The 55,103-nt window shown below is 71.2% G+C and carries 55 protein-coding genes (1 of these 55 running past the window's edge); 26 read left to right on the plus strand and 29 right to left on the minus strand.

Annotation, left to right across the window (positions count from 1 at the left end; all coding sequences use genetic code 11):
• From Q0863_RS16470 to Q0863_RS16480, 3 genes are all read left to right on the plus strand, one after another.
• On the plus strand, window positions 1-2,811 hold a 2,811-nt coding region (locus Q0863_RS16470), incomplete at its 5' end, for a response regulator (protein WP_298581016.1).
• On the plus strand, window positions 2,798-4,513 hold the full coding sequence (locus Q0863_RS16475; protein WP_298581019.1) for a chemotaxis protein CheB: 1,716 nt from the start codon (window positions 2,798-2,800) through the stop codon (window positions 4,511-4,513). The genes Q0863_RS16470 and Q0863_RS16475, both read left to right, overlap by 14 nt.
• Window positions 4,513-4,983: a chemotaxis protein CheW gene (locus Q0863_RS16480; RefSeq protein ID WP_298581022.1), complete on the plus strand. Its 471-nt coding sequence runs from the start codon at window positions 4,513-4,515 to the stop codon at window positions 4,981-4,983. Before Q0863_RS16475 ends, Q0863_RS16480 begins: the two co-directional genes overlap by 1 nt.
• A 2-nt stretch (window positions 4,984-4,985) precedes the next feature.
• Here Q0863_RS16480 and Q0863_RS16485 read toward each other — a convergent pair whose 3' ends face one another.
• Both Q0863_RS16485 and bioA read right to left on the minus strand, forming a co-directional pair.
• Window positions 4,986-5,738, minus strand: coding sequence for a 16S rRNA (uracil(1498)-N(3))-methyltransferase (locus Q0863_RS16485; protein ID WP_298581025.1), 753 nt, complete (start codon window positions 5,736-5,738; stop codon window positions 4,986-4,988).
• A gap of 88 nt (window positions 5,739-5,826) precedes the next feature.
• Window positions 5,827-7,218, minus strand: coding sequence for an adenosylmethionine--8-amino-7-oxononanoate transaminase (bioA, locus tag Q0863_RS16490; RefSeq protein WP_298581028.1), 1,392 nt, complete (start codon window positions 7,216-7,218; stop codon window positions 5,827-5,829).
• 38 nt (window positions 7,219-7,256) lie between these two features.
• Here bioA and nudE point away from each other — a divergent pair, with 38 nt between their 5' ends.
• The 5 genes from nudE (at window position 7,257) to Q0863_RS16515 (ending at window position 10,318) form a co-directional block, all read left to right on the plus strand.
• Window positions 7,257-7,811 (plus strand): ADP compounds hydrolase NudE, encoded by a 555-nt coding sequence (gene nudE / locus Q0863_RS16495; RefSeq protein WP_298581031.1) that lies wholly within the window; start codon window positions 7,257-7,259, stop codon window positions 7,809-7,811.
• 25 nt (window positions 7,812-7,836) lie between these two features.
• The gene (cysQ, locus tag Q0863_RS16500; protein WP_298581201.1) at window positions 7,837-8,619 is read left to right on the plus strand and encodes a 3'(2'),5'-bisphosphate nucleotidase CysQ; all 783 of its coding nucleotides are present in this window, start codon (window positions 7,837-7,839) and stop codon (window positions 8,617-8,619) included.
• A gap of 216 nt (window positions 8,620-8,835) precedes the next feature.
• Window positions 8,836-9,615 (plus strand): nucleoside triphosphate pyrophosphohydrolase, encoded by a 780-nt coding sequence (gene mazG / locus Q0863_RS16505; protein ID WP_298581203.1) that lies wholly within the window; start codon window positions 8,836-8,838, stop codon window positions 9,613-9,615.
• A gap of 63 nt (window positions 9,616-9,678) precedes the next feature.
• Complete coding sequence (locus Q0863_RS16510) at window positions 9,679-10,002, plus strand: YnfA family protein (protein ID WP_298581033.1); 324 nt, start codon at window positions 9,679-9,681, stop codon at window positions 10,000-10,002.
• A gap of 13 nt (window positions 10,003-10,015) precedes the next feature.
• On the plus strand, window positions 10,016-10,318 hold the full coding sequence (locus Q0863_RS16515) for a DUF962 domain-containing protein (RefSeq protein WP_298581036.1): 303 nt from the start codon (window positions 10,016-10,018) through the stop codon (window positions 10,316-10,318).
• 106 nt (window positions 10,319-10,424) lie between these two features.
• Here the strand turns inward: Q0863_RS16515 and Q0863_RS16520 are convergent, their stop codons facing one another.
• Entirely contained in the window at window positions 10,425-10,769 is a 345-nt protein-coding gene (locus Q0863_RS16520; protein WP_298581039.1) for a DMT family protein, read from the minus strand.
• Window positions 10,770-10,877: 108 nt separating this feature from the next.
• On the opposite strand from Q0863_RS16520, the gene Q0863_RS16525 reads away from it, so the two are divergent.
• From Q0863_RS16525 to Q0863_RS16570, 10 genes are all read left to right on the plus strand, one after another.
• Window positions 10,878-11,591, plus strand: coding sequence for a response regulator transcription factor (locus Q0863_RS16525; RefSeq protein ID WP_298581041.1), 714 nt, complete (start codon window positions 10,878-10,880; stop codon window positions 11,589-11,591).
• Window positions 11,592-11,609: 18 nt separating this feature from the next.
• Entirely contained in the window at window positions 11,610-12,905 is a 1,296-nt protein-coding gene (locus Q0863_RS16530; protein WP_298581043.1) for a HAMP domain-containing sensor histidine kinase, read from the plus strand.
• Between the two features lie 77 nt (window positions 12,906-12,982).
• The gene (locus Q0863_RS16535) at window positions 12,983-14,482 is read left to right on the plus strand and encodes an efflux RND transporter periplasmic adaptor subunit (protein ID WP_298581046.1); all 1,500 of its coding nucleotides are present in this window, start codon (window positions 12,983-12,985) and stop codon (window positions 14,480-14,482) included.
• Entirely contained in the window at window positions 14,479-15,228 is a 750-nt protein-coding gene (locus Q0863_RS16540; RefSeq protein ID WP_298581049.1) for an ABC transporter ATP-binding protein, read from the plus strand. The genes Q0863_RS16535 and Q0863_RS16540 overlap by 4 nt, the downstream gene beginning before the upstream one ends.
• Entirely contained in the window at window positions 15,225-16,454 is a 1,230-nt protein-coding gene (locus Q0863_RS16545; protein ID WP_298581052.1) for an ABC transporter permease, read from the plus strand. The genes Q0863_RS16540 and Q0863_RS16545 overlap by 4 nt, the downstream gene beginning before the upstream one ends.
• Before the next feature lie 414 nt (window positions 16,455-16,868).
• Window positions 16,869-17,249: a diacylglycerol kinase gene (locus tag Q0863_RS16550; protein WP_298581054.1), complete on the plus strand. Its 381-nt coding sequence runs from the start codon at window positions 16,869-16,871 to the stop codon at window positions 17,247-17,249.
• Between the two features lie 25 nt (window positions 17,250-17,274).
• Window positions 17,275-18,036 carry a TerC family protein gene (locus Q0863_RS16555; RefSeq protein ID WP_298581056.1) on the plus strand — a complete coding sequence of 254 codons (762 nt, stop codon included), beginning with the start codon at window positions 17,275-17,277 and terminating at the stop codon, window positions 18,034-18,036.
• A gap of 82 nt (window positions 18,037-18,118) precedes the next feature.
• On the plus strand, window positions 18,119-18,991 hold the full coding sequence (gene lgt / locus Q0863_RS16560) for a prolipoprotein diacylglyceryl transferase (protein WP_298581058.1): 873 nt from the start codon (window positions 18,119-18,121) through the stop codon (window positions 18,989-18,991).
• Window positions 18,988-19,782, plus strand: coding sequence for a thymidylate synthase (locus tag Q0863_RS16565; protein ID WP_298581059.1), 795 nt, complete (start codon window positions 18,988-18,990; stop codon window positions 19,780-19,782). The genes lgt and Q0863_RS16565 overlap by 4 nt, the downstream gene beginning before the upstream one ends.
• A 71-nt stretch (window positions 19,783-19,853) precedes the next feature.
• Window positions 19,854-20,366, plus strand: a complete 513-nt coding sequence (locus Q0863_RS16570) for a dihydrofolate reductase (protein WP_298581206.1) — start codon at window positions 19,854-19,856, stop codon at window positions 20,364-20,366.
• Window positions 20,367-20,421: 55 nt separating this feature from the next.
• Here Q0863_RS16570 and Q0863_RS16575 read toward each other — a convergent pair whose 3' ends face one another.
• The 10 genes from Q0863_RS16575 to Q0863_RS16620 all read right to left on the minus strand — a co-directional run bounded on the left by Q0863_RS16575 (window position 20,422) and on the right by Q0863_RS16620 (window position 29,868).
• Window positions 20,422-21,252: a symmetrical bis(5'-nucleosyl)-tetraphosphatase gene (locus Q0863_RS16575; protein WP_298581061.1), complete on the minus strand. Its 831-nt coding sequence runs from the start codon at window positions 21,250-21,252 to the stop codon at window positions 20,422-20,424.
• A gap of 9 nt (window positions 21,253-21,261) precedes the next feature.
• The gene (apaG, locus tag Q0863_RS16580) at window positions 21,262-21,645 is read right to left on the minus strand and encodes a Co2+/Mg2+ efflux protein ApaG (protein WP_298581064.1); all 384 of its coding nucleotides are present in this window, start codon (window positions 21,643-21,645) and stop codon (window positions 21,262-21,264) included.
• A gap of 99 nt (window positions 21,646-21,744) precedes the next feature.
• On the minus strand, window positions 21,745-22,530 hold the full coding sequence (gene rsmA / locus Q0863_RS16585; RefSeq protein ID WP_298581065.1) for a 16S rRNA (adenine(1518)-N(6)/adenine(1519)-N(6))-dimethyltransferase RsmA: 786 nt from the start codon (window positions 22,528-22,530) through the stop codon (window positions 21,745-21,747).
• Window positions 22,527-22,910: a tRNA-binding protein gene (locus tag Q0863_RS16590; protein ID WP_345780531.1), complete on the minus strand. Its 384-nt coding sequence runs from the start codon at window positions 22,908-22,910 to the stop codon at window positions 22,527-22,529. The genes rsmA and Q0863_RS16590 overlap by 4 nt, the downstream gene beginning before the upstream one ends.
• A gap of 112 nt (window positions 22,911-23,022) precedes the next feature.
• A complete protein-coding gene (gene pdxA, locus Q0863_RS16595) occupies window positions 23,023-23,997 on the minus strand; it encodes a 4-hydroxythreonine-4-phosphate dehydrogenase PdxA (RefSeq protein WP_298581067.1) in 975 nt (324 codons plus the stop codon).
• A 1-nt stretch (window position 23,998) separates the two neighbouring features.
• Window positions 23,999-25,315 (minus strand): peptidylprolyl isomerase, encoded by a 1,317-nt coding sequence (locus Q0863_RS16600; protein WP_298581069.1) that lies wholly within the window; start codon window positions 25,313-25,315, stop codon window positions 23,999-24,001.
• On the minus strand, window positions 25,312-27,681 hold the full coding sequence (gene lptD, locus Q0863_RS16605) for an LPS assembly protein LptD (RefSeq protein WP_298581070.1): 2,370 nt from the start codon (window positions 27,679-27,681) through the stop codon (window positions 25,312-25,314). Before lptD ends, Q0863_RS16600 begins: the two co-directional genes overlap by 4 nt.
• An 80-nt stretch (window positions 27,682-27,761) precedes the next feature.
• Window positions 27,762-28,691: a histone deacetylase family protein gene (locus Q0863_RS16610; protein WP_298581211.1), complete on the minus strand. Its 930-nt coding sequence runs from the start codon at window positions 28,689-28,691 to the stop codon at window positions 27,762-27,764.
• Between the two features lie 18 nt (window positions 28,692-28,709).
• Entirely contained in the window at window positions 28,710-29,258 is a 549-nt protein-coding gene (locus Q0863_RS16615; protein ID WP_298581072.1) for a cob(I)yrinic acid a,c-diamide adenosyltransferase, read from the minus strand.
• A gap of 13 nt (window positions 29,259-29,271) precedes the next feature.
• On the minus strand, window positions 29,272-29,868 hold the full coding sequence (locus Q0863_RS16620; protein ID WP_298581073.1) for a DUF6580 family putative transport protein: 597 nt from the start codon (window positions 29,866-29,868) through the stop codon (window positions 29,272-29,274).
• A gap of 111 nt (window positions 29,869-29,979) precedes the next feature.
• Here Q0863_RS16620 and ubiH point away from each other — a divergent pair, with 111 nt between their 5' ends.
• Entirely contained in the window at window positions 29,980-31,197 is a 1,218-nt protein-coding gene (gene ubiH, locus Q0863_RS16625; protein ID WP_298581074.1) for a 2-octaprenyl-6-methoxyphenyl hydroxylase, read from the plus strand.
• A complete protein-coding gene (locus tag Q0863_RS16630; protein WP_298581076.1) occupies window positions 31,194-32,372 on the plus strand; it encodes an FAD-dependent oxidoreductase in 1,179 nt (392 codons plus the stop codon). The genes ubiH and Q0863_RS16630 overlap by 4 nt, the downstream gene beginning before the upstream one ends.
• Window positions 32,373-32,390: 18 nt before the next feature.
• Here the strand turns inward: Q0863_RS16630 and Q0863_RS16635 are convergent, their stop codons facing one another.
• From Q0863_RS16635 to Q0863_RS16660, 6 genes are all read right to left on the minus strand, one after another.
• Window positions 32,391-33,332: a DUF808 domain-containing protein gene (locus Q0863_RS16635; protein WP_298581079.1), complete on the minus strand. Its 942-nt coding sequence runs from the start codon at window positions 33,330-33,332 to the stop codon at window positions 32,391-32,393.
• Between the two features lie 150 nt (window positions 33,333-33,482).
• Window positions 33,483-34,232 (minus strand): hypothetical protein, encoded by a 750-nt coding sequence (locus Q0863_RS16640; RefSeq protein WP_298581081.1) that lies wholly within the window; start codon window positions 34,230-34,232, stop codon window positions 33,483-33,485.
• Between the two features lie 94 nt (window positions 34,233-34,326).
• The gene (gene rlmM, locus Q0863_RS16645) at window positions 34,327-35,400 is read right to left on the minus strand and encodes a 23S rRNA (cytidine(2498)-2'-O)-methyltransferase RlmM (RefSeq protein ID WP_298581083.1); all 1,074 of its coding nucleotides are present in this window, start codon (window positions 35,398-35,400) and stop codon (window positions 34,327-34,329) included.
• Between the two features lie 24 nt (window positions 35,401-35,424).
• Complete coding sequence (locus tag Q0863_RS16650; protein ID WP_298581085.1) at window positions 35,425-36,003, minus strand: nucleoside deaminase; 579 nt, start codon at window positions 36,001-36,003, stop codon at window positions 35,425-35,427.
• On the minus strand, window positions 36,003-36,371 hold the full coding sequence (locus Q0863_RS16655; protein ID WP_298581087.1) for a hypothetical protein: 369 nt from the start codon (window positions 36,369-36,371) through the stop codon (window positions 36,003-36,005). Before Q0863_RS16655 ends, Q0863_RS16650 begins: the two co-directional genes overlap by 1 nt.
• 2 nt (window positions 36,372-36,373) lie before the next feature.
• The gene (locus Q0863_RS16660; RefSeq protein WP_298581088.1) at window positions 36,374-38,137 is read right to left on the minus strand and encodes a glutamine--tRNA ligase/YqeY domain fusion protein; all 1,764 of its coding nucleotides are present in this window, start codon (window positions 38,135-38,137) and stop codon (window positions 36,374-36,376) included.
• 306 nt (window positions 38,138-38,443) lie between these two features.
• On the opposite strand from Q0863_RS16660, the gene Q0863_RS16665 reads away from it, so the two are divergent.
• Complete coding sequence (locus Q0863_RS16665) at window positions 38,444-40,552, plus strand: GGDEF domain-containing protein (RefSeq protein WP_298581091.1); 2,109 nt, start codon at window positions 38,444-38,446, stop codon at window positions 40,550-40,552.
• 68 nt (window positions 40,553-40,620) lie between these two features.
• Entirely contained in the window at window positions 40,621-41,274 is a 654-nt protein-coding gene (gene msrA, locus Q0863_RS16670; protein WP_298581094.1) for a peptide-methionine (S)-S-oxide reductase MsrA, read from the plus strand.
• A gap of 320 nt (window positions 41,275-41,594) precedes the next feature.
• Here the strand turns inward: msrA and rnk are convergent, their stop codons facing one another.
• The 4 genes from rnk to ahpC form a co-directional block, all read right to left on the minus strand.
• Window positions 41,595-42,005 (minus strand): nucleoside diphosphate kinase regulator, encoded by a 411-nt coding sequence (gene rnk, locus Q0863_RS16675; protein ID WP_298581098.1) that lies wholly within the window; start codon window positions 42,003-42,005, stop codon window positions 41,595-41,597.
• Between the two features lie 148 nt (window positions 42,006-42,153).
• Window positions 42,154-43,107 carry a LysR substrate-binding domain-containing protein gene (locus Q0863_RS16680; RefSeq protein ID WP_298581101.1) on the minus strand — a complete coding sequence of 318 codons (954 nt, stop codon included), beginning with the start codon at window positions 43,105-43,107 and terminating at the stop codon, window positions 42,154-42,156.
• Between the two features lie 19 nt (window positions 43,108-43,126).
• A complete protein-coding gene (gene ahpF, locus Q0863_RS16685) occupies window positions 43,127-44,719 on the minus strand; it encodes an alkyl hydroperoxide reductase subunit F (RefSeq protein ID WP_298581104.1) in 1,593 nt (530 codons plus the stop codon).
• A 183-nt stretch (window positions 44,720-44,902) separates the two neighbouring features.
• Window positions 44,903-45,466 carry an alkyl hydroperoxide reductase subunit C gene (gene ahpC, locus Q0863_RS16690; RefSeq protein ID WP_298581106.1) on the minus strand — a complete coding sequence of 188 codons (564 nt, stop codon included), beginning with the start codon at window positions 45,464-45,466 and terminating at the stop codon, window positions 44,903-44,905.
• Between the two features lie 415 nt (window positions 45,467-45,881).
• On the opposite strand from ahpC, the gene prmC reads away from it, so the two are divergent.
• Together prmC and pip are read left to right on the plus strand one after the other, a co-directional pair.
• A complete protein-coding gene (prmC, locus tag Q0863_RS16695) occupies window positions 45,882-46,727 on the plus strand; it encodes a peptide chain release factor N(5)-glutamine methyltransferase (protein ID WP_298581109.1) in 846 nt (281 codons plus the stop codon).
• A gap of 109 nt (window positions 46,728-46,836) precedes the next feature.
• Window positions 46,837-47,778 (plus strand): prolyl aminopeptidase, encoded by a 942-nt coding sequence (gene pip, locus Q0863_RS16700; RefSeq protein ID WP_298581112.1) that lies wholly within the window; start codon window positions 46,837-46,839, stop codon window positions 47,776-47,778.
• Window positions 47,779-47,795: 17 nt separating this feature from the next.
• Here pip and Q0863_RS16705 read toward each other — a convergent pair whose 3' ends face one another.
• Genes Q0863_RS16705 through Q0863_RS16720 form a run of 4 tightly spaced genes read right to left on the minus strand, consistent with a single transcriptional unit; the run spans window position 47,796 to window position 50,716 of the window.
• Window positions 47,796-48,605, minus strand: coding sequence for an N-formylglutamate amidohydrolase (locus Q0863_RS16705; protein WP_298581114.1), 810 nt, complete (start codon window positions 48,603-48,605; stop codon window positions 47,796-47,798).
• Window positions 48,577-49,131, minus strand: coding sequence for an NUDIX hydrolase (locus tag Q0863_RS16710; protein ID WP_298581117.1), 555 nt, complete (start codon window positions 49,129-49,131; stop codon window positions 48,577-48,579). Before Q0863_RS16710 ends, Q0863_RS16705 begins: the two co-directional genes overlap by 29 nt.
• The gene (locus Q0863_RS16715; protein WP_298581120.1) at window positions 49,128-50,081 is read right to left on the minus strand and encodes a 5'-3' exonuclease H3TH domain-containing protein; all 954 of its coding nucleotides are present in this window, start codon (window positions 50,079-50,081) and stop codon (window positions 49,128-49,130) included. The genes Q0863_RS16710 and Q0863_RS16715 overlap by 4 nt, the downstream gene beginning before the upstream one ends.
• A gap of 41 nt (window positions 50,082-50,122) precedes the next feature.
• On the minus strand, window positions 50,123-50,716 hold the full coding sequence (locus Q0863_RS16720; RefSeq protein ID WP_298581122.1) for a nitroreductase: 594 nt from the start codon (window positions 50,714-50,716) through the stop codon (window positions 50,123-50,125).
• Window positions 50,717-50,783: 67 nt separating this feature from the next.
• Here Q0863_RS16720 and Q0863_RS16725 point away from each other — a divergent pair, with 67 nt between their 5' ends.
• Together Q0863_RS16725 and Q0863_RS16730 are read left to right on the plus strand one after the other, a co-directional pair.
• Window positions 50,784-53,240: a DUF1631 family protein gene (locus Q0863_RS16725; RefSeq protein ID WP_298581214.1), complete on the plus strand. Its 2,457-nt coding sequence runs from the start codon at window positions 50,784-50,786 to the stop codon at window positions 53,238-53,240.
• Between the two features lie 127 nt (window positions 53,241-53,367).
• The gene (locus tag Q0863_RS16730; RefSeq protein ID WP_298581124.1) at window positions 53,368-54,459 is read left to right on the plus strand and encodes an NAD(P) transhydrogenase subunit alpha; all 1,092 of its coding nucleotides are present in this window, start codon (window positions 53,368-53,370) and stop codon (window positions 54,457-54,459) included.
• Window positions 54,460-54,484: 25 nt separating this feature from the next.
• Here the strand turns inward: Q0863_RS16730 and Q0863_RS16735 are convergent, their stop codons facing one another.
• Together Q0863_RS16735 and Q0863_RS16740 are read right to left on the minus strand one after the other, a co-directional pair.
• Window positions 54,485-54,919, minus strand: a complete 435-nt coding sequence (locus Q0863_RS16735; protein WP_298581126.1) for a DUF3106 domain-containing protein — start codon at window positions 54,917-54,919, stop codon at window positions 54,485-54,487.
• Window positions 54,920-54,922: 3 nt separating this feature from the next.
• Window positions 54,923-55,103, minus strand: the end of a protein-coding gene (locus Q0863_RS16740; protein WP_298581129.1) for a hypothetical protein. Its footprint extends 194 nt past the window's final position; 181 of the gene's 375 nt are visible here — the last part of the coding sequence; its start codon lies off the right edge, out of view — the gene reads right to left on this strand; it ends in the stop codon at window positions 54,923-54,925.

Here is a 55,103-nt window from a genome sequence, read left to right on the forward strand (position 1 = left end):
GCAGAGCGCCTCGAAGCAGAGCGCCTCGAAGCAGAGCGCCTCGAAGCAGAGCGCCTCGAAGCAGAGCGCCTCGAAGCAGAGCGCCTCGAAGCCGACCGCCTCGAAGCCGAACGCCTCGAAGCCGAACGCCTCGAAGCCGAACGCCTCGAAGCCGACCGCCTCGAAGCCGACCGCCTCGAAGCCGAACGTCTCGAAGCCGAACGTCTCGAAGCGGAGCGTGTCGAAGCAGAGCGCCTCGAAGACGAACGTCTCGAAGCGGAGCGTGTCGAAGCAGAGAGACTCGAAGCAGAGCGCCTTCAGCCGCAGTGGTCCGGATCCGACACCGAAGAGAGCGTCGCCGGTTCCGTCGCGCAGCAGGCAATGCCCACCGCCGACGAGCCCGCGGAAGCGGAAGCGTCCGCACATCCGGCCGTGCCGGCCGGCGTCGACGCGGCCGTGGCCGCGCTGCTGGCGCGCGTCCTGGCCAGCGAGGATCCGGACGAACCGTTCGACACCTCCAGGCTGGATATCGAGTTGCTCGACATCTTCCTCGAGGAAAGCGGCGACCTGCTCGACCATTCCGACACCGCGCTCACCCAGCTGCGCGAATCGCCGGATGCGCGCGAACCGCTGATCGCCCTGCAGCGCGACCTGCATACGCTCAAGGGCGGCGCGCGCATGGCGGGCGTGTTCACCATCGGCGAGCTCGGCCACGCCATGGAGTCGCTGCTCGAGGCGGTGGTCGAACAGCGCTGCGAGCTCGACCGCACCGGCATCGGCCTTCTGGAAGGCGGCTTCGATCGCCTGCATGCGATGGTCACGCGGGTCGGGGAGCGGCGCGCGATCGCGATGCCGCAGGCGCTGATCGACGCCTTCAACGCGCTGGCCCGCGGCCGCACGCTGCTGGCCGCGGAAGACGCGACCTCCGTTGCGGCACCGGCCGCGCCGAAGCCGGAGCTGGCGCCGCTGTCGACGCCGCTTCCGGAGATCGGTGCCGACGAGGACACCGCGATCCGCGCGCCCCAGGAGCAGGTGCGCATCCGCGCCGACCTGCTCGACCGCCTGGTCACCTACGCGGGCGAAGTCGCGATCTACCGCGCCCGTCTCGAGCAGCAGCTGGGTGCGTTCCGCTCGGCGATGAACGAGATGGAGCAGACCAACACGCGCCTGCGCGACCAGCTGCGCCGCCTGGACATCGAGACCGAAGCGCAGATCATCGCCCGCTACCAGCGCGAAAGCGACGCACGCGACCTGACCTTCGACCCGCTGGAACTCGACCGCTTCTCCAACCTGCAGCAGCTTTCGCGCGCGTTGGGCGAATCCGCGGCCGACATGACCAGCCTGCAGCAGACGCTCGACGACCTGACCCGGCAGTACGAGACCCTGCTGCTGCAGCAGTCGCGGGTCAGCTCGGACCTGCAGGAAGGCCTCATGCGCACGCGCATGGTGCCGTTCGACGCACTGGTCCCGCGCCTGCGCCGGGTGCTGCGCCAGGCCGCGTCGGAAACGGGCAAGCAGGTGCAGCTCAAGCTGGACGGTTCGCAGGGCGAGCTGGACCGCAACGTGCTCGAGCGCATGACCGCGCCGCTGGAACACATGCTGCGCAACGCGGTGGCGCACGGCATCGAGTCGCCCGAGCGGCGCCGCGGCGCCGGCAAGTCCGAGGAAGGCACGGTGCGCATCGCGGTCCGCCGCGAAGGTTCCGAAGTGGTGCTGGAGATCGGCGACGACGGTTCGGGTCTGGATCGTGACGCGATCCGCCGCCGCGGCGAGGACCGCGGGCTGGTACGCGCGGGCGCCGTGCTCAGCGATGGCGACCTGGACATGCTGATCTTCGAGCCGGGCTTCTCCACGGCCGACGAGGTCAGCCGACTGGCGGGTCGCGGCGTCGGCATGGACGTGGTCGCCAGCGAGGTCCGCCAGCTCGGCGGTTCGCTCGACATCGCCACCCGCCGCGGCGAGGGCACCAGCTTCACCCTGCGCCTGCCGCAGACGCTTGCGGTCACCCAGGCGGTGTTCGTGCGCATCGGCGAAACCCAGTTCGCGGTGCCGATCGCCTCGGTACGCGGCGTGGGCCGCATCGAGCGCGGGCTGCTGGCCTCGGGCGACGCCGCCTATCCCTACGGCGGAGAAGAGTACGCGCTGCACGACCTCGGCCAGCTCGTGGGCCACGCCCCGGCGCGCGCCGAGGGCCACCTGCAGATGCCGCTGCTGCTGGTCCGCTCGGGCGAACTGCGCGCCGCGGTGGCGGTCGACGAGATCATCGGCAGCCGCGAGATCGTGGTGAAGCCGGTCGGTCCGCAGGTCGCCTCGATCCCCGGCATCTTCGGCGCCACGATCATGGGCGACGGCAGCGTCGTCGTGATCCTGGACGTCGCGCCGCTGGCCCGTCGCCACGCGGTGCTGCCGCGCGAAGCGGCGCCGGAGCCGCAGCAGGTCGAGCGCCGCCGCGTTCCGCTGGTGATGGTGGTCGACGACTCCGTGACGATGCGCAAGGTCACCGGCCGCGTGCTCGAGCGCCACAATTTCGAGGTCCTGACCGCGAAGGACGGCCTCGATGCGCTGGAGCGGATGGACGAGCGCGTACCCGACCTGATGCTGCTCGACATCGAGATGCCGCGGATGGACGGCTACGAGCTGGCCAAGCACATGAAGGCCGATCCGCGCCTGCGCGACGTGCTGATCATGATGATCACCTCGCGTACCGGCGAGAAGCACCGCCAGCGCGCGTTCGACCTGGGCGTGGACCGCTACCTCGGCAAGCCGTACCAGGAGCCCGAGCTGATGCGCAACGTGCATGAACTGCTGAAGGTCTCGCATGGCCGCGAGTGAGGTCGCGCCCCGCGTCGCCCTGCTGGCCCGGGCCGGCGATGCCTGCGAGCGCATCGCCGGTGCGTTGCGCGAGGCGGGCGCCGAGGTGGTGCTGGTGGCCGACCCGATGCAGGCCGATCCCGCGCAGGTCCGCCAGGCGCAGCCGCAGGCGGTGCTGGTGGCGCTGGAGCCGGCGATCGAGGACGCGATCGAGCGCTTCGAGGACGTACTGGCCGACCCCGGCTACATGGTCATCTTCGAAGAGGCCGAGCAGGCCGCGCAGCGCAGCGGCTGGGATGCGGCGCGCTGGCTGCGCCACCTGTCGGCCAAGCTGCATCGCCACAACGATGTGCTGCCGGCCGGCGCGGAAGTGGTCGACGACCTGCAGCTCACCGCGGAACCGATGCCGGCGCAGCCGGTCCGCGTCGATTTCGACGATGCCATCGTCGCGCTTACGGACGAGGCGCAGGATCACGCCGGCGACGTGCCCCAGGACGGGCTGGAAGGCCTGGCGGCTGCGGACGCGACGCCGGAGTGGACGCTGGACACCGTCGCCGATCCAGATGCCGGCGCGGCAACCGGATCGGCCGGTTCCGGAGAGGGCGACGCCGGTTTCGCGCATGCGGCTGCATCCGTCGGCGACGACGCGGGCCTCGAACCCGACGCGCCGCTGGAGTGGACGCCAGTCGGCGAGGTACAGGCCGACGACGTCGCCACACAGACGTCGGACGCCCTCGACGTCCTGGATTTCGAATCCCTGACCCTGTCGATCGACGAAGGCGACGCCACCGATCCCGATGGCCTCTCCTTCGACCCGGAGCGCTTCAGCCGCGCCGGACAGGCGGAGGACGCGCCGGGCGGAATCGAGGAATTCCTCGCCGCGCAGGCAGCCGGCGCACGGATTCCCGCAGAAGGCGTGGAGGACTCGACCGACAACGCGGTCGACGCGGAGGTGGCCGAGGCCGATGCCGATGCCGGTCCGGCCGCCCCGCAGGACTCCGCGCCTGCGCCGGACCGGTTCGATTTCTCCAGCCTCAGCCTGGTCGAGGACGACCACGTGCCGGTCGCGCCCGTGGCGGCGGACAAGCCCGCGCGCACGTTCGACCTGGAGACGCTGGGTGCGGGCCTGTCGCTGCTCGATGCCGACAGCTACGGCAACGGCAAGCCGCCCGGCCTGGTGCTGATCGAGGCCGGACTGGGCGGGCCGGACGCGGTGCGCCAGCTGCTGGCCGCGCTGCCGGCCGGCTTCCCCAAGGCGATCCTGATCCGGCTGCCGCTGGAAGGCGGCCGCTACGACCGGCTGGTCAAGCAGATGACGCGCGCGACCTCTGCACCGGTGGGCGTGGCCGATGCCGGCGAGCGGGCCACGGAGGGCAGCATCCATTTCGTGCCGCCGGGACTGGGCATCCGCCAAGCGGGACCGGGCTGGGCCTTCGAAGCCGGCCAACCGCTGGAGCCTGCGCTGCTGCCGGCCGACGACAGCGCGGTCGTGTTCCTGTCCGGTGCTGATGCCGCGCTGGTGCCGGCGGTGACGGGTGGTGCCTGGGCCGGCCTGGTGCTGGGCCAGACGCCGGACGAGGGTTGCTACGATCCGGCCGCCGCGCGAGCGGCGATCGAGGCCGGCGCCGCGCACGGCAGCCCGGCCGAACTGGCCGCCAGGCTGCTGGCCTGCTGGCCCGCGTCGGGCGAGCGCCCCTCCACCGATCCGAACGGGATGCCGTGATGAACATCGCCCCTGCCGACATCCGCGCCGTGCTGATCCAGACCGAAGCCGCGCGCCTGCTGTTGCCGAACGCCACCATTTCCGAAGTGCTGTCCTACGCCGAACCCGACCCGGTCGACGATGCGCCCGACTGGCTGCTGGGCACGATCCGCTGGCGCGGCTGGCGGCTGCCGCTGGTGGCCTTCGCGCCGTTCAGCGGCCACGGCCGCGAAGAGGGCGGACTCGGCCACAAGGTGGTGGTGCTCAAGACCCTCGGCGGGCAGGCGACCATGCCGTACTTCGCGCTGCTGACGCGGGGCTTCCCGCGCCTGGTGACGGTGTCGCGCGATCGCCTGTCGGCCGACGCGGACGCGGACGGCACGTCGCTCGAGCCGGGCGTGCTCGCGCATGTGCGCTTCAATGACGAAGCCGCGCTGGTGCCCGACATCGACGGCATCGAACTGGCCCTGCGCGGCGCGCTGGCCGCCTGAGGTCAGCCGCGCAGGTCGCCGTACAGCGACTGCAGGGCGGCGATCGCCGCCAGTCCGGCGGTCTCGGTCCGCAGGATCCGCGGACCCAGCCGCAAGCCTTCGAAACCGGCCGCGCGCAGATGCTCGCGGTCGCGGGGCGCCCATCCGCCTTCCGGGCCGATGGCGAATGCGATGCCGCCGGGTCCGCCGCCCGGCACCAGGCCCGCGAGGGTCGACAGCGCATGGGTTCCTGCCGGATCCAGGGTCAGCTTCAGCGCCGCATCCGCGGCCGCGTCGCCAATGCCGCCGATGTCGACCGGATCGGCCACGTCCGGCAGACGCGCCCGCCCGCACTGCGCGCAGGCCGCCGACACCACCCCGCGCCAGTGCGCGAGACGCTTGGCCAGGCGTGGGCCTTCCAGCCGCACCTCGGTGCGCTCGGCGTCCACCGGCACGATCCGGCTCACGCCCAGCTCGGTGGCCTTTTGCAGGATCAGGTCCATCTTCTCGCCGCGGGCGATGCCCTGCAGCAGGGTGATGCGCAGCGGGGATTCGTTGTCCACCGCGCGCCGCTCGAGTACCTCCACCTCGCCGCCGCGCCTGTCCGCGCTGGCGATGCGCGCGTCGTAGTCGTGCCCGTCGCCGTTGAACAGCACGCAGGCATCGCCGTCGCGCAGGCGCAGCACGCGCAGCAGGTGGGCAGCCGCCTCCTCGGGCAGGCGCAGCCGCGCGCCGGGAACGAGAGGCAGGTCGACGTGGGTCCGGGTCAGTCGCATGGGCGCGGCCCCGGAAGGTGCGGACCGGTGCGCGCCGGGTCGTTCGCCGCGGCGCGGGCCGGTCGCGGACGTGGCGCCGTCGACGGCCTCATGCGGTCGCCGCCTCGATCGCGGACCGGGTGACGTCGGCCAGCAGGTCCAGCTGCGCATCGTCGATGCAGTAGGGCGGCATCCAGTACAGCACGTCGCCGAGGGGACGCAGCAGGACGCCGCGTTCGAGCGCATGCCTGTAGGCATGCAGGCCGACGCGGCGCGTGGGGTCGAAGGGCCGGTCCCTGCGCCCGCCCTCGCACAGTTCGAAGGCGAGGATCATCCCGGTCTGGCGCACGTCGGCCACATGCGGATGCGCCGCCAGCGGCGAGGCCAGTTCGGCCATGCGCGCCGCCGTCCGGCGATTGCGGTCGAGCACGCCATCGGCGTCGAAGATGTCCAGCGAGGCCAGCGCCGCGGCGCAGGCCAGCGGATTGCCCGTGTAGCTGTGCGAATGCAGGAAGGCGCGCTCGCGCGAATCGTCGAGGAAGCCCTCGTAGATCGCCTGCGTGCACAGCACCGCCGCCAGCGGCAGGAAGCCGCCCGTCAGGCCCTTGGACAGGCACAGCAGGTCAGGCATGACGCCGGCCTGCTCGCAGGCGAACATCGTGCCGGTGCGCCCGAATCCCACCGCGATCTCGTCGGCGATCATGAAGATGCCGTGCACGTCGCACAGTTCGCGCGCCCGCCGCAGGTAGGCGGGGTGGTGCATGCGCATGCCGCCGGCGCACTGCACCAGCGGTTCGAGCACCAGCGCGCAGATCTCGCCGGCGTGTTCGTCGAGCAGGTGTGCCAGGGCGTCGGCGGCGTCTTCGGCGCAGGCCTGCGCGCCCTGGCCTTCGCGCGCGAACCAGGCGTCGGGCGAGGGCGCGAATACCGACTCCAGCAGTAGCGGCGCGTAGATGCGCCGGTACAGCGGGATGTCGCCCACAGACAGCGCGCCGATGGTCTCGCCGTGGTAGCCGTTCTGGAGCGCCACGAACTTCGTGCGGCGCGGTTCGTCGCCACGGTTGCGGAACCAGTGGAACGCCATCTTCAGCGCGACCTCGATCCCGGCCGAGCCGTTGTCTGCATAGAACACCCTGGCCAGCGGCTCGCGTCCGGCCTGGCGCGGGGCGAGCGCCAGCAGCCGCTCGGCAAGCTCCACCGCGGGCGGATGCGAACAGCCGGCCAGGATCACCTGTTCCAGCGTCCCCGCCTGGCGGGCGATGGCCGCGGCGATCCGCGGCTCGGCGTGGCCGTGCAGGTTGACCCACCAGCTGCTCACCGCATCGAGCGTGCGGCTGCCGTCGTGGCCTACCAGCCAGGCGCCGTCGCCGCGCGCGACCGGCAGCAGCGGCAGCACGTCGGGGTGCTCGCGCATCTGCGTGCAGGGATGCCAGAGCACGGCCAGGTCGCGCGAACGCCAGTGGTCGGCCTCGTCTAGAATGGGACCATCGTGATTGGACATGCCTCCATTATCGCCCCTGAGCCCTCCGGAGCGGCGTCATGAGCCGCCGCCTGCCGACGATCCACGGCATCACCGAGCATGACGCCGGTCCTTACCGCATGGAGCGGATGGACCTGGAATTCAGCAACGGCGAGCGCCGCCAGTTCGAACGCCTGCGCGGCCGCGGCCACGGCGCCGTCGCGGTGGTGCCGCTGCTCGACGACGACACCGTGCTGCTGGTGCGCGAATACGCCGCCGGCCTGCATCGCTACGAGCTGGGCCTGGTCAAGGGTCGCGTCGATGCGGGCGAGACGCCGCTGCAGGCGGCCGACCGCGAGCTGAAGGAGGAGGCCGGCTACGGCGCGCGCCGCCTCGACGTGGTGCGCACCCTGACCCTGGCCCCGGTCTACATGAGCCACGAAACCACGGTGGTGCTGGCGCGCGACCTGTATCCCGAACGCCTGCCCGGCGACGAACCCGAGGAACTCGAAGTGGTCCCGTGGCGCTTCGATGCGCTGGGCGAACTCGCCCTGCGCGAGGATTTTTCCGAGGGCCGTTCCATCGCCGCGCTGTTCGCGGCCTACCACTACATCAAGCAGGAAGCCCGTGCCTGACACCGGAAGCCCCGTGCCCGAGGCGATGCGCCAGGCCGTAATCGCGATCGCGCGCGACGCAGCGGCCGCGATCATCGACATCTACGAGAGCGGCTTCGACGTCACCCACAAGGCCGATGCGAGCCCGCTCACCCAGGCCGACCTGGCCGCGCACCACTGCATCGTCGCCGGGCTGCAGCGGCTGACGCCCGACATCCCGGTGCTGTCGGAGGAATCCGCCCACCTGGTCGATGCCGCCACCCGCCGGAGTTGGGGCCGACTGTGGCTGGTCGACCCGCTCGACGGCACGCGCGAATTCGTCAAGCGCAACGGCGAGTTCACCGTGAACATCGCCCTGATCGACGAGGGCGTTGCCGTGTTCGGCGTGATCCAGGCGCCCGTCACCGGCGTGCTGTGGCACGGCACGCCCGGGCACGGCGCGTTCCGCTGCGATGGCGATGGCGAACGCCGGATCCGCGCGCGTGCGCCGGCGAGCGCGCCGCTGAAGGTGGCGGCGAGCCGCTCGCACCGCGACGCGCGGACCGAGGCGCTGATGGCGCGGATGGGCGAGGTCGAACCGGTCGGCCTGGGATCCTCGCTCAAGTTCTGCCGGCTGGCCGAGGGCGCCATGGACGTCTATCCGCGCTTCGGACCCACCAGCGAGTGGGATACCGGCGCCGGCCAGGCCATCCTGGAAGCCGCCGGCGGCGCAGTGCTCGATCCGCAGGGCCGGCCGTTCCGCTACAACCAGCGCGCGACCGTGCTCAACGGCGATTTCATCGCGCTGGGCGACCGCTCGTTGCCGTGGCGGTCCTGGCTGGAGGCGTAGGCGCATGCCGCGGACGGGCGCTGCCTTCCCGGGACGCGTGACCCGCGCCGGATCTTCCGCGCCGCGCCGCAGTCGGCGCGCGGCATGCCACCGCCCGGAGGCGCTGCGCGTCGTCCGGGGCGATCGACGCACCCGACGGCCAGTCCCGGCCCGAACCACCATGCAAGGACATCGGCCGTGAACCAGCAGCGCGCGGTCGCCGACCTCCTCGACATCATGGCCCGCCTGCGCGATCCGGACGGCGGCTGCCCCTGGGACCTGGAGCAGGATTTCGCGAGCATCGCGCCATACACCATCGAGGAGGCCTACGAGGTCGCCGATGCGATCGATCGCGGCGACCTGCCCGCGTTGAAGGATGAGCTGGGCGACCTGCTGCTGCAGGTGGTGTTCCATGCGCGCATGGCCGAGGAGCAGGGCGCGTTCGCGTTCGGCGAAGTGGTCGCGGCGATCTGCGACAAGATGGTGCGCCGCCATCCGCACGTGTTCGGCGGCGCGCGCATCGACGACGCGCAGGCGCAGACGGCGAACTGGGAACAGATCAAGCGCGCCGAGCGCGCCGCCGCCGGCGATGCCGACAGCTCGGCGCTGGCGGGGATTTCGCGCGGCCTGCCCGAATGGCAGCGCGCGGTGAAACTGCAGGACCGCGCCGCGCGCACGGGGTTCGACTGGCCTGGCCCCGCGCCGGTGATCGACAAGCTGCACGAGGAAATCGACGAGGTCCGCGCCGAGTTCGCCGGGGTGGCCGCAGCGCCGGACGATGCCGCCGCGCAGGCGCGGCTGCAGGACGAGATCGGCGACCTGCTGTTCGTCGCGGCCAACCTCGCGCGCCACGCGCGGGTCGACGTCGGAGCGGCGCTGCGTGGCGCCAACCTCAAGTTCGAACGCCGCTTCCGGCGCATGGAATCGCTGGCGCAGGCCGATGGCCGGCGCCTGGAGGACCTGCCGCTGGACGCGCAGGAAGCGTACTGGGCGCGGGTCAAGCGCGAGGGCGGTTGAGTTCGCCTGCCGGCCCGCTCCACCCTTTCCGCACACTTGGCGCCCGCGACCGGTTTCCCCGCGATGAAGACCCTGCTGCTGTTCGCCGTGACCGCCATCGCCGAGATCCTCGGCTGCTACCTGCCGTGGCTGTGGTTGCGCAAGGGCGGCAGCGTCTGGCTGCTGCTGCCCGCGGCGCTGTGCCTGATGCTGTTCGTGTGGCTGCTCAGCCTGCACCCCACCGCGACGGGCCGGGTCTACGCGGCCTATGGCGGGGTGTACGTCAGCGTGGCGCTGGCCTGGCTGTGGTGGGTGGACGCGGTCCGGCCGACGCGCTGGGACCTGCTGGGCGCGGCGTTGTGCCTGCTAGGGATGGCCGTCATCATGTTCTCGCCCAGGCCCGCGTGACCGGAGGACGGAAATGCGCCGCTTCGCCAGCTTCCGCGAGTTCTACCCGTTCTATCTCGACGAACACGCCAACCGCACCTCGCGGCGCCTGCACTTCATCGGCAGCTGCGGCGCGATCGTACTGGTCGCGCTGGCCCTGGCCACGCGCAGTCCGTGGTGGCTGCTGGCCGCGCTGCTGTGCGGCTACGCCTTCGCCTGGGTGGGGCACTTCTTCTTCGAGAAGAACCGGCCGGCGACCTTCCGCCACCCGTTCTACTCGTTCGCCGGCGACTGGGTGATGTTCAAGGACATCCTCACCGGCAGGATCCGCTTCTAGACACGCACGCGGCGGCATGCCGGCTGCGAGCCGGACGCAGTGTCGCCCCGGCGGCGCCTTGGCGGCAGGGCGCAATGACCGCCCGAAGCGGCGACAGGCGCGAACCTCAGTCCATGAAGATCAGCCACGCAGCGACCACGATCAGGCCGAAGCCGGCCCAGTGGTTCCATCTCAGCGGTTGCTCCAGGTACCAGGCCGAGAAGCCGGCGAAGACCAGCAGGGTGATGACCTCCTGCATGCCTTTGAGCTGCGGCGCCGAATAGAACGCCGAGCCGAGCCGGTTGGCCGGCACCATCAGGCAGTATTCGAAGAAGGCGATGCCCCAGCTGACCAGGATCACCGGCAGCAGGGCCGAGGACTTGTACTTCAGGTGCCCGTACCAGGCGAAGGTCATGAACACGTTGGACCCGAGCAGCAGCAGGATCGGGACGAGGCGGTCGAAGGGCGGCATGGGAGATCCAGGCGATGGCGGGCGCGCGAAGATTCTCCGTCTTCACGGCGCTTGTACAGCCCGGCTGGCACCTTTCACAAAGCTGAAGACCACTTCGAGGAAGCAAACATGCGTGCAGGGCAGGAAACCGGCGGGCTGGTCCTGATCGTCGAGGACAACCGCAATATTTCGGAAATGGTGGGCGAATATCTGGAAGGTCGCGGCTTCGAGGTCGACTATGCCTCCGACGGCCTGGACGGCTACCGGCTGGCGGTGGAGAACAGCTACGACGTGATCGTGCTGGACCTGATGCTGCCGCGCCTGGACGGCGTGGAGGTCTGCAAGCGGCTGCGCGCCGAGGCGCGCAAGTCCACGCCCGTGCTGATGCTGACCGCGCGCGATACGCTCGACGAGAAGCTCAGCGGCCTGTCGTCCGGGGCCGACGACTACCTCACCAAGCCCTTCGCCATCCAGGAACTCGAAGCCAGGCTGCGGGCGCTGATCCGGCGCGAGCGACGGCAGGTGGGTTCGGAAGTGCTCAAGGTCGCCGACCTGGTGCTCGACCCGGCCAGCATGCGCGCCACCCGCGGCGGCACCGAGCTGCAGCTTTCGCCGATCGGCATGAAGCTGCTGACCATCCTGATGCGGGAGTCGCCGCGCGTGGTGAACCGCCAGGAGATCGAACGCGAGATCTGGGGCAACGGGCTGCCGGATTCGGATACCCTGCGCAGCCATCTCTACAACCTGCGCAAGATCATCGACAAGCCGTTCGACAAGCCGCTGCTGCATACGGTGCAGAGCGCGGGCTACCGCATCGCCGACATCGACCAGTCGCCCGCCTGACCCCTGCGGAAACACGCAATGCCGCAGGGGTTGCCCCGCAAGATCCGCTACGCGTTCGTCACCCAGGGGCTGCTGCTGGTCCTTGCGGTGGTGTTTGGCGTGAGCCTGCTCACCCTGATCACGCGCGACGCGCTGGTCCGGCAGCGCCTGACGGTGGAGGCGGACGCCTTCTGGGCCAGGCAGGGGCAGTCCGGGTCGCAACTGGGCACGCACCTGCCGTCGACCGGGACACTGGAGGGCTACTTCCGTTCCGCGCGGGAAGTGCGGACGTTGCCGCCCTACGTCGAATCGCTGCCGGAGGGCGTGAACTTCGTGTACCGCTCGCACAAGGCGGTGCTGGTGCAGCGGCGGCCCGAGGGCGTCCTCTACCTGGTGTTGCGCACCAGGTCGGTGGACAGGCTGATGGGAACTTCAGCCGCGATCATGATCCTGCTGGGCCTGCTCACCGCGCTGGTGATCACCACGCTCACGTATCGCAAGTCGCGCCGCATGGTCCTGCCGGTGAACCGGCTGGCCGAGGAGGTGGCGCGCTGGGATCCGAACCAGGGCGACCTGACATCGCCGCTGGCGGTGTCGGGCTTCGCCGAGGAACCCAGCCGCGAGGTCCAGGCCCTCGCCCACGCCCTGCATGGGCTGTCCGCGCGCGTTGCCGAGTTCGTGCAGCGCGAGCGCGACTTCACCCGCGATGCCAGCCACGAGCTGCGCACCCCGCTGACCGTGATCCGGGTGGCCAGCGACATGATGCTGTCCGATCCGTCGCTGCCGCCGCACGGCCGCCGTCCGCTGGAGCGCATCCAGCGCGCGGCGCGCGACATGGAGGCGGTGATCGACGCCTTCCTGGTGCTGGCCCGAGAAAGCGGCGTCGCGCCGGTCAGCGAGGAGCTGGACGTGTGCGAGGTGGTGCTGGACGAAGTGGAGAAGGCGCGGCCGTTGCTGTTCGGCAAGCCGGTCGACCTGCGCCTCGCGGCCGACGCGGCGCCCAAGCTGTTCGCGCCGCCGAGCGTGCTGGCCATGATCGTGCGCAACCTGATCCAGAACGCCTGCAATTTCACCGAACAGGGCAGTATCGAGGTGCGCGTGGAGGCTGACGCGGTGGTGGTGCGCGACAGCGGGATCGGCATGTCGGCCGAGACGCTGCAGCATGTCTACGATCCGTTCTTCCGCGCCGACGCCTTCAGTCCGCTGGGCAAGGGCTTCGGCCTGACCATCGCCAACCGGCTGGTCCGCCGCTTCGGCTGGCAGCTGCGGCTCGACAGCGTGGAGCACCAGGGCACGACAGCCACCCTGCGCTTTTCCCCGATCGCTCCCTCCTGAGCCGCGGCCGCATGTCAACCGGCGCCGGACCGGTGCGTTAGCCAGCTTCGACGCCAGACTGTTCCCGGACCTTTCGCATGAGCAAACCCGCGACCCGCCGTCGGCGGCCGTTTCCCCGTCTCCTCGTGGCCGCGGTGGTGGCCGCCGCGCTCGCCGCCATCGCCTGGTTCTGGTGGTCGGGCACGCGCGAGGCCGGCGACGAGTCGCCGTGGCGCACGGTGCAGGTCGAGCGCGGCGACATCCGGGTGGCGATCTCGGCCACCGGCACCCTCAGCGCGATCTCGACGGTGACCGTGGGCAGCCAGATTTCCGGCCAGGTCACCGACGTGCTGGTCGATTTCAACAGCCAGGTGCGTCAGGGCGACGTGCTGGCGCGCATCGACCCGCGCACCTACGAAGCCCAGATCGAGCAGGGCGCCGCCCAGGTCGCCAGCGCGCGCGCCTCGCTGGCGCAGGCCCAGGCGACCCTGCGCAATGCCGAACTCGACTACCGGCGCAAGGCCGACCTCGGCACCCAGAAGCTGGTCGCGCAGGCCGACATCGATCAGGCTCGCGCTGCGCTCGACCAGGCGCGCGCGCAGGTCGTCTCGACCCAGGCGCAGATCCGCCAGCAGACCGCGTCCACCGAGACCAGCCGCGTCAACCTGGAGCGCACGGTGATCCGCTCGCCGGTCGATGGGGTGGTGCTGACCCGCACCATCGAACCGGGGCAGACCGTGGCCGCCAGCCTGCAGGCGCCGGAACTGTTCACCATCGCCGAAGACCTGTCGAAGATGAAGATCGAGCTGGCCGTGGACGAGGCCGACATCGGCCAGGTCAAGCGCGGCCAGGCGGTGTCGTTCACGGCCGACGCCTTTCCGGACCGCCAGTTCCGCGGCGTGGTGGACCAGGTCCGCCTGGCCGCGACCACCACCAACAACGTGGTCACCTATCCGGTGGTGGTCAGCGTCGACAACGCCGACGGCACCCTGCTGCCCGGCCTGACCGTCAACGCCGAGATCGAGGTCAGCAACCGTAGCGACGTGCTGAAGGTGTCCAATGCCGCGCTGCGCTACAAGCCGGTCGGCGACGCCGCGCCCGCACAGGGCGGCAACGCGCGCGGCGGGGCGGGCCTGCTCGGGGAACTCGAGCGCGTGGCCGCCGGACTCGACCTGGACGCAACCCAGCGCGCCGCGTTCGACGCGGCCGTTGCCGCGCAGCGCGAGCGCGCCCAGGCGCCTCGTCCGGGGAATGGCGCGCGGCCGTCCGGTGGCGCGGGTGGGCCGCCGGGCATGTCCATGCGCGCCGGTGCGCCGGATCCGGCGATGCGCGCGCAGATCCGCCAGCGCATGCTCGAGCGCATGCAGGAGAACTTCGCCGGCTTCACCCGGACCCTCGACGAGGGGCAGCGCGCGCGCTGGAACGCCGCGCTCGCCGCGTCGCTCAATGCGACCCGCACCACCCTGTACCGGCTGGTGGACGGCCGCCGCGAGGCGGTGCAGGTCCGGGTCGGCGCCAGCGACGGCAGCAGCACCGAAGTGCGCGGTGGCGTGGACGCCGGCGACGAGATCATCACCGGCGAGCGGGCGCGGCGATGAGCGTCGCGGGCACGCCGGTGATCGAGACCCGCGCGCTGCGCAAGGTCTACGCCGAAGGCAGCGAGGCCGAAGTGGTGGCGCTGGCCGGCGTGGACCTGCGCATCGCGCGCGGCGAGTTCATCGCGATCATGGGGCCGTCGGGCTCCGGCAAGTCGACCCTGATGAACCTCATCGGCTGCCTCGACACGCCCACGTCCGGCCAGTACCTGTGCGACGGCATCGACGTGGCCACCTTGGACCGCGAACAGCTGGCCGCGCTGCGCCGCGACAAGATCGGCTTCGTGTTCCAGGGTTTCAACCTGCTGCCGCGGATGTCGGCCGAGGACAACGTCGCGATGCCGCTGGGCTACGCGCAGGTGCCGCCGGCCGAGCGCAGGCGACTGGCGCAGGAGGCGCTGGCCGCAGTCGGCCTGGCGGGGCGCACCCACCACCGCCCCAGCGAACTGTCCGGTGGCCAGCAGCAGCGCGTGGCGATCGCCCGCGCGCTGATCAACCGGCCGCCGATCCTGCTCGCCGACGAACCCACCGGCGCGCTCGATTCGAAGACCGGCGAGGAGATCCTCGCCCTGTTCAAGCGCCTGCGCGACGAGGACCACACCGTGGTCCTGATCACCCACGACGCCGACGTTGCCGCGTACGCCGACCGGACCTGCGTGATGCGCGACGGCGAACTGCATGAAGAGCCGCGTCCGGCCAGCGCCGCCGCGGCGTTCCCGGCCACGGTCCAGGATCCCGCCTCGCCATGAACTTCACCGACGTCCTGCGCACGGCGCTGTTCGCGCTGCGCGGCAACTGGATGCGCAGCGCGCTGACCTCGCTGGGCGTGATCATCGGCATCGCCTCGGTGATCGTCATGGTCTCGGTGGGGCAGGGCACCCAGGCCGAGATCGACAAGATGGTCGCGGGCCTGGGTTCGCAGCGCCTGGACATCTCGCCCAACGTCGCGCGCAGCAGTGGCGGCGTGCGCATGAGCGCCAGCAGCTTCTTCACCCTCAACCAGGACGACGTCGACGCGATCCGTGCCGAGATCCCGGAAGTGCAGTACATCTCCGGCTCGCTGCGCGGCAGCAGCCAGGTGGTGTACGCCGAGCGCAACTGGAACAGCAGCTGGCAGGGCGTGGATCCGGACTACCTGGTGATCAACGGCTGGACGGTCAGCGAGGGCCAGGGCTTCGACGAAGTCGCGGACGACAAGGCGGTGCTGATCGGCGAAACCGTGCGCCGCGAACTGTTCGGCGAGGAAAGCGGGATCGGCGAGACGATCCGCATCGGCCGCGTCCCGCTGACCGTGGCCGGCACGCTCGCCCCCAAGGGCCAGAGCAGCTGGGGCCGCGACCAGGACGAGATCGTCATGGTGCCGCTGGAAACCGCGCGGCGCCGGCTGACCGGTGCGATGGGCATGCCGCCGGGCGCGGTGATGGAGATCTCGCTGGCGGTCACCAATCCCGACGACCTGGCCTGGGTCCAGGGCGAGATCGAATCGCTGCTGCGGCAGCGCCATCGCATCGCGCCGGGCGCGGAGGACGATTTCCGGGTGCGCAACATGTCCGAGATCGTGGCCACCCGCACCGCCACCACGCGCCTGATGTCCTGGCTGCTGGGCGCCGTGGCGACGATCTCGCTGATCGTGGGCGGTATCGGCATCATGAACATCATGCTGGTCTCGGTGACCGAGCGGATCCGCGAGATCGGCCTGCGCATGGCGGTCGGTGCCGGACCCACGGACATCCGGCGCCAGTTCCTGGCAGAAGCGATGCTGCTCTCGCTCGGCGGCGGCCTGCTGGGGATCCTGGTCGGCGTCGCCGGGGCGCTGCTGGTCGGGCAGCTCAACAGCGAACTGCCAGTGGAACTCAACGGCAAGGTCATCGCCCTGGCGGCGGGCTTCTCGATCGCCACCGGCCTGTTCTTCGGCTACTACCCGGCGCGCAAGGCCAGCCAGCTGGATCCGATCGAGGCATTGCGCCAGCAGTAGGTCGTCGGGAGCGCCCGGCCGCCTGGCGTTGCGGTCAAGCTGACGTACCGCACATTTCGCGCGTTCCCTAACGCGCCGTGGCGCCGACTGCGGAGGGTTGCCGGTCGCGTGCATGGCCCCGGAGAAAAACGCCTGCGTGCCTCATGCACGCCCGGACAGGCGCCGGGAAGCGCATCGGCGGCAGGCCTGGAATGGGGCGGCTTCGCACGCCCTTCCCGCTGGCGGACAGGACGTCCCTGGCCGGTGAAAAACGCCGGAATCACGCCCCGGTATGGCAAAATTGCACGGTTGCGGCCACGGCCGCGTCGCTGAACGCTGCATGCTGTCGACTCCGTCGCAGTCCTGTTCCGGCATGGCCGGCGGCGAGGCCGGAATGTCCGGACCCCGTCCCGGGCCGGATCCGGGTGCCTCCTGATGGCCGACGAGACCGGACACCTGCCCCGACGCCCCGCCCGCATCCTGATGGCGACCCGCTGGTCGCTGCAGGGGCTGCGGGCGGCGTGGCTGCACGAGTCGTCGTTCCGGCTCGAGGTATACCTGCTCGCGCTGCTCGCCCCGCTGGCGCTGTGGCTGGGTGCGGACGGGGTCGAGCGCGCACTGCTGCTGGGCAGCTGCCTGCTGGTGCTGGCGGTGGAACTGCTCAATTCCGCCATCGAGGCGGTGATCGAACGCTACGGCCCGGAGCACCACGAACTGGCCGGGCGCGCGAAGGACATGGGATCGGCCGCGGTGTTCGTGTGCATGGTCAACGTTTTGCTGGTGTGGGGCCTGCTGCTGGGCCCGCGCTGGTTCTAGGCAACCGAAAAGAGGAAGTGCTTCGATGTTGGAGATGTTGAGCGATCCGCAGGTCTGGATCCTGTTGTTGACCCTGAGCACGATCGAGATCGTGCTGGGCATCGACAACCTGGTGTTCATCTCGATCGCGGTGAGCAAGCTGCCGCCGGAACGGCGCGAGTTCGCGCGCAAGTTCGGCATCGCGGTGGCCTGCATCACCCGTATCGGCCTGCTGCTGACCCTGGCCTGGCTGGCGAGCCTGACCTCGGACCTGTTCACGGTCATGGGCCACGGCATCTCGGTGCGCGACCTGGTGCTGATCCTGGGCGGCCTGTTCCTGCTGGTGAAGGGCGGGATGGAGATCCGCGACCTCGTCGTGGGCGAACCCGAGTCGGAGGACGTCGACGCCAAACCGAAGGTGTCGTTCGCGGGCGTGATCGCGCAGATCGCGGTCATCGACATCGTGTTCTCGCTCGACTCGGTGATCGCGGCGGTCGGCATGGCCGGCGAATACATCCCGGTGATGGTGGCGGCGATCCTGATTGCGGTAGGCGTGATGCTGCTGGCGGCGCGGCCGCTGGGCCAGTTCATCGACAACAACCCGACCATCAAGATGCTGGCGCTGGCCTTCATCCTGCTGATCGGCGCCTACCTGATCGCCGAAGGCCTGGACGCGCACATCCCGCGCGGCTACATCTACGGCGCGATGGGCTTCTCGGCGCTGGTGGAGCTGCTCAACCTGTGGGTCAAGCGCAACGCGCGCCGGCGTGGCGAGAAACCCACCACCGGCGTGGACGTTCCGCTCTGAACCGCGCCATGGCAGGCGGTGCCCGACGGCGGCGTGCGTCGGGCACAATCACCGTTTCTCGTCCGCAAGGCAGGCGGGTCCCATGATCCATCTCCACCAGATCGATCCGATCGCGTTCTCGCTCGGACCCGTGCGCGTGCACTGGTATGGGCTGATGTACCTGCTGGCCTTCGCCAGCGCGTGGTGGCTGGGCAACCGGCGGATCCGCGCCGGGCGGCTGCCGGTGGACGCCAACGCCTTCGGCGACCTGCTGTTCTACGGCATGCTCGGCGTGGTGCTGGGCGGCCGGCTGGGGTCGATCCTGTTCTACGACCTGGACGGCTACCTGGCCGATCCGCTGCGGATGCTCAAGCTCTGGGAGGGCGGGATGAGCTTCCACGGCGGCCTGCTGGGCGTTCTGGTGGGAGCCTGGTTGTGGTCGCGCAAGCACCGCCTGCACTTCTTCGACACCATGGATTTCGTCGCGCCGCTGGTGCCGGCCGGCCTGGGTTTCGGGCGGCTGGGCAACTACATCGGCGCGGAGCTGTGGGGCAAGTACACGCAGGCGGGCTGGGGCGTGGTGTTCCCGACCGATCCCAACCTCGCCGGCCGCAGCGCCGAGGTGCTGCAGGCGCAGTTCGCGTCCGGCGCGCTCGACGCCTTCGCGCGCCATCCCTCGCAGCTCTACCAGGCCTTCCTCGAGGGCCTGGTGATGTTCGTCCTGCTGTGGTGGTACTCCTCGAAGCCGCGCCCGCGCTATGCCGTGAGCGGGCTGTTCGCGCTGCTGTACGGGGTGTTCCGCTTCGCCGTGGAGTTCGTGCGCGTGCCCGACGCCGACATCGGCTACCTGGCTTTCGGCTGGCTGACGATGGGCCAGCTGCTGTCGCTGCCGCTGGTCGCGCTCGGGCTGTTCCTGCTGTGGAAGTCGCACCGTGCGCCGACCCTGCAGCCGGTGCCGGCGGGAGGCGCGCGATGAGGCAGTACCTGGAACTGCTGCGCCACGTGCTCGAGCACGGCGCGGAGAAATCCGACCGCACCGGGACCGGCACCCGCAGCGTGTTCGGCTGGCAGATGCGCTTCGACCTCGGGGAAGGCTTTCCGCTGGTCACCACCAAGAAGCTGCACCTGCGCTCGATCATCCACGAGCTGCTGTGGTTCCTGAAGGGCGACACCAACATCGCCTACCTCAAGGACAACGGCGTCGGCATCTGGGACGAATGGGCCGACGCTTCGGGCGAGCTCGGCCCGGTCTACGGCCGGCAGTGGCGCGCCTGGCCCGACGGCAACGGCGGCCATATCGACCAGATGCAGTGGCTGGTGGAGGAGATCCGGCGCAATCCCGATTCGCGCCGGCTGGTGGTCAGCGCCTGGAACGTGGCCGAGCTGCCGAAGATGGCGCTGCAGCCGTGCCATTCGCTGTTCCAGTTCTACGTGGTCGACGGCAAGCTGAGCTGCCAGCTGTACCAGCGCAGCGGCGACATCTTCCTCGGCGTGCCGTTCAACATCGCCAGCTACGCGCTGCTCACCCACATGGTGGCGCAGGCCACGGGCCTTGGGGTCGGCGATTTCGTGCACACCCTGGGCGACGCGCACCTGTACTCGAACCACTTCGAACAGGCGCGTGAACAGTTGGCGCGCGCGCCGCGCCCGCTGCCGACGCTGCGGCTGGCTCCCGGCGTCACCGACCTGTTCGGGTTCGGCTTCGACGACGTCGCCATCGAGGGCTACGACCCGCATCCGGCGATCAGGGCACCGGTGGCGGTGTGAGCGGCGAAGCCGCGGATGCGCGGCCGCAGATGGCGCAGACCGGGGCTGCCGGTGGCGGATCGCGGCCGGTCCTGCGCGTCGTCCTGGTCGTGGCGCTGGACCGCGAGCGCGCGATCGGCAAGGGCAATGCGCTGCCCTGGCGCCTGCCCGACGACCTGAAACGCTTCAAGGCACTGACGATCGGAAAGCCCGTGCTGATGGGGCGCAGGACCGCCGAATCGCTGGGCCGCGCGCTGCCCGGCAGGACCAACCTGGTGCTGACCCGCAGCGGCCGCGTCCCGTTCGACGGCATGCAGGCGGTGGCCTCGATCGACGAGGCACTGGACATCGTGGCTTCGCAGGGCGCGCGGGAGCTGTGCGTGATCGGCGGCGGCGAGGTCTATGCGCTGGCGCTGCCGCTGGCGACCGACCTGCGCATGACCCACGTCGACACGGTGGTGGCCGGGGCAGATGCCTTCTTCCCGGCCTACGGCGAGGACGACTGGCGCGCGGTGTGGCGCGAACCCCACGCGGCCGACGACCGCCATCCGTACGCCTTCGAATTCGTGGACTACGTGCGTCGCGGCGACCCACAGGGGCCGTAGCGGGCGATTTCGGCACAGGCGGCCACAGCGGCAGCCGCACCGCGCCGCCGCGGCCTCAATGCGACGCGTCGCGTCCGGGGACCTGCACCACGTTCAGGCCTTCGGCGTCGAGCTGGAGCGCGGTCAGCGTGCCGCCCCAGACCGCGCCGGTGTCGAGCGCATGCACGCCATGGCCGATGAACAGGCCCAGCGACGACCAGTGCCCGCAGACGATCCTGAGGTCGCGCTCGACCCGTCCCGGCACCTCGTACCACGGGTACAGGCCCGGCTGCTGCGTTCCCGGTGCACCCTTTTCCTCGAACGCGATGCGGCCACGCGGCGAGCAGTAGCGCATGCGGGTGAACACGTTGATGATCGCGCGGTCGCGCTCGGATCCACGCAGCCGCGGCGACCACGCGGGCTGGTCGCCATACATGTTGCGCAGCAGCTTGCGGGCCTCGTCGGGGTTGCGCAGCTTGCGCTCGATCTCGCGGGCATGCTGCTCGGCGATGGCCGTGGTCCATTTGGGCGCCAGGCCCGCATGCACCATCATCCAGCCCAGCCTGCGGTCGACGTGCACCAGCGGCTGCGCGCGCAGCCAGTCAAGCAGCACGGCATGGTCGTCCGCGAACAGCACGGACTGCAGGTCGGGCTTGACCTTGCGTTGCTCGGGGCGGCTGCGTTCGGCGATCGCCAGCAGCGACAGGTCGTGGTTGCCCAGCACGCTGACGACGTTGTCGCGCAGCGAGTGCACCAGGCGCAGGGTCTGCAGCGACTCGCCGCCGCGATTGACCAGGTCGCCGCAGAACCACAACCGGTCGCGCGCCGGATCGAAGCGGATCTTCTCCAGCAGCCGCTGCGTGGGGCCGTAGCAGCCCTGCAGGTCTCCGATCGCCCAGACGGCCATGCGCGCGCGTCAGTGCAGCGTGCGCGGCACGGCCAGGGTGAAGGGCGGGATCGGCGCGTCGAAGCGGGTACCGTCGTCGCCGACCATGTCGTAGCTGCCTTCCATGGTGCCGACCGCGGTGGGCAGGGTGGCGCCGGAGGTGTAGACGAACTGCTCGCCGGGCTCCAGCCGCGGCTGCTCGCCGACCACGCCGTCGCCGCGCACCTCCTCGGTGCGTCCGTTGGCGTCGGTGATGATCCAGTGGCGGGCCACCAACTGCGCCGGCAGCCGACCGAGGTTGCGGATGCGGATGGTGTAGGCGAACACGTAGCGGTCGTCCTCGGGCTCGGATTCCTCGTCGAGGAACTGGGTCGCGATCTGGATCTCGAGGCTGTAGTCGGCGGTGCGGCTCATGTGCCCAGTGTATGCGCTGGCCGTGAACGGTTCGACTACGTCCTGCCGCCGTGCGCACGCGGACGGCCTGCGCGGGGCGGTCCGTCGACGGGTCTGCGCTCAGGCCGCGGCGTGGTTGGCGAGGCGCACGAAGTCGGAGACCGCCAGCTGTTCCGCGCGCGCCTGCGGATCGACGCCGGCGGCGCGGATCGCGGTCTCGTCGCACAGCCTGGACAGGGCATTGCGCAGGGTCTTGCGGCGCTGCCCGAAGGCGTCGCGGACGATGGCGGCGAAGCGCGCGGGATCGTCGATCCCGACCGTCTCCGGCGCCCGCGGCACCAGCCGCACCACCGCCGAATCCACCTTCGGCGGGGGCCGGAAGGCGCCGGGTCCGACCGTGAACAGGGACGTCACCCGGCACCAGGCCTGCAGCATCACGCTCAGGCGCCCGTAGACCTTGCTGCCGGGGGGCGCGGCCATGCGGTCGACCACCTCCTTCTGCAGCATGAAATGCATGTCGCGGATGACCGCGGCGTGCTCGAGCGCATGGAACAGGATCGGCGAGGACAGGTTGTAGGGCAGGTTGCCGACCAGGCGGATCGGCTGTCCCTGCGCGAGCGCGGTGAAGTCCACGTCCAGCACGTTGGCGTGCACCAGCGTCAGCTCGCCGTGCGCGCGGGCCGCTTCGGCGAGCGGCGCCAGCAGGTCGCGGTCGAACTCGATCGCGGTCAGGCTGCCGTGGCGCTGCAGCAGCGGGAAGGTCATGGCGCCCTGGCCGGGTCCGATCTCGACGATACGGTCGCCCGGCTTCGGGTCGACGGCGAGGATGATCTTCTCGACCACGCCGCGCTCATGCAGGAAGTGCTGCCCGAGCGACTTCTTCGCAGGTCCGCTGAAGCCGCTCACAGCAGGCGCGTCCCGAGCGGCACGTCGCGGTCGGGTACGCACAGCGCCACCGCCCCGTCGGCGTCGTGGAAGCCGGTGACCAGGCATTGCGACATCAGCGGCCCGATCTGCTTGGGCGGGAAGTTGACCACGGCCACCACCAGCCGACCGACCAGGTCGGCGGCCGCGTAGAGCGCTGTGAGCTGGGCGCTCGACCTGCGCAGGCCGATCTCCGGGCCGAAGTCGAGTTCCAGGATGTAGGCCGGCTTGCGCGCCTGTTCGAACACGCGCGCCGACAGCACGCGTCCGACGCGCAGTTCGACCTTGAGGAAGTCGTTCCAGTCGATGTTCTGCATGGCGGGCGGGGTGCCGGTCGCGCCTGGGGCGGTGGTTTCGGGCATGGCGGGAATCCTGCGGCGGCGCGCTGCGCCGGTGACACCTGGAAGAAGGGAGACGGTGGATGGATGGCCGGTGCCACGCGCTGCGGCGCGGACGGGCCGAAAGGGTGGGGTATCAGCTCGCGCCGCGGCGCGCCAGGCGCGCGCAGGTCTCGATCGCGGCATACAGGCTGGACGGGTCCGCGGCGCCGCTTCCGGCGAGATCGAAGGCGGTGCCGTGGTCGACCGCGACCCGTGGCCAGGGCAGGCCCAGGGTCAGGTTGACCGCGCGCTCGAAGCCGCTGTACTTGAGCACCGGCAGTCCCTGGTCGTGGTACATCGCCAGCACCGCGTCGACACCGCGCAGTTTCGCCGGCAGGAAGGCCGTGTCGGCCGGCAGGGGACCCTGCAGGTCCATGCCCTCGGTGCGGAGCCGGGCAAGCAGCGGTTCGATCACCTCGATTTCCTCGCGTCCCAGGTGGCCGGACTCGCCCGCGTGCGGGTTCAGCCCGAGCACTGCGATCCGCGGCGCATCGATACCGAAATCGCGGCGCAGCGCGCCGTGCAGGATCCGCAGCACCCGCTCCAGGGACGATGGCGTGATCGCATCGGCCACCTGGCGCAGCGGCAGGTGGGTGGTGGCGAGCGCGACGCGGACGATGTCGTTGGCTAGCATCATCACCACGTCGCAGCCGGCGTGCGCGGCCAGCAACTCGGTCGTCCCGGAGTAGGGGATGCCGCCGAGGTTGATCGTGGCCTTGTGCACGGGGCCGGTGACCATGCCCGCGCACGTGCGCGACTGGCAGGCGGTGGCGGCCTGCTCCAGCGCGGCGATCACGGCGGCGGCGTTGCGCGGGTCCGGAACGCCGGGCGCGCAGGGCGCGGGCACCGGGACGGGATGCAGGCGCAGTTCGCCGGGGCGGTTTGCAGGCTCGGCGTCGGGATCCAGCAGGGCCAGCGGTAACCCGAGGCGCGTGGCCGCGTCGTGCAGCGAGGCGGCATCGCCGAACGCGATCAGGTCCGCGTCCCAGTCGCGCTGCGCGGCGCGCACGCACAGTTCGGGACCGACGCCTGCCGGCTCGCCCGGCACCAGCGCCAGCCGCGGCCGCATGTCAGCCGCCGTCGCTGCCGGCCTGTGCGTTGCCGGCGCGGATGTCGACGTAGGCTTCGCCGCGCATCTCGCGCACGTAGCGGTCCCACTCGTCTTCCAGCTTGCGCTGGCCGATCGACTCGCGGACCTGGGCCCGCCGGTTCTCGTCGCCGGCCGTGGTCTGGCGGGTGGCCACGCGCTGCACGATGTGCCAGCCGGCCTGGGTCTTGAACGGCGTCGAGACCTGGCCATCCTGCAGCGTCGACACCTGGGCGCCGAACTCGGGACCGAACTCGTCCTGGGTGAACCAGCCCAGGTCGCCGCCCTCGGGCTTGCTGACCGTATCGTCGGAGTTCTCGCGCGCGACTTCCTGGAAGTCGGCGCCGCCGGCGATGCGCGCGCGCAGCGTATCGATCCGGGCCTTGGCCTCGCCGTCGCCGCCCGCGCCTTCCGCCGGACGGATCAGGATGTGGCGGGCGCTGTACTGGGTGACCGTGCCGCCGGCGCCGTCCTGGCCGCCCTCGCGCGTGTCCACCAGCTGCAGCAGCTGGAAGCCGCTCGGGCCGCGGATCGGGCCGATCACGTCGCCGGGCGACATGGTGCGGATCGCGTTGGCGAACGCCACCGGGATCTCGTCGAGGCTGCGCCAGCCCAGGCTGCCGCCTTCGAGCGCATTGGGGCTGTCGGAGTAGCGCACCGCCGCCGCGGCGAACTCCATCTCGCGCCGGTCGAGCAGGCTCTTGATGCCGTCGATCTTCTGCTGCCCGGTCGCGATCTGCTCGGGCGTCGCGCCCTCGGGCAGGGCCACCAGGATGTGCGCCAGCTGGTACTGGGCGCCGCCGGCCTGGGAAGCCATCGCCGCATCCACCTCGGCATCGCTGACGCTGATCCGGCTCTGTGCGAAACGCTGGCGCAGGCGCTGGACCAGCATCTCGTCACGCAGCGAGCTGCGGAAGTCGTCGAGCGACATGCCGTCGCGCGCCAGCTGCTGGCGCAACTGGTCGGGCGAGAGATTGTTCTGCTGGGCGATGTTGCCGATCGCCGTGTCGACCTCGGCATCGCTCACGCGCACGCCGGTTTCGGCGGCGCGCGAGGTCTGCAGCTTGACCAGCACCAGGCGCTCGAGCACCTGGCGCTCGAGGATGGCGCGCGGCGGCAGCTGGTTCTGGCGGCCGGCGTACTGGGCGGTGACGTTGGCGACCGCGCGGTTGAGCTCGCTCTGCAGGATGACGTCTTCGTCGACCACCGCCGCGATGCCTTCGAGCGGCTGGACGGATTGCGCCTGGAGGGTTCCGGCCAGCAGCAGGGCGGCGCACAGGAATGCGATGCGGGTCTTCATGGGGAGAGTTCTGCGGGGAAGTCGCCGTCGTCCACGCCATTGCGCAGTTCGGACGGCGGGACGAGATAGAGGTCGTCGCGGTGATAGCCGAGGATAGCACGGCGCAACCGGCCCCGATTGTCGGGTCCGGCCGAGCCCAGGCCCTTGAGTTCGATCTCCAACTGGATCGAATCGTTCATCTCGCCGCGGGTGTTGCGCACGTAGCGGCGCCCGACCAGGCGGGCGGCGATGCAGCAGCTTTCCCACTGCACGCCGGCGATGCCTTCGAGCACCTGCCTGTCCTTGAGCGAGTAGTAGTAGCGGCCGACCAGGCTCCAGGAAGGATTGAGCGGATACAGGAACGACAGGTCGACCTGTTCCAGCAGGTCGGTCTGGCGCAGCACGTTGCGGCGATAGCGGTAGGCCAGGTTGACGATGCCGTCGTCGCCGATCAGGTAACGGGTGCGGATGCTGGCCAGGTCCTCGCGGCGGCTGGTCTGGTTCCACTGGTAGGAGGCGCCGATCGTCCAGCGGTCGTTGATCGCGTAGTTCGCATCCGCCACCCACGACGAGCTGCCCTTCTCGATCGGCACCTCGTTGCCCAGGCGGACCCGCGCATCCTCGAAGTAGCGGATCTGGCCGATGCTGGCGGCGAGCTTCTCGCGGCCGTCCGACTCGCGGATCAGGCGCGTGGTCAGCGCCATGGTGAGCTGGTTGGCATCGCCCTGGCGGTCCGCACCGGCATAGCGGTTGTCGCGGAACAGCTGACCCCAGCTGAAGGTCATCGGCCGGGTGTCGAACAGCGGCATGTCGTCCTGCTCGCGGTAGGGCGAGTTCAGGTAGAACAGGCGCGGTTCGAGCGTATGCAGGAAGCTCTCGCCGCGGAAACGCGTGTCGCGATCGAAGAACAGGCCGGCGTCGACCGTGCCGATCGGCTGGCTGCGCGACGGCGAACGGTTCGGGAACTCCTCGTCGAGCTGATAGGTGGTATAGCGCCAGGCCAGGGTCGGCCTGAGGTACCAGCTCGGCCCTTCAAGCGGCATGCTGAGCCAGGGCTTGAGGTCGAGGCGGCTGCCGCCGGGCTTGGCGTCCGCATCGACGTGGGAGAAGCGAACGGCTTCGGTGTCGGCACCCGCGATGAAGCGGCCGAACGGCTGTTCCCAGCGGAAGTAGGCGCGCGGCAAGCGGTTGTAGGGCAGGCGCCACTCTTCGATCGTGTAATCGGTGAGGTGGCGGTACTCGCCCACCACTCCGGCGTTCCAGTAGCGACTCCGGCCGTATATCCCCGCGCTGCTCAGCAGCGAGGAGACGGCCAGCCCTTCGGCCGTGCTGCTGTCGTCCTCGAGCCATCGTGGATCGCTGAGCCAGTAGAGGTTCGCGCGCGCCTGCCAAGTGCCGGTAAGGTTCTGAAATCCTGTATAGCGGAACATCCCGCGATCTTCCTCGCGGTAGTTTTCCGGCGGAATGCGCGGGTCGGCGATCTCCTCGGGCCGTTCGCGCGCTGTCAGGTCGTCGGACGGCAGCGCCTGCAGTTCGAACGTGCCGCGGCCGCGCTCGGTGAGGTAGCGGAACTCGGTGCCCAGCTGCAGGCCGCGGTCGCTCATCCAGCGCGGGGTCAGGGTCAGGTCGTAGTTCGGCGCGAGGTTGAAGTAGATCGGCTGGCGCCAGTCGAAGCCGTTGCGGCTGGACATGCTGATGCTCGGGTACAGCAGGCCGGTTCGGCGGCGGTCGTCGATCGGGAACGCCAGCCACGGCACGTACAGCACCGGGACCTTGCCGATGCGCAGCGTCGCGTTGCGCGCCACGCCCGTGCCTTCGGCGGTGTCGATGTCGATGCGCTGCGCGCGCAGTTCCCACCAGCGCTGGCTGGGCGGGCAGCTGGAATAGGTGGAGCCGAACATCCGCCCCTGCGACTCCTGCATCTCGATGCGCTCGGCGCCGCCGTTGCCACGGCGTTCGGTCAGCTGGTAGCGCACGTTGTCGATGCGGTGGGAGTCGGTGTTCTGGTCGCCTTCCAGGCGCTCGGCCACCACGCGCATGCCCGAGTCCTGGTAGCGGACGTTGCCGGTCGCGGTGTAGGTGCCGGTGTCCTGGGAGAACTCGATGTTGTCGGTGCCCAGGAACTGGTCGCCGCGGCGCAGGGTGACGTTGCCGGTGACGTTGTAGATGCCGCCATCCACGCCCATGGTCTGGTCGCCCTGGATGTCGGTGGGCAGGCTCTCGCGGTCGGCGATGTCGCCCACCGGGGGCTGTGCGTCGGGGAAAAGCGGCACCGCGTCCTCGACCGGGCACATCGACCAGTCGACGGGGATGTCGTCATCCGCGTGGGCTGCCAGCGACAGGGCGATGCAGAGCGGCAGGGGCAGCAGGCGGAACGCAGGTCGCACGCGACGGGATCCCGGGGACGGAAAGGCCGCTAGCTTGCCGGAAGCCTCGTGCAGCGGCAATGCACGCCGCCAGCGCCGGTTCATCCAGCCGCCGGCGGGCCGGCGATCAGCGCGGCCACGTGGGCGACCGCGCCTTCGCCCAGCGCCTGCAGGTCGTAGCCGCCCTCGAGCATGGACACGATGCGGCCTTCGGCATGGCGGGCGGCCAGCGCGTGCAGCGCGGTGGTGAGCCAGCCGAAGTCGTCCGGGCCCAGTTCCAGCTGCGCCATCGGGTCGCGGCGGTCGCCGTCGAAGCCGGCCGAGACCAGCAGCAGCTGCGGCGCGAAGGCGTCCAGCGCCGGCAGCAGGATCTCCTGCCAGCAGTGCCGGAACGCCTCGCCGCCCGCGCCGGCGGGCAGCAGGGCGTTGACGATGTTGCCCGCTCCGCGCTCGTTGCCGGCCCCGGTCCAGGGATACAGCGGCGCCTGATGCGAGCTGAGGTAGAGCACCCGCGGGTCCTGCTCGAAGATGGCCTGGGTTCCATTGCCGTGGTGGACGTCGAAATCGACGATCGCCACGCGCGCCAGGCCGAAGCGGTCGAGGGCGTGCGCGGCCGCCACGGCGATGTTGTCGAACAGGCAGAAGCCCATCGCCGCGTCGATGGTGGCGTGGTGCCCGGGCGGGCGGACCGCGCAGAAGGCGACGTCGGTTTCGCCGTGCATCACCGCCTCGGTGGCGGCGACGCCGGCCCCGACCGCGCGCAACGCGGCCTCGGGCGAGCCGGGCGAGACGACGGTGTCGGGATCGAGCCGGAGCCGGTCCGGCGGAGGCGGCGCCAGCACCGTGGCCAGCAGGCGCGGATCGTGCACCCGCAGCAGCTGGCCGCGTGTGGCGCGGGGTGCCTCGATCCACTCCATCTGCGGAAACGCCGCGTGCAGCGCTTCGAGCACCGCACCCAGGCGGTCGGCGCATTCCGGGTGGCCCGGCCCGGTGTCGTGCTCCAGGCACGCCGGGTGGGTGTAGCCGAGGATGCGCGCCATGCCGGTGGGTCAGCGGCGCTCGTGCCGCCAGATGACCTCGCCGTGCCCGTCGGCGCGCGCCAGCACCCGCGCCAGCACGAACAGCAGGTCGGAGAGCCGGTTGAGGTAGCCGATCGCCTGGGGGCGCACGGCTTCCTGCCGCGACAGCGTCACCGCCTCGCGCTCGGCGCGGCGCACCACGGTGCGGGCGACGTGGCAGCGGGCAGCCGCCTCGCCGCCGCCGGGCAGGATGAAATCCTTCAGCGGCGGCAGGGGTTCGTTGTAGTGGTCCAGCCGCTCTTCCAGGCGCGCGATGTCGGCGTCGGTGATGGCGGCATGGCCGGGGATGCACAGCTCGCCGCCCAGGTCGAACAACTGGTGCTGCACCGAAACCAGCAGGTCGCGGACGTCGTTGGGCAGCTGCGCGGCCAGCAGCAGGCCAATGGCCGAATTGGCCTCGTCGACGGTGCCATAGGTGCGGACGCGGTCGGCGTCCTTGGCGATCCGGCTGCCGTCGCCCAGCCCGGTGGTTCCGTCGTCGCCGGTGCGGGTATAGATCTTCGACAGGCGGTTGCCCACGGTGGACGGACGCCTAGACCGTCTGCGCGCGCAGCGCCGGCAGGCGTCCGCGCAGCAGCGCGAATCCGCCGAACAGCAGCGCCGAGTAGGCCAGCGTACTCAGCAGCGTGGTCTTGAAGAACGGCAGCGCGGCCACGTAGCACGGCAGCAGGCCGGTGCTGCAGGCCGGATAGCCCGGCACCATGAACGCGGTCAGCCAGACCGCGAAGTTGCTGACCAGGAAGAACAGCACCGAACCGGCCAGCGAATAGCCGAGCACGCGCGCGCCGTTGACACGGCCGCGCAGGCCGAAGGCGAGCGCCACGGTGGCGGCGATGGTCAGGTAGTTGGCCAGCAGGCTGGGCAGGTAGCCGGAGGTGGTGAAGTAGGCCAGGTACGTATCGCCGCGCAGCATGCCCAGCGCCAGGTCGGCGACCAGCATCGCCATCACCGGCACCAGGAAGGCGAGGCCGCGGCTGGCGAAATAGGCGCCGCCGAACAGCGCGATCGCCTCGATCGGCGCGAAGTTCGGCGGCAGCGGCAGCAGGCGCGAGAACGCGGCCAGCAGGATCATCGCCGTCAGGACCAGGGGGCCGGGTGCGAACGGGGTGTCGGAGGCGGGTCGGGTCATGGCGATGGTCGCAGGCGTTGGAAACCCCGGCATTCTACCCGTTCGCGCCAGGGCCGGCCGGACACCGGCTTCGCGCTGGCGGTCCGGGCGCTGCCGGTATGATGCCGCGCCATGGCAGACCTGCAGATCCACGACGTGCTGATCATCGGCGGCGGCCTCGTCGGCGCCAGCCTGGCGCTCGCGCTCGACCGCGCCGGCGTGCCCGCGACCCTGCTCGAGGCCACGCCCCCGGCCGCGATGCCGGAGGTGTTCGACCAGCGCAACCTCAGCTTCGCGGAGGCCACGGTCAATGCGCTGGGAGCGCTCGGCGTGATGGCGCGCCTGCAGCGGCCGGCCGGCGCGATCCGGCGCATCCACGTCAGCCGCCAGGGCGACTTCGGCCAGGCCTGCCTGCAGGCGCAGGATTTCGGGCGCACGACATTCGGCCAGGTGGTGGTGGCGCGCGACCTGGGCGAGGCGCTGGAAGCGCGGCTGTCGGAGGCTTCGCGGCTCACGCGCCTGCGGCCGATGCGCTTCCTGGGCTTCGATACCATGCAGGATGACAGCGTGCAGCGTGTGCGCGTGGCCGCCGGGGATGGCGAACGGGTGATCGCCGCGCGCCTGGTGGTGGCGGCCGACGGCGCCACCAGCACGGTGCGGCAGGCCCTGGGCATCGCCGCGACCACGCACGACTACGGCCAGCGCCTGTTCGTGGCGCGGCTGCGCACGCAGCGCGCGCCCGACGGGACCGCGTACGAACGCCTGCGCGACGCCGGCCCGACCGCGCTGCTGCCGCGCGGGGACGGCTGCTACGGCATCGTCCACGGCGTGGCGACCGCCGAAGCCGCCGGCGTCGCGGCCCTGGACGCCGATGGCTTCCTGCGGCGCGTGCAGGATGCCTTCGGCTGGCGCGCGGGCCGGTTCCTGGAGGTGGGCGAACGCAGCGTGTATCCCGCGCTGCGCGTCGTCGCCGACCGCACCACGGCGCGCCGCGCGGTGCTGGTCGGCAACGCCGCCCAGGCCCTGCATCCGGTGGGTGCGCAGGGCTTCAACCTGGGCCTGCGCGATGCGCTCACCTTGGCCGAACTGGTGGCCGGTGCCGAGGACCCGGGCGCCGAAGGGTTGCTGGAGGCCTACGCGCAGCGACGTCGCGAGGACCGCAGCCGCACCCTGGCATTTTCCGACGGGCTGGCGCGGATCACCGCCAACCCCGCGCCCCTGCTGCGTCCATTGCGCAGCCTGGGCCTGGCGGCGATCGGCGCGGTCCCGTCGCTGCAATCGCTGCTGGCCGGCGGCGCGATGGGCTACCGGGGCGACGTTCCGGCGCTGTGTCGGGGCGCAGGCGCATGAGCCGTCGCGATCCGCACGACGTGGTGGTGGTCGGCGGCGGCGTCGTCGGCGCGGCGTGCGCGCTCGCGCTGGCGCGGGCCGGACTCGACACCTGCCTGGTCGAATCCAGGCGGCCGCCGGCCTGGTCGCGCGAGGTTCCCGACCTGCGCGTCTACGCGCTCGCGCCGGACAACGCGGCGCTGCTGGATTCGATCGGCGCCTGGCGGGCCGTGCGCGAGGCCCGCGCGCATCCGTACCGCCGCATGCAGGTCTGGGACGCGGCAGGCGGCAATCCGATCGTGTTCGATGCCGATGCGCTGGCGCGTCCCAGCCTGGGCTGGATCGTCGAGCACGGCCTGCTGGTGGAGGCGCTGTGGCAACAGCTGGAGCAGGCCGGCGTGCGCCTGCGCTGCCCGGCGGCGGTCGAGGCGCTGGACGAAGATGCAGACGGCGTGCGCCTGCGCCTGGACGACGGGAGCCGCGTGGCCGCCCGCATCGCGGTGGCGGCCGATGGCGCCGCTTCGCGCCTGCGTTCGCTCGCGGGGATCGCCGTGGACGGGCACGACTATGCGCAGCAGGGCGTGGTCGCCTACGTGCGTCCGCAACAAGCGCACGAGGACACCGCCTGGCAGCGCTTCCTGCCCACCGGGCCGCTGGCCCTGCTGCCCTGCGCCGATGGCAGCTGCTCGATCGTATGGACCCTGCCGCAGGACGAGGCGGCGCGCGTGCTGGCGCTGGACGACGAGGCCTTCGGCCGCGAACTGACCACCGCGTTCGAGGCGCGGCTCGGGGCGATCGTGCCGCTGAGCCGGCGCGTGGGCTTTCCGCTGCGGCGGCAGCTGGCGGCCGAGCAGCAGCGCGGACGCGTGCTGGTGATCGGCGACGCCGCGCATGCCGTGCATCCGCTTGCCGGGCAGGGCGTCAACCTGGGCCTGCGCGACGTCGCCGCGCTGCAGGCTTCGGTGGCCGATGCCCACCGCCGGCGTGCCCGCTGGGATACGCCCCAGCGCCTGGCACGCTGGGCCCGCGCACGGCGCAGCGACAATGCGGTCGCCGCCTACAGCTTCGAAGGCATCAACCGCCTGTTCTCGAACGATGCCCTGGTGCCGACCCTGCTGCGTGGCCACCTGCTGGGCATCGCCGGACGCCTGCCGCCGCTGCTGGACCTGTTCTGGCGCCGCGCCGCGGGCCGTTGAGCCTGCGCGCCGGGCGGGTCAGTGAGCTGCGCTCGCTGGCGCGCCGCGCAGGCGACGGAACACGGCGATCGCGCCCACGACGACCGCGCCAGCGACGATGCCGACCGCCGCATTGATCAGCATTGGGGTCAGTGCGCCCATTACCGCGCCGATCCCGGGCACGTGCGTGGCCTCCACCGCGGCGTCCTGGATCCATTCGCTGACCGCATGGAAACCGTGGGTCAGGATTCCGCCGCCGACCAGGAACATCGCCGCGGTCCCGGCCACCGCCAGGCCTTTCATCAGCCACGGCGCCATGCGCAGGATGCCGGTGCCGACCGTGCGCGCGAAGCCGCTGATGCTGCGGCTCAGGTACAGGCCGAAGTCATCGAGCTTGACGATGCCCGCGACCAGGCCGTAGACACCCACGGTCATCAGCGCGGCGATGCCGACCAGCACGCCTACCTGCACCGAGAACGGCTTGTCGGTCACCGTCCCCAGCGAGATGACGATGATCTCCGCGGACAGGATGAAGTCGGTGCGCACCGCACCCTTGATCTTGTCCTTCTCGGCGGCGACGAGGTCGACATCGGGCCGCGCCAGCGCCGCCGCATGTTCCGCGTGGTGGCGCTGGTCCTCGTCGCGGCTGTGCAGGAAGCGATGCAGCAGCTTCTCCGCGCCCTCGTAGCACAGGAACAGGCCGCCGGCCATCAGCAGCGGCGTGACCAGCCAGGGCAGGAAGGTGCTGATGGCCAGCGCCGCCGGCACGAGAATCAGCTTGTTGCGGGCCGAACCCTTGGCCACCGCCCAGACCACCGGCAGTTCGCGGTCGGCGCGCACGCCGCTGACCTGCTCGGCGTTGAGCGCCAGGTCGTCGCCCAGCACGCCCGCGGTCTTCTTCGCCGCCACCTTGGTCATCACCGACACGTCGTCGAGGATGGTTGCGATGTCGTCGAGCAGGACTAGCAGGCTGGAGGCCATGGGGGATGCCGGTGTGGGGAAGGGGGCGATTGTAGGGCCAGGCCGATGCCGCTGCGGGTGACGACCGCCGCCCGATCCATGCAGCGACGCCGCCGGGGAACGGCGGCGTCGCATGGGCAGCACGGCTGCGACGACAAGCTTGCGTCCGCGTCAGCGGAGCCGGGCGGTGTACTCGTCGCGGTCGATGCGGCCGTCGCGGCTGCTGTCGACCGCATCGAAGCCGCTGGCGAGCGCGGGCTCGGCGGCCGCCTCGGTGCGCGACACCGCGCCGTCGGCGTTGGCGTCGAGCTGGTTGAAGGCGCGACTCGCGGCCACCATGGCCGGCCTGGACACATGCGAGATCACGGTGACGTCTGGTTCGAGCGGGGTCGTGGCCGGCGTTGCAGGCGGCTGCGGTCGCGGCGGCAATGCGTTGACCGCGTCGATCGCCGCACGCGAGGACACCACCGCTTCGGCCGCGGACTGCCGCGCGATCCGGCTGGCCGCTTCCGCATCCTGGCTGTTGGCGCGGGCCTCGACCTGGGCGCCCAGCGGCTGCGCAGTTCCGGCGTGCGCCGCGCTGTGTGCGGCGCCGGCGCGGTTGGCCGCATCCGCGGCGGCCCGTGCCGAAGCCTGGGCGCGCAACGACGCGTCCCGCGCGACATGGGCGTGGTAGTCGGCGCTCGCTTCGCCGTGCGACGTGAGCGCGGGTGCATGGGCGGCATGGGATGCCTGGGACGCCGCGTCGCGCGCCACGGAAGCGACTTCGCGCGCTGCCTCCGCTTCGGCGCGGGCGGTTTCCGTCGCCTGGTCGCTCACGACCCTGGCTTGCGCGGTCCCGGCCGTCTGCGCTGTCGCGACTCCGCAGCCCAGCGCCAGTGCGGTGGCCAGGAGGCTTCGATGGAAGATCTTGGGATTCATGGGGAACTCCCGTTGCGTGGAGGCCCATGCTCGGCAGGCGCCGATGAAACAGGTGTCAACCGTCGCAGTCTGCGCGCTGAACACGCCCGGGCATTCAGGCGCGGGCCATGCGCCGGGCGAGCACCGTGATCTCCTCGCGATCGTGGTACAGCTGGCGTGCGCGCACCTCGACCGGCACCGCGGCCGCCTCGACGAACGCGTCGAGGCTGCGGCGCGTTTCCAGCCAGCGCTTCTTCATCGGCAGCTTGAGGTTGAAGATCGACTGCCGGCACCAGCCTTCGCGGAACCAGTCGCCCATGCGCCGCGCCACCCGCGAGGGTTGCTCGACCATGTCGCAGACCATCCAGTCCAGCGGCCGTGGTGGCTGCCAGCGGAAGCCATCCTCGCGCAGGTGTTCGACCAGGCCGGTGTCGAACAGGTGCGCGCGCAGCGGACCGTTGTCGATCGCGATGACCCGCAGCCCCTGCCGGGCCAGCACCCAGGTCCAGCCACCGGGCGCAGCGCCCAGGTCGGCGGCGGTCATGCCCGGACGCAGAAGCTCGGCCCGCTGCGCGGGATCGAGCAGCACCAGCAGCGCTTCTTCGAGCTTGAGCGCCGAGCGCGACGGCGCGTCGGCATGCAGCTTCAGGCGCGGCACGCCCAGCGGCCACGGCGAGGTGATCGCCGGGTCGGCGCTGGCCAGCAGCACGTGGTCGCCTGCCAGGAAACACACGTGCAGGCGCGGCAGCGCGGGATCCTCGGCCGGCGTGAGCAGCCTGCGCTTGCGCAGCGCCGGGCGCAGCGCGTTGGCGAAGCTCCGGGCCAGCCCGGACAGTGGCTTGCCGGCGTCCGAATCGGGATGCTCCACCCACAGTGCGCCATAAGGTCGCGACCCGGAAACGCCGCGCGGCATGGCCGCTTCGATCGCCTCGAGCATGGGGCCCATGCGGTCGCGGGGATCGAGCCCGCGCAGTTCCGCGAACAGCGGCAGCGCCTGCCGCGCGAACACCAGCGAGCGCCACGGCAGGCCGGTCGCGATGGCCGCGTCGTCGCCGAGGAACAGCACGTAGCCGTCGCCGCGGCTGGCACGGGCGTAGCCGGCGATGCCCGCTTCCGCGGCGCGATCGCCGAGCTCGGCCGCGAGATCGGGCTCGAAGCCCGCGCGGCAGTAGCACAGCAGGCCGTTCATGCGCGGCCTGCGCGGTGGCGGCGCTCAGTAGCGGCCGGCATCGGACGCACCATAGGCCCGCAGCACGTCGCAGGCAGCGTCGCGATGGATGTCGCGCAGCACTTCGATGCCGCGGCGCTCGAGCTCTCCCACCCAGTCGGCCGGCAGCGGGCCTTCGTCGAACGGGGTCAGCGCCTCGACATCCTGCGAACGCGCGCCGATCAGCAGCCGGTCGATGCCGGCCCACACGGTCGCGCCGTAGCACTGGCAGCACGGCTGCGCGGAGGTCGCCAGCACGAAACGGCCGATCGCGTTGCCGTCCAGGTCGCGGTTGAGGCGCGCGCGCTGCAGCCGCTGCTGGGCGAGCATGTAGGCCATGGTCTCGGCATGCGCGACCGAACAGTTCTGCGGCAAGACCCGGTTCACGCCGACCGACACGATGCGGTCGTTGTCGGCGTTGAACACCGCCGCGCCGAACGGCCCGCCGCTGCCGGCGTCGACGTTCATGCGCGAGAGTTCGATCGCGAGCGCGACCTTGGCGTCGTCGCCGACATACGGGCGCGAAATGTCGACCTGTTCGTGGACCCAGGCCGGCAGGGTGAGGTGGACCTGCGCGTAGAGCATCAGCGCTCCACCGGCAGCGGGCCAGCCACCGCGCGGCACTGGTTCTGCACGCAGTCGCAGGACTGGATCTGCTGCCAGCCGCAGACCGAGGCCATGCCGCTGCGCTCGCACTGCGCGCGGACCGCGTCCGGGTCCACCGTTGCGTCCTTGTTGACGCAGGCGGGAAAGTAGCCGCAACAGTTGCCGACGTTCTTGACCGCGCAGTCGCTGGCCACGCGGCAGGACGCGTCCGGCGCGGCGGGATCGACCGACAGCGACGGCGGCGCGGCGGCCGCGGGCGCTTGCGGCGCCGCCACGTCCGCGCGCGGCGCGCAGGCCACGAGCAGCAGCATCAGGCAGGCGGCGGTCAGTAGACGCAGGGTCGCCATGCTCACGCCTTCGTTGCCCAGGTGTCGCGCAGCGAGACGCTGCGGTTGAACACCGGCGCGTCGGCGCGATGGTCGCGGCGGTCGGCGACAAAGTAGCCCAGGCGCTCGAACTGGAACGACTGCTCGGGCGCGGCGACTGCTGCACCAGGCTCGACGTAACCGCGCACGCTGCGCTTCGAATCCGGATTGAGATGCTCGCGATAGCCCTTGCCGGTGCTCTCGTCGTCCGGGTCGGCGACCGAGAACAGGCGATCGTAGAGCCGGATCTCCGCCGCCACCGCATGGCGTGCGCTGACCCAGTGGATCGTGCCCTTGACCTTGCGATTGGCCCCCTCCATCCCCGGGCGCGATTCCGGATCCAGCCAGCCGCGCAGTTCGACGATGTGGCCGTCCGCGTCCTTCACTACCTCGTCGACGCGGACGATGCCGGCGCCGCGCAGGCGCACTTCGCCGCCCGGCACCAGCCGCTTCCAGCCCTTGGGCGGGATTTCGGCGAAGTCCTCGCGCTCGATCCACAGCTCGCGCGAGAACGGCACCTCGCGCGTGCCGAAGGACTCGTCCTTGGGATGGTTGGAGAACGACAGCGTTTCCTCGTGCCCTTCCGGCAGGTTCGCCAGCACCAGCCTGAGCGGATCGACCACCGCCATGCGCCGCGGCGCGGAGGCGTCCAGATCCTCGCGCAGCGCGCCTTCGAGCACCGAGAAGTCGATCATCGAGTTCTGCTTGCTGATGCCGATCCGGTCCACGAACAGGCGCAGCGCCGCCGGCGTGTAGCCACGCCGGCGCAGACCCTGCAGGGTGTACATGCGCGGATCGTCCCAGCCGTCGACCAGGCCGTCGGCCACCAGCTGGGTGAGCTTGCGCTTGCTCATCACCGTGTAATTGATGTTGAGCCTGGAGAACTCGATCTGGCGCGGCCGCGCCGCCACGTTCGGCAGGCCCCGGGCCACCAGCGGCGCCAGCAGGTCCGGCGAGCCGGCCAGGTCCACCCGGTCCACGCACCAGTCGTACAGCGGACGGTGGTCCTCGAACTCCAGCGTGCACAGCGAGTGGGTGATGCCTTCGACGGCATCGCCCAGCGCATGGGCGAAGTCGTACATCGGATAGATGCACCAGCCCGCGCCGGCGATGGGGTGCGGCATGTGCTTGATCCGGTACAGGGCCGGGTCGCGCAGGTTGATGTTGCCGCTGGCCATGTCGATCCTGGCGCGCAGGGTGCGCGCGCCGTCGGCGAACTCGCCAGCGCGCATGCGCCGGAACAGCTCGAGGTTCTCCTCGGGCGACCTGTCGCGGAAGGGCGAATTGCGACCCGGTTCGGTCAGGCTGCCGCGGTACTCGCGTACCTGTTCGGCGCTGAGGTCGCAGACGAAGGCGTCGCCCTGGGCGATCAGCTTCTCGGCGGCCAGGTAATACACCTCGAAATAGTCCGAGGCATGGCGCAGCTCGGCCCAGTCGAAGCCCAGCCAGCGCACGTCGTCCTGGATGGCGCGCACGAACTCGGGGTCTTCCCTGGCCGGGTTGGTATCGTCGAGACGGAGGTTGCACACCCCGCCGAACTCCTCGGCGATGCCGAAATCCAGGCAGATCGCCTTGGCGTGGCCGATGTGCAGGTGGCCGTTGGGCTCGGGCGGGAAGCGGGTGCGGATCGCGCTGTGCTTGCCGCTGGCCAGGTCGTCGCGGACGATCTGGCGGATGAAATCCTGGCGGGCCGGGGTGGGCTCGGGAGTCGGCGCCAGCGGGGTGGCGGCCGGGTCGGCTGAGGTCATGACGCGCATCGGGGGGAAAACGCCAGTGTAGCCGAGCGGCCCGCGCGAACTGCCCGCAGGCGGCCGGATTCCCCGGATTCTGCCGCGGTCGCGCCGCACACGGCATGATGCTTGCTTACCATCCGCAGGCGCACTGCGCGCAGGAGGGTCCGGCATGTCCGCTGTCCGCTACGCCATCGCGCGATTGCCGTCGCTGCGCCGTGCGCATGGCCGATCGCGGGCGGTCTGTGGGGGAGGTAGGTCCTGAGCGCGCCAGGCGAAGCCGCTCCGCGCCACGATGGCCTGGTCGCGGCCTGCCTGGCGCTGTTGCTGGGCCTGCTGGCCGCGACGGTGACCGGCAGCGTCCCGCAGGGCCAGGGCGTGGCCGTGTCGGTCTCGCCCCTGCCTGTCGCCGGGGCTGCGGGCACGCCAGGGGGGCGCGACGCGCACGCGTCGCTGAGGCTGCATTTCGAGGTGCCGCTGCCAGCCGATGGTTCGCGCTGGGTGGTGCGGCTGGAGCGTAGCGCCGTCGACGCGGTCTGGCTGCAGCGCGGCGACTGGCGCAGTCCGGTCCAGGGTTTCTTCGCTCCCGGCGACGATGCGGGCGTGCTGCCGAGCAGTTTCCTGTTCGCACTGCCGGCGCACTGGCAGGGTCCGATCGGGCTGGAGCTGCATGCGCGGGGCGGTGGCCGCCGCATCCTGCATCCGGAGGTGATGGACCAGGCCCAGGCGCTGCGGCTGGAGCAGTACGGCGTCGCCGCCAGCGCGATGATCTACGCCTGCCTGTTCACCATCGGCCTGCTGGCGCTGGCGCTGTATTCGGCCGCGCGCGACCGGCTGTTCCTCGGCCTGTTCGGTTTCGCCCTGGCCACCCTGCTCACGCTGGCGGCCGGCAACGGACATCTGTACCAGGTGCCGGGGCTGCGCCTGTTCGCGTTCTGGCGCAGCCAGGGGGTGATCGCCCTGTCGCTGCTGCTGTGCGCGGCCTGGCTGCAGATGCTGCTCAAGTACGTGGAGATGCGGCAGGGGCGCGTGGCCTGGAAGCCCTGGGTCGACGGCATGTCGCTCGCGGTCGCCGCGCTGGCGGCGCTGTGCCTGCTCAATCTGGACGCGCTGGAGCGGCCGATGCAGCACGTCCAGGTCGTGCCCTACGGGCTGTCGCTGCTGCTGGGCCTGGCCCTGCTGGTGGACGGCGGCCGGCGCCGCATCGCGATGGCCTGGCCGCTGGCGGTGCTGGCGCTGTCCACGCTTGCCGGCGTGATCCTGGCCGAACTGGCGAGCCGCGGCCACGTGGTCGATACCGTGGTGGTGCGCTACGGCTACCAGTCGGCGTTCGCCCTGGGCGTGGCGATCCTCGCGGTCGGCCTGCTGGGCCGGATCCGCGAGTACCGGCACCAGCGCGACCGCGAAACGCTTGCGCGTGCCGACACCGAGCGGCGGATGGCCCGCGAGACCGCGCGCTCGGACCTGGCCGCCGACCTGCAGGCGCAGCTGCGCGCGCTGCCGGTGGCCGAGATGCAGGCCACCGCGTTCCGCCTGCTGGTCGATCGGCTGCTGCCGCTGCTGCCCATGCACTCGTGCATCGCGGTGGTGCAGGGCTACCACGGGCACGACCTGGTGCTGGCCGAACCCTCGCAGCACCTGCTCGCCGCGCATCCGGACATCGCCAGGCGCCAGCTGGCGCTCAGGCGGCACGCCGCCAGCGGCATCCCCCTGCAGCAGCCGGTGACCGAGGAAGGGCAATCCTCGATCGTGGCGATGGAGGCGGTGGTGCCGCTCCAGATCCGAGCGCCGGCCTGGGGCGTGCTGCTGCTGCGGCGCGACGGCAGCGACGGATTCGCCACCGAGGAACTGTCGCTGGCGGGCGAGTTCGCGCGGCTCGCGGTCCAGCACATCGACCAGGCCGTGGCCGCGGTCAACCTGCGCCGTTCGGCCGAACTCGATGCGCTGACCGGCAGCCTCAACCGCCGCACCATCGACCAGTGGCTGGTCCGCAGTTTCAGCGAGGCCGCGCGCGACCAGCAGCCGGTCTCGGTGCTGTTCATCGACCTGGACCATTTCAAGTCGGTCAACGATCGCCATGGCCACGCCGGCGGCGATTTCTGCCTGCGCCACGTCGCCGTGGCATTGCGCGGCGCGCTGGACCAGGGCGACCTGTTCGGCCGCTATGGCGGCGAGGAATTCATCGCCATCCTCCCCGGTCGCAACGGCGCCGCCGCCCGGGTGATCGCCGAGCACCTGCGCATGGCGGTGGAAAACCTGCGGCCGGTCTGGAACGGCAAGCCGCTGCGCCTGACCGTGAGCCTGGGCGTGGCCACCCGCCTGGGCAAGGAAGACACGCCGGAGGGGGCGCTGGCGCGGGCCGATCGCGCGCTGTACGCGGCCAAGTCGCACGGCCGCAACTGCGTGCAGGTGGCGCCGGCGGTGTTCACCTGAAGTCCGTCGCGGCTTGAAGCGCGGCCAGCCGGCCGCACATCCAGCCGCTCTGCCACGGAGTTCGCGCGATGCCCGGAATCGGAGCCTGGAAACAACGCCTGCCGCAGCCCGGCGAGGCCCTGCCGGGTCGCGCGACGGCGCTGGCGCTGCGCGTCAACCGCCACCACGTCCTCGGCACGCCGCTGCAGGACGCATTCGATGGAATGGAGCAGGTGCAGTTCGGCATGGGCTGCTTCTGGGGCGCGGAACGCAAGTTCTGGACGCTGCCCGGCGTCGTCGCCACGGCCGCGGGCTATGCCGGCGGACAGACCCCGAACCCGACCTATCGCGAGGTGTGTTCGGGCCAGACCGGCCACGCCGAGGTGGTGCTGGTGGCCTACGACCCGGCGAAACTGCCATTCGCGACCCTGCTGCAGACGTTCTGGGAGAACCACGATCCGACCCAGGGCATGCGCCAGGGCAACGACATCGGCACCCAGTACCGCTCGGCAATCTACTGCACCACCCAGGCGCAGTACGAGCAGGCGCTGCGCAGCCGCGACGCCTTCGGGCAGCGGCTGCGCGAAGCCGGCCTCGGCGCGATCACCACCGAGATCGCCTTCCCGGCGCCGGCCTTCCACTACGCCGAGGACGAGCACCAGCAGTACCTGTCCAAGAACCCGGGCGGCTACTGTGGCCTGGGCGGGACCGGCGTGAGCTGCCCGGTGGGCATTGCGGGCTGACCGCCCGCGATGATGCCGGTGGGGCCGCGCCACCAGGGCGGGCAAGGGCGCGGACTGAAGTGCGAGGCAGTGTCGGGGCCTTGCGGCCCGGGGGAATGAGGTCCGCAACCGGCCAGTGCGTCGCCGGCGGACTGCGGTGGAACCGGCGCCAGGCGGGGCGGACGCCCACACCGGTGCTTGCCGGACGGCATGCGCCGCCAGCGGCGTCAGGCTATGGGCTTGGAAGACGGTTCCGGCGCGTCAGCGCCGGAACATGGTGTTCACTGCACTGCAGCCGGCGTGACGCCGGCTGCCAGCGGGACGCACGGAGACGACGCGCGTCAGGCGCTCGCCGGATGCACGGCAGTGACGCGCAGGCGCAGCGGGCGCCCCTGCGGGGTGTTCCAGTCGATCGACTGTCCGACAGACAGGCCCAGCAGGGCGCTGCCCACGGGCGCCATGATCGAGATGCGGCCGGCGCCGGCGTCGGCCTCCTGCGGGAACACCAGGGTCAGCGTGTGCTGCTCGCCGCTGTTCTCGTCCACGCATTCGACGCGCGAGTGCATGCCGACCACGTCGGCCGGCATCGCCGCATCGTCGACCACCTCGGCGCGGGTCAGTTCGCCCATCAGCGCCTCGGCGGTGGGGTCGTTCTGCCAGCGCGGCGAATCGAGCAGGGCATCCAGCCGCGCCGCGTCGCGGCGGGAGACGACGATCGGGGGCGGCAGGCCGCCGCTGGATTGGGAGGTCATGTTCGGTCTTGCTCCGTGGCTGGTCGGGCGGGGCCGGGGGGCCGCGCCCAAAGAAAAACGGACGGCGCGTCCGGCGCGTCGCCCGCTTCGTGTTGCCCGCTAACGTAGCGCTCCGGGCGGCCCGCATCAAGTGGCAGGGCGGCGTTCTTTAGAGCATGTCGGGCGGGGGCGGTGTGGCGGCGGGGCCCGGCGCTGGCCCCGGCGCGGCGAGCAGGGCCGGGGGCAGGGCGCGGAACTCGGCCGCCAGGCCTTCCAGGAAGCCGGACATGGCCGAGCTGCGCCGCCAGAACATGGCGATCCGGCGGCTGGGCTGGGTCCCGGTGAACGGCAGCAGGCGGATGTGGCGCGGCTGGGTCACCGGCGGCTGCACGGCCAGCGCCGGCAGCAGGGTGATGCCGACGTTCGAGGCCACCATCTGCCGCAGCGTCTCCAGGCTGGTGGCGCGGAACTCGCTCTTCTCGTGCGCCCCGGCCAGATGGCACACGTCCAGGGTCTGGCGGCGCAGGCAGTGGCCGTCCTCCAGCAGCAGCAGGTTCTCGTTGGCCAGATCGTCGACGCTGAGCGCGGCCTGGCCGGCCAGGCGGTGCTGTTCGGGCACGGCCAGCACGAACGGCTCCTCGAACAGGTATTCCTGGTGGAGCTGGTCGTCGTGCATCGGCAGGGCGAGGATCGCGGCGTCGAGGCGGCCGTCGCGCAGGCGCGCCAGCAGCTCGTCGCTCTTTTCCTCGACCAGCAGCAGCTGCAGGTCGGGATAGCGCTCGCGGATCGGCGGGATCACGTGCGGCAGCAGGTAGGGACCGAGCGTGGGGAAGATGCCGAGGCGGACCGCCCCTGCTTCGGGCCGCTGGCTGCGCCGCGCGGCCTCCTTCATCTGTTCGACTTCCGAGACCACCCGGCGCGCGCGTTCGACGATCTCCATGCCGATCGGCGTGAGCATCACCTTGCGCGGCGCGCGTTCGATCAGCGACACGCCGAGCTCGTCCTCGAGCTTGCGGAGCTGGGTCGACAGCGTCGGCTGGCTGACGAAGCTGGCCGCGGCCGCGCGGCCGAAGTGGCGATGGTCGGCGACCGCAATCAGGTATTTGAGGTCGCGCAGGTTCATGGCAGGCGAGCGCCGCCGGTCAGGCCGGAAGCGCTTCGGCCGGCGCCGCGGCCGGCGCGCTGGTCCGGATCAGGTGGTCGAACGCGGCCAGCGCCGCCTTCGAGCCTTCGCCCATCGCGATCACGATCTGCTTGTACGGCACCGTGGTGCAGTCGCCCGCGGCGAACACGCCCGGCAGGCTGGTCTGGCCGCGATCGTCGACGAGGATCTCGCCGCGCGGCGACAGCTCGAGCGTGCCCTTGAGCCACTCGGTATTGGGCAGCAGGCCGATCTGCACGAACACGCCCTCCAGGTCCACCCGGTGCGCGTCGCCGCCCACGCGGTCCTTGTACACCAGGCCGGTGACCCGGTTGCCGTCGCCGAGCACTTCGGTGGTCTGCGCGCTGGTGATGATGCGCACGTTGTCCAGGCTGCGCAGCTTGCGCTGCAGCACCTCGTCGGCGCGCAGCTTCGAATCGAACTCGACCAGGGTGACGTGGGCGACGATGCCCGCCAGGTCGATCGCCGCCTCGACGCCGGAATTGCCGCCGCCGATCACTGCCACCCGCTTCCCCTTGAACAGCGGGCCGTCGCAGTGCGGGCAGTAGGCCACGCCCTTGTTCCGGTACTGCTCCTCGCCGGGCACGCCCATCTGCCGCCAGCGCGCGCCGGTGGAGAGGATCACCGCCTTCGACTTCAGCGAGGCGCCGTTCTCCAGCTTCACCTCGACCAGGCCATCGGCGCCGGCAGGCAGCAGCTGCGTGGCGCGCTGCAGGTTCATCACGTCCACGTCGTATTCGCGCACGTGCTGTTCGAGCTGCGCGGCCAGCTTCGGGCCCTCGGTATGCGGCACCGAGATGAAGTTCTCGATCGCCATCGTGTCGAGCACCTGGCCACCGAAGCGTTCGGCCGCCACGCCGGTGCGGATGCCCTTGCGCGCGGCGTAGATCGCCGCCGCGGCACCGGCCGGGCCGCCACCGACCACCAGCACGTCGAAGGCGTCCTTGGTCGCGATCTTCGCCGCCTCGCGGCGGGCCGCGCCGGTGTCGAGCTTGGCCACGATCTGTTCCAGGCTCATCCGACCCTGGTCGAACAGCGCGCCATTGAGGAACACCGAGGGCACCGACATCACTTCGCGCGACTCGACCTCGTCCTGGAACAGGGCGCCATCGATGGCCACGTGCGAGATGTTCGGGTTCAGCACCGCGGCCAGGTTGAGCGCCTGGACCACGTCCGGGCAGTTCTGGCAGCTGAGCGAGTAATAGGTCTCGAAGCGGTATTCGCCTTCCAGCCCGCGCACCTGCTCGAGCAGCTCCGGCGCGGCCTTGGACGGATGCCCGCCCACCTGCAGCAGCGCCAGCACCAGCGAGGTGAATTCGTGGCCCATCGGCAGCCCGGCGAAGCGCAGCGAGATGTCGTGGCCGGGCGAGGTCAGCGCGAAGGAGGGCTTGCGCTCGGCGTCGTCGCGGCGCACCTCCACGGTGATGCGGTCGGACTGCGCGCGGATGTCATCGAGCAGCGCAAGCATTTCCTGCGAGCTGTCGCCGTCGTCGACCGAGGCGATGATCGAGACGGGGCGCTGCAGGCGTTCGAGATAGGCCTTGAGCTGGCCCTTGAGGTCGTTGTCGAGCACGGTGACTCCTTTGCGGGGACGCGCTGCGGAAGCGGATCGGAACCGACGCCGGCTGGCTTGCGGCCGGACGCGGGGAGGGAGACTTCCAGCCGCTGGCTGGGCCGGCATCGGCTCCGATCCGCTCCCGCGCCGCATGACGCGGCACGGGGCGGGTTGACTCGTTGGATCAGGCGCGAAGCGGGATCAGATCTTGCCGACCAGGTCCAGCGACGGCTTCAGGGTCTTCTCGCCTTCCTTCCACTTGGCCGGGCAGACCTCGTTGGGGTTGGCGGCGACGAACTGCGCGGCCTTGAGCTTGCGCAGGGTCTCGCTGACGTCGCGGGCGATCGCGTTGTCGTGGATCTCGAGGGTCTTGATCACGCCTTCCGGGTTGATGATGAAGGTGCCGCGCAGGGCCAGGCCCTCTTCCTCGATGTGCACGCCGAAGGCGCGGGTCAGCTGGTGGGTCGGGTCGCCGACCAGCGGGAACTGGGCCTTGCCGACCGCGGGCGAGGTCTCGTGCCACACCTTGTGCGAGAAGTGGGTATCGGTGGTGACGATGTAGACCTCGGCGCCGGCCTTCTGGAACTCGGCGTAGTTGTTCGCCGCGTCCTCGACCTCGGTCGGGCAGTTGAAGGTGAAGGCCGCCGGCATGAAGATCAGGACCGACCACTTGCCCTTGAGGCTGGCGTCGGTGACTTCGATGAACTCGCCGTTCTGGTAGGCGGAGGCCTTGAACGGCTTGATTTCGGTGTTGATCAGGGACATGGGCACCTCTGTTGGGTTGGCGGGTTGGCGGGTTGGCGAATTTCGACCGTTCGCGGTCGACGGGAGCCATGATAGGCAACGGCTATTGATATGGGAAATCGAATAATTCGATTCAAACGATAGACACAATCTATCATAGATCACGAGTTTGATCGCCTGAAAGGCCGAAAAGCCGCTTGCAAGTCTTTTTGCGGTGCAGCATATTTCCTTCACGCACTGCAGTCTGCGGATGGCAAACGTTCGATCCGCGGGGCAGGGCAGGGCATCGGACCTGGCGCCGCAATGCGCCGGTCCGGCCGAGTTCCGTATCCGTTTCCTCCCTCCCACACGTGTACGGAATCTTTGAAGGCGGCTTCGGCCGCCTTCGCTTTGTGCGCGGCCCGTCCCCCAGGCGCAGCCGCTACGATTGACCCCGATGACCGACCCGCTCCCGTGCCCGCCCACCGTCCGCCGGCTGCTCGATGCCGCCCGGATGCGGATCGATCCGGACGAGGCCGGGTGGCTGCTGGCGCACGTGCTGGAGCGCTCGCGCGGCTGGCTGTTCGCCCATGCCGACGATCCGGTCCGCGCACCCGACGCCGCCGCCTTCGACGCGCTGCTGGCGCGCCGCGAGCGCGGCGAGCCGGTGGCCTACCTGTGCGGCCGGCGGGGTTTCTGGAACTTCGATCTCGCGGTCACGCCCGACACTCTGATCCCGCGCCCGGACACCGAGCTGCTGGTCGAACTCGCGCTCGAGCGCCTGACGCGGCACCGCGCCCTGCATGTCGCCGACCTGGGCACCGGCAGTGGCGCGATCGCGCTGGCGCTGGCCAGCGAGCGGCCCGCTGCGCAGGTGCTGGCCACCGACGCCAGTGCCGGCGCGCTGGAGGTGGCGCGCGCCAACGCGCGCGCGCTGGCCCTGCGCAACGTCGAGTTCCGGCTCGGCGACTGGTTCGAGGCCGTGCCGGGCCGGCGTTTCGACCTGGTCGCCAGCAATCCGCCCTACATCGCCAGCGGCGACCCGCACCTGGCGCAGGGCGACCTGCGCTACGAACCGGCCGGTGCACTGGCATCGGGAGCCGACGGCCTGGATGCGATCCGCAGCATCGTCGCCGCCGCGCCCGCGCACCTGGTCCCGGGCGGCTGGCTGCTGCTCGAACACGGCTGGACCCAGGGCGAGGCGGTGCGCGGACTGCTGCAGGCGGCGGGGTTCTGCGATGTCGCCACGCACGCCGACCTCGAGCGCCGCGACCGGGTCGGCCTCGGCCGCCTGCCCGCGTAGCGGTCCGCGCGCTGCCGGTGCAGCGCGACGCTGCCGCGCTTCCCGTGCGCCGGTCGCGCCACTGCTGCGCTGCCACTAGACTGGCGCCACTGTTTTCCGGAGGCGCCGCATGCGCACGCTGTACCCAGAAATCGCGCCCTACGACACGGGCAGCCTGCAGGTCGACGACCGCCACACGCTGTACTACGAACAGTGCGGCAACCCCAAGGGCAAGCCGGTGGTGCTGCTGCATGGCGGTCCCGGCGGCGGCTGCAACGGCAAGATGCGCCGTTTCCACGACCCGGCGAAGTATCGCATCGTGCTGTTCGACCAGCGCGGTTCCGGCCGATCCACGCCGCATGCCGACCTGGTCGACAACACCACCTGGCACCTGGTGGCCGACATCGAGACGTTGCGCGAGCACCTGGGCATCGAGCGCTGGCAGGTGTTCGGCGGATCCTGGGGCTCGACCCTGGCCCTAGCCTATGCGCAGGCGCACAGCCTGCGCGTGACCGAGCTGGTGCTGCGCGGCATCTTCATGCTGCGCCACTGGGAGCTGCAGTGGTTCTACCAGGAGGGCGCCTCGCGCCTGTTCCCCGAGGCCTGGGAGCACTACATCGCCGCGATTCCGGAAGAAGAGCGCGGCGACCTGATCGGCGCCTTCCACCGCCGCCTGACCTCGGAAGACGAAGGCACCCGCCTGGCCGCCGCGCGCGCCTGGAGCGTGTGGGAAGGCGCGACCTCGTTCCTGCACGTCGATCCGGATTTCGTCAGCGGCCACGAGGACGCCGAGTTCGCGCTCGCCTTCGCCCGCATCGAGAACCACTACTTCACCAACAAGGGTTTCTTCGAGGTCGACGACCAGCTGCTGCGCGACGCCTACCGCATCGCCGGCATCCCCGGGGTGATCGTGCATGGCCGCTACGACGTGGTCTGTCCGGTGCAGAACGCGCTGGACCTGCACAAGGTCTGGCCAAAGGCCGAACTGGTGGTGACGCCGGCGTCGGGACATTCGGCCTTCGAAGCCGAGAACGTCGACGCCCTGGTGCGGGCCACCGACGCCTTCGCCTGAGCGCAGGCGGGGCTGGCTCAGGCTCCTGCGAAACGCGGCAGCAGGCGCTCGAACAGGCGCGCCAGGCGGTCCGACCAGGCCTGCTGGCCACGCGCATCGGCAATCAGGTCCTGGCGGATCTCCAACTCCACGTGCGCCAGGCCGCGCCGTTCGGCGTGGACCGGAATCGCGTAGTCGGTGGCGTCGCTGACTGCGTAGGGTTCGTTGTCGCCGACGACGAGGTCGCCTTCCTCGCGCAGCAGGTCGCGCAGCGCATGCGCCAGGCGCGCGTCGCGCTGGTACAGCACGCCGGCGTGCCAGGGCCGCCGCTGCCCGCCCATTTCCGGGGTGAAGCTGTGCATCGCGACCAGCAGCACCGGCCGCGCGTCGCGCGCACGCCGGTCCAGCTCGGCTGCGATGCGCGCGTGGTAGGGCCGGAAGATGCCGTCCACGCGCGCGCGGCGCATGTCGTCGTCCAGCGCGGCATTGCCCGGGACGTCGGTGCCGTCGCTGCGCGCCACGATCGAGCCGGGCGCATCGAGCGGGCGGTTGCAGTCGATCACCAGGCGCGAATAGGCCTGCAGGATCGCGCAGGCGTCCAGCCGCTCGGACAGGTGCGCGGTGACGCCGGCGATGCCGATGTCCCAGCCGATGTGGCGGTCGAGTTCGCGCTGCGGCAATCCCAGTCCCGACAGCGACGCGGGCACCGCCTGCCCTGCGTGGTCGGCGATCAGCAGCCAGGGCGAACCGCCGCCGGCGCGCAGCACCTGGACCGGTGGCGGATCGCCGGCGCCCAGCAGCGTGGCGGGCGCCGCGGCGTCAGCGGCGTGGCGAGCCGTCGGGTTCATGGTCGATCATCCACAGCCCGGCCCAGAGCTTGAGGTCGAGCTCGTAGCCTTCGGCGTGCTTGCGCATCAGCCAGGCCGGCGCCTGCGCGCGCGGCACCGCGTGCACGATGATGTCCTCGTCGTCCACGCCGCCGCCTTCGCCGACCCTGCGCAGGTCCAGCGCGCGGGCGAAGGCGATGCGCTCGTTGCTCATGCCCGATGAGGTCGGGCCGACCAGCAGCACGTCCACGCGCCCGGCCTCCCAGCCGGTTTCCTCGATCAGTTCGCGTCGCGCCGCCGATTCGAGCGTGTCTTCGCTGTGGTCGTCGCCGACCAGGCCGGCCGGCATCTCGATCGTGCGCGCGCCCAGCGGCACGCGGTACTGGTCGACGAACAGCACCTCGTCGTCGGGCGTCACCGCGATCACCAGCACCGCCAGGCCGTCGCGGCCGTGTGTGCGCTCGCACGATTCCCAGTGGCCGCGGCGGACCAGCCGCAGCCACTGTCCCTGGTAGAGCAGTTCGGCATCCTGCGCGGGCTTGTTCATGCCGGCATGGTACCCGCGGCGAATGCCGGGTCCGCGTCGACCTGCGGCGGCACGTAGTCCAGCCCCGCGGCGGCATGCAGCCGGCGGCGGGTGAGCGGGCCGAACCGCAGCTGTTCGCACAGGCGCGCAACCGCGTCGCCGTCGGCGGCCGCACGGGCGAATGCCGGGGCCGACTCGCCCAGCGGCGCGTCGCAGGCGATGGTGGTCAGGCGGCGGCACAGCAGCGCCTGCTCGCGGTGCAGGTGCAGGCGGGCGGCCGCCTGCGCCGCGCCGCGGAAGCGCAGGAAGCGGACCTCGTCGATCCGTCCCAGCAGCGCATCGAGCGTGCCGAAGTGCGCCAGCAGCACGGCCGCGGTCTTCGCGCCGATGCCCGGCACCCCGGGGATGTTGTCGATCGCATCGCCGCACAGCGCGAGGTAGTCGGCGATCTGCCGCGCTTCCACGCCGTGGCGCGCCTTCACCCCGGCTGCGCTCCAGCGCTGGCCGCGGGCGAAGTCCCACTGCTCGTCCTCGCCGTCGAGCAGCTGCGACAGGTCCTTGTCGGCCGAGACGATCAGGCCGCGATGGCCCAGCCCGCGCGCGCCCAGCAGGGCACTACCGATCAGGTCGTCGGCCTCGTACTCGCCGTGCGCCAGCACGTTCAGGCCGAGCGCGGCGGCCAGCGCCTTGCAGTGCCCAAACTGGTGGCGCAGTTCTTCCGGCGCTGGCGGGCGGTTGGCCTTGTAGGCCGGATACAGCGCGTTGCGGAAGCAGCTGTCCAGCGCCTCGTCGAAGGCCACGGCGATGTGGCGCGGGCGCTCGCGCTCCAGCAGTTCGAGCAGGAAGCGCGCGAACCCGTGGACGGCATTGCTGGGCCAGCCGTCGGCGTCGCGGAACTGGTCTGGCATCGAATGCCAGGCCCGGAACACGTACAGGCTGGCATCGACGAGGTAGAGGGTGGGGCGGTTCATGCGCCCATTGTAGGAGCGGGCCTGCGCCGCGGGCGGGCGGCCTACAGGACCAGGTCGCTGAGCAGCGCCCGCGGATCGGGGCGGTTGCGCTCGGGCGCTTCCAACGTGGGCGTGCCGATATGGATGAATCCGGCGACGCGCTCGTGCGGGCCGAGCCCCATCAGGCGCCGCGCTTCGGCATCGTGGGCCGGCCAGCCGGTCAGCCAGCAGGCGCCGAACCCCAGCGATTGCGCCGCCTGCAGCAGGGCGAAGCAGACGCTGCCGGCGCTTAGCAGGCGCTCCTGCTCGGGAATCTGCTGGTCTTCCGGGTCCAGCACCGCCACCACGACGATCACCAGCGGCGCATGGCTGAACCGCTGCCGGTCCTTGTCCAGCACCGCCGCCGGCGCCTCCGGGTCGCGCCGCTGCGCAAGTTCGGCGAGCGCGTCGCCCAGCCGCGTCCGCGCAGGGCCGGCGATGCGCACGAAGCGGAACGGCACGCGCTTGCCGTGGTCGGGCACCCGCACCGCCGAACGCAGCATGCGCAGCACGGTGGCCTCGTCCGGCCCGGGTTCGCCGAGCTGGCGGGCGGGGACGGACCGGCGCTGGTCGAGCGGGATCTGGCCGGTATCGGAGCTATTTGCGGATGCAGTCACAGACTGTTGACCGTGAAAACTGAATGATGTGATGGCGATTCAACCTTGCGCATTGTCCCCAAACATGATGCACCGTTCCGTTCCGACAGGTCAGCCAGCCGGCCGGGCAGGTCCGGCGCGCGCCCCTGCCCAGGTGCTGGAGGCGCTCAAGCACGATGCCATGACCGAGCTCGGCGGAGTCCTGTCCGGATTCTGGAGCGCGATCGAGGAACAGGTGCGGCTGGCCTCGCTGGCCGGGCACGACTACGTCGCCGCGCAGGAAGACCGCGTTGCGGTGATGGCGCTGAGCCATCGCGCGCTGGAGCTGGCAACCCGCTTCCGCGAATCGATCGAGAAGGAGTTCGCGCGCTGGCAGGATCCGGACGATTCGCCGCAGCGCGAGCGTTCGCTGACGCTGATGTCGGAATCGGAGCTGGAGATCCATCTGGCCGGGCAGCAGATCGTCGAGCTGCTCGACCACCAGTTCCTGCATCCGCTGGCGCAGCTCGACGAGCGCCTGCGCCAGCTGTCCGAAGCGCTGGGCATCGACCGCCGCCGCTCCAACCCGCTGCGTCCGGAAGTGGCGGTGACCGCGTTCGTGGCGCTGTTCGAACCCGACGACCTCACCACCGGGCTGCGCTCGATGGTGTTCCAGCAGTTGGACAAGCGCCTGCCCAAGGTGCTGGGCGAGCTGTACGACAAGGCCAGCGCGACCCTGGACGCGGCGGCGTTCAGCGCGGCCGCACAGGTCCGCAGCGCCCCGGTCCGGCCCGCGCCGCGTCCGGCGCCGAGACAGGCCGGGCCGGACACCTCGGAGGAGTGGGTGCCCGATGGGGGCGTGGTACCCCACACCGGCGCGGGCGGGGCGTCCGAGCAGGCGCCGGGCGGCTTCCACGGCGGCGGACAGGTCGATCACGGCGGCTACGCGGCCGGCACCGGGTCGGGCTTCGCGGCGGGACCAGCCGGCCCGGCGGCGAGCCAGCAGGGCGGCGAGAGCGCCGCCACCAGCCGCGTGCGCGAGCAGGTCGTGGCCGAGGCCCTGGCCAGCGGACGCCCGCTGCGCTATCGCGACCTGGTGCGCGACCAGCTGCGCGCCTGGCGCGCCCGCGCGCCGGCCGACGAACCACCGCAGGGGCCGGGCCGGACCGGCCTCCCGTCGGTGCCGAGCCATGCCTCGCCATCGGCCGGCCATGTCCTGGAAACGCAGGAGCTCGTCAGCCTCGCCTCGCTGCTGCAGGGCGATGATCCGGCGCCGTTCGAGAAGGTGCTGGCCGGCGAGGATGCGCGTCCGCTGGCCGACGTGATCCGCCATTCCCTGCTCGACGGCGTGCGCCAGATCGGATTCGATCCGGCCCATACCCACTTCAGCGGCGACGAGGAGGACGCGATCGACCTGATCGGGATCCTGTTCCAGTCGCTGTTCGACGCCAACGACCTGGTCGGCGACGCGCGCCAGCTCTACGGCAAGCTGGTGGTGCCCTACCTCAAGGTGGCGCTGACCGACGATTCCCTGTTCAACCGCCGCAGCCACCCAGCGCGGCGCCTGCTCGATGCGGTGACCGAGGCCTGCGACGGCAACGAAGGCAAGACGCCGCAGGACCAGGAAACGCTGAACCAGGCCGGCCACGCGGTCGACCGCGTGGTCGAGGAATACCAGGACGACCAGGCGATCTTCGAACTGGCGGCCGCCGAGCTGCGCGACCATCTCGACCAGCAGCGGCGCCGCGCCGAGCTCACCGAGAAGCGTGCGGCCGAGGCGATCCACGGCCGCGAGCGGCTGCAGCAGGCGCGGCGCAGCGCGGCCGACCTGGTCGCCTCGCGGCTTGCGGGGCGGCCGCTGACCGCGGCGGTCGCCCATTTCCTCGACCGCCACTGGCGCCACCACCTCACCCAGACCTGGCTGCGCGACGGCGCCGATTCCCAGCGCCACCTGGCCGCGATCAACCTCGGCGATGCGATGGTGCAGGTGGATGCCGACGCCGCCGAGGTGCGCGGCGCGGTCGTGGCCAGGCAACTGCTGGCGCTGCAGGTGCCGCTGGGCGAGTGCTATGCCAGCTGCGGCATGGAGGCGGGCAGCGCGCGCGACGCGATGGCCCGCATCATCTCCGCGCTGGCCCTGCCCGACACGCCGCGCACGGTGCACCAGCCGCAGCTCGAGGAGGCGGACCCGAGCGAGGCCGACGGGGTCCTGCGCGTGGCCGGGGGCAGCGCGCAGATCGAGTTCGATCCCGCGATCGCCGCGCGCATGCGCCGCCTGCGCGTGGGCCAGGGCCTGCGCCTGGTGGATGAGGACGGGCAGGACAGCGCCGGCCGCATCGCCTGGATCAGCCCGCTGACCGGGCGCTTCCTGATCGTCAACCGGCGTGGCCTGCGCAAGACCGTGGTGTCGCCGGAGGAGCTCGCGGCGATGGTGGCCCAGGGCAATGCCCAGGTCCGTTCGGTGGACTCGCCCTTCGACGAGGCGATGAAGCAGCTGTGGCAGCGCATCAACGCCGTGGCCGAGGATGCCTCGGCACTGCCGCGCCAGGAGCGCAAGCTGGGCTGAGCGCGCGGTCCCGCCGCATGGTGCCGTAACGGCTGTTTCCCTTGCCCCATTGTCGTGGCGCCGGCGTCGCGTCGCGCCTGCGGTGGCGATTCGCTACGATGGCGCGACTTTCGCGGGGGATGGATGCATGACGGTGATCATTGCGGTCGCGCGCGAGGGCGCGCCGGGCGAGCGGCGTGTCGCGCTCACCCCGGAAACGGCGAAGAAGCTGGTCGCGGCCGGCGCCACGGTGCGCGTGGAACGAGGGCTGGGCGCGCTGGCCCACTTCCCTGACCAGGCCTATGCCGATGCCGGCGCGATGCTGGTGGAGGGCGACGTGCTCGACGGCGCCGACCTCGTGCTGTGCGTGCAGCCGCCGCCGCCTGCGTCCATCGCGCGCATGAAGCCCGGCGCGGTCCTGATCGGCGCACTGCAGCCGCAGGCCGACGAGGCGCGCGCCGAAGCGATCCGCGCCGCCGGCGTGCTCGCCTTCCCGCTCGAGCGGCTGCCGCGGACCACGCGCGCACAGGCCATGGACATCCTCAGCTCGCAGGCCGGCATTGCCGGCTACAAGGCGGTGCTGATCGCCGCGCAGCTGGCGCCGCGCTACTTCCCCATGCTGACCACCGCCGCGGGCACGATCCGGCCCTCGAAGGTGCTGGTCATCGGCGCCGGCGTGGCCGGCCTGCAGGCGGTGGCCACCGCCCGGCGCCTGGGCGCGCAGGTCGAGTGCTTCGACGTGCGGCCGGAGACACGCGAACAGATCGAATCGCTGGGCGGTCGCTTCCTGGACCTGGGCGTCAGCGCGGCGGGCGAGGGCGGCTACGCGCGCCAGCTCACCGACGAGGAGCGCGCGCTGCAGCAACAGCGCCTGGCCGAGCATCTCAAGGGCATCGACGTGATCGTCTGCACCGCGGCGGTGCCCGGGCGCCCGGCGCCGAAGATCATCACCGCGGCGATGGTGGCCGGAATGAAGCCGGGCAGCGTGGTCGTGGACCTGGCCGCGGAGACCGGGGGCAACTGCGAGCTGACCCGCCGCGGCGAAACCATCGACAGCGGCGGCGTGACCATCTCCGGCCCGCTCGACCTGGCCAGCCAGGGCGCGCTGCACGCCAGCGAGATGTACGCGCGCAACCTCTACAACTTCGCATCGCTGCTGCTCAGGGACGGCGCGCTCGCGTTCGACTGGGACGACGAACTGCTGGCCAAGACGGTCTGGCCGGAGCGCGCGGCCGGCTGAGCGCGGCGTCGCGCGACCGCGCGGCTTACCGGGCGCCTTCCTCCTCCCGCGGTGGATGCGCCTCTACCCAGGCCTTGCGCTGTTCGGGCGTCATCGCCTTCCAGCGCTGGATCATCGCCCTGCGTTCGGCTTCGGGCATCGCCCGCGTGTGTTCGAACAGCGCCCGCGCCTGCTGGCGCTTTTCCGGCGGCAGGTTGCGCCAGCGCTTCATGCCGTGGCGGGCGTGCTCGCGCTGTTCCGGGGTCATCGCGTGCCAGCGGCGTGCGTGCTCGAGCATGTGCGCGCGCCTGTCGGGCTCGCTGCGATTCCAGCGCTCGCGCACCGGCGCCAGCAGCAGTTCGCGCTGTTCTGCGGTGAGCTGGTCCCAGGCCGGCAGGTCGGCGGCGGCGTTCGCCTGTGCGCTGGCGGCCAGCGGCGCCAGAGCGAGGAGGAGGGCAAGCAGGCAGGTACGGGGCGACATGGTCTACTCCATCGCAATCAGGTCTGCCTCGCCCGAGGCGAGCCAGACATAGAAATCGGGGCCCTGGTCGAGATCGTCCAGCACGGTCTCGATGCCGGGCTCGGTGACCGCGGTGGCGGCCAGCGCGGGGGCCGCAGGCGCGCCCGGATCCTCGCCGGACATGCGCAGGCCGACGCCGAGGCCG

The sequence above is a fragment of the uncultured Luteimonas sp. genome (genome assembly GCF_947492465.1).
In the GTDB taxonomy this organism is placed as follows: Bacteria; Pseudomonadota; Gammaproteobacteria; order Xanthomonadales; family Xanthomonadaceae; genus Luteimonas.

Excerpts from the sequence above, each read along its gene's own strand:
- Q0863_RS16475 (WP_298581019.1), top strand. The coding sequence starts at position 2,798 with ATGGCCGCGAGTGAGGTCGCGCCCCGCGTCGCCCTGCTGGCCCGGGCC.
- Q0863_RS16480 (WP_298581022.1), top strand. The coding sequence starts at position 4,513 with ATGAACATCGCCCCTGCCGACATCCGCGCCGTGCTGATCCAGACCGAA.
- Q0863_RS16485 (WP_298581025.1), bottom strand. The coding sequence starts at position 5,738 with ATGCGACTGACCCGGACCCACGTCGACCTGCCTCTCGTTCCCGGCGCG.
- bioA (WP_298581028.1), bottom strand. The coding sequence starts at position 7,218 with ATGTCCAATCACGATGGTCCCATTCTAGACGAGGCCGACCACTGGCGT.
- nudE (WP_298581031.1), top strand. The coding sequence starts at position 7,257 with ATGAGCCGCCGCCTGCCGACGATCCACGGCATCACCGAGCATGACGCC.
- cysQ (WP_298581201.1), top strand. The coding sequence starts at position 7,837 with ATGCGCCAGGCCGTAATCGCGATCGCGCGCGACGCAGCGGCCGCGATC.
- mazG (WP_298581203.1), top strand. The coding sequence starts at position 8,836 with ATGGCCCGCCTGCGCGATCCGGACGGCGGCTGCCCCTGGGACCTGGAG.
- Q0863_RS16510 (WP_298581033.1), top strand. The coding sequence starts at position 9,679 with ATGAAGACCCTGCTGCTGTTCGCCGTGACCGCCATCGCCGAGATCCTC.
- Q0863_RS16515 (WP_298581036.1), top strand. The coding sequence starts at position 10,016 with ATGCGCCGCTTCGCCAGCTTCCGCGAGTTCTACCCGTTCTATCTCGAC.
- Q0863_RS16520 (WP_298581039.1), bottom strand. The coding sequence starts at position 10,769 with ATGCCGCCCTTCGACCGCCTCGTCCCGATCCTGCTGCTGCTCGGGTCC.
- Q0863_RS16525 (WP_298581041.1), top strand. The coding sequence starts at position 10,878 with ATGCGTGCAGGGCAGGAAACCGGCGGGCTGGTCCTGATCGTCGAGGAC.
- Q0863_RS16530 (WP_298581043.1), top strand. The coding sequence starts at position 11,610 with ATGCCGCAGGGGTTGCCCCGCAAGATCCGCTACGCGTTCGTCACCCAG.
- Q0863_RS16535 (WP_298581046.1), top strand. The coding sequence starts at position 12,983 with ATGAGCAAACCCGCGACCCGCCGTCGGCGGCCGTTTCCCCGTCTCCTC.
- Q0863_RS16540 (WP_298581049.1), top strand. The coding sequence starts at position 14,479 with ATGAGCGTCGCGGGCACGCCGGTGATCGAGACCCGCGCGCTGCGCAAG.
- Q0863_RS16545 (WP_298581052.1), top strand. The coding sequence starts at position 15,225 with ATGAACTTCACCGACGTCCTGCGCACGGCGCTGTTCGCGCTGCGCGGC.
- Q0863_RS16550 (WP_298581054.1), top strand. The coding sequence starts at position 16,869 with ATGGCCGACGAGACCGGACACCTGCCCCGACGCCCCGCCCGCATCCTG.
- Q0863_RS16555 (WP_298581056.1), top strand. The coding sequence starts at position 17,275 with ATGTTGGAGATGTTGAGCGATCCGCAGGTCTGGATCCTGTTGTTGACC.
- lgt (WP_298581058.1), top strand. The coding sequence starts at position 18,119 with ATGATCCATCTCCACCAGATCGATCCGATCGCGTTCTCGCTCGGACCC.
- Q0863_RS16565 (WP_298581059.1), top strand. The coding sequence starts at position 18,988 with ATGAGGCAGTACCTGGAACTGCTGCGCCACGTGCTCGAGCACGGCGCG.
- Q0863_RS16575 (WP_298581061.1), bottom strand. The coding sequence starts at position 21,252 with ATGGCCGTCTGGGCGATCGGAGACCTGCAGGGCTGCTACGGCCCCACG.
- apaG (WP_298581064.1), bottom strand. The coding sequence starts at position 21,645 with ATGAGCCGCACCGCCGACTACAGCCTCGAGATCCAGATCGCGACCCAG.
- Q0863_RS16590 (WP_345780531.1), bottom strand. The coding sequence starts at position 22,910 with ATGCCCGAAACCACCGCCCCAGGCGCGACCGGCACCCCGCCCGCCATG.
- pdxA (WP_298581067.1), bottom strand. The coding sequence starts at position 23,997 with ATGCGGCCGCGGCTGGCGCTGGTGCCGGGCGAGCCGGCAGGCGTCGGT.
- Q0863_RS16600 (WP_298581069.1), bottom strand. The coding sequence starts at position 25,315 with ATGAAGACCCGCATCGCATTCCTGTGCGCCGCCCTGCTGCTGGCCGGA.
- Q0863_RS16620 (WP_298581073.1), bottom strand. The coding sequence starts at position 29,868 with ATGACCCGACCCGCCTCCGACACCCCGTTCGCACCCGGCCCCCTGGTC.
- ubiH (WP_298581074.1), top strand. The coding sequence starts at position 29,980 with ATGGCAGACCTGCAGATCCACGACGTGCTGATCATCGGCGGCGGCCTC.
- Q0863_RS16630 (WP_298581076.1), top strand. The coding sequence starts at position 31,194 with ATGAGCCGTCGCGATCCGCACGACGTGGTGGTGGTCGGCGGCGGCGTC.
- Q0863_RS16635 (WP_298581079.1), bottom strand. The coding sequence starts at position 33,332 with ATGGCCTCCAGCCTGCTAGTCCTGCTCGACGACATCGCAACCATCCTC.
- Q0863_RS16640 (WP_298581081.1), bottom strand. The coding sequence starts at position 34,232 with ATGAATCCCAAGATCTTCCATCGAAGCCTCCTGGCCACCGCACTGGCG.
- rlmM (WP_298581083.1), bottom strand. The coding sequence starts at position 35,400 with ATGAACGGCCTGCTGTGCTACTGCCGCGCGGGCTTCGAGCCCGATCTC.
- Q0863_RS16650 (WP_298581085.1), bottom strand. The coding sequence starts at position 36,003 with ATGCTCTACGCGCAGGTCCACCTCACCCTGCCGGCCTGGGTCCACGAA.
- Q0863_RS16655 (WP_298581087.1), bottom strand. The coding sequence starts at position 36,371 with ATGGCGACCCTGCGTCTACTGACCGCCGCCTGCCTGATGCTGCTGCTC.
- Q0863_RS16660 (WP_298581088.1), bottom strand. The coding sequence starts at position 38,137 with ATGACCTCAGCCGACCCGGCCGCCACCCCGCTGGCGCCGACTCCCGAG.
- msrA (WP_298581094.1), top strand. The coding sequence starts at position 40,621 with ATGCCCGGAATCGGAGCCTGGAAACAACGCCTGCCGCAGCCCGGCGAG.
- rnk (WP_298581098.1), bottom strand. The coding sequence starts at position 42,005 with ATGACCTCCCAATCCAGCGGCGGCCTGCCGCCCCCGATCGTCGTCTCC.
- Q0863_RS16680 (WP_298581101.1), bottom strand. The coding sequence starts at position 43,107 with ATGAACCTGCGCGACCTCAAATACCTGATTGCGGTCGCCGACCATCGC.
- ahpC (WP_298581106.1), bottom strand. The coding sequence starts at position 45,466 with ATGTCCCTGATCAACACCGAAATCAAGCCGTTCAAGGCCTCCGCCTAC.
- prmC (WP_298581109.1), top strand. The coding sequence starts at position 45,882 with ATGACCGACCCGCTCCCGTGCCCGCCCACCGTCCGCCGGCTGCTCGAT.
- pip (WP_298581112.1), top strand. The coding sequence starts at position 46,837 with ATGCGCACGCTGTACCCAGAAATCGCGCCCTACGACACGGGCAGCCTG.
- Q0863_RS16705 (WP_298581114.1), bottom strand. The coding sequence starts at position 48,605 with ATGAACCCGACGGCTCGCCACGCCGCTGACGCCGCGGCGCCCGCCACG.
- Q0863_RS16710 (WP_298581117.1), bottom strand. The coding sequence starts at position 49,131 with ATGAACAAGCCCGCGCAGGATGCCGAACTGCTCTACCAGGGACAGTGG.
- Q0863_RS16715 (WP_298581120.1), bottom strand. The coding sequence starts at position 50,081 with ATGAACCGCCCCACCCTCTACCTCGTCGATGCCAGCCTGTACGTGTTC.
- Q0863_RS16725 (WP_298581214.1), top strand. The coding sequence starts at position 50,784 with ATGCACCGTTCCGTTCCGACAGGTCAGCCAGCCGGCCGGGCAGGTCCG.
- Q0863_RS16730 (WP_298581124.1), top strand. The coding sequence starts at position 53,368 with ATGACGGTGATCATTGCGGTCGCGCGCGAGGGCGCGCCGGGCGAGCGG.
- Q0863_RS16735 (WP_298581126.1), bottom strand. The coding sequence starts at position 54,919 with ATGTCGCCCCGTACCTGCCTGCTTGCCCTCCTCCTCGCTCTGGCGCCG.